Genomic DNA, 57,671 nt, shown 5'->3' with positions numbered 1-57,671 from the left:
TGCTCCATTCTTGTTCCCAATCGCCATATTGTATACCGCCATCATGAACTGGGCGTATACAGAATAGGGATTCTTCCGCATTGCAGCACAGGCAAGCGATTCTATTTTCGCAACATACTCTTTAGCGTTCACCCAGGATTCCGTTATGGCAACATAATAGGCCCAAACAAGCGTATAGGGTACAAATATGGGGCTTTTCTCCGCTTTAGCCAACGGCTCCAATTCGTTGATTATTTCATCAAACGAATCCCGGCAGATATTATCTATTTTGACATTGGCAAAAGAAGTGGCATACCACCACCGGGGAAACAATTCTTTATTTTGTTCATAAGTCTGCGCCGCCGAATGGAACAATAGCCTAAAGATTTGCATTGCCACCTGCGTCCCCATCAGTCCAAAATCGTCGTTCGCATTAACTTGTAGCGATTCCGACCAAAGAATATCTGCCGTTTTTCCTTTGTATAGAGTTACAAAGAAGGTATTTTCCTTATTCAAGACCGGGGATATTTTGACTTGATACGTTGCCGGAGCCGAAGCTTCTTCACTCTCGTTGATCGAAAAAAGCCGATACCGGTTCAAGGCTTGTATGATAGATAGGTAAAGCTCTTTTGCGGGGGAACAACCGTCCAAGGATTTCCCATCTATAAATGCGATGTGGATTTCTTCGTCAGCAGCTGAATTTTCACTCCCTTTTTCAATATCGACAGATACCGCTTCGGTCCTGTTCGTGACATCGAGAATCTTGTAAATGTTGGCCAAATGCACCTTGACCGTATTCGCCGAAATGTTCAACGCCTTGCAAATTTCAGCATTCGTAAGCCCCTTACGAAGCAAGGAGAGGATTTCCTTTTGTCGCGATGTTAAACATTTACCAGGCTCTGCCATACATAAGCAAATATATCTATAAAGTTAGATTTTATAGAAACCCAACCATAAAAAATATCTGTTTTTTTTATTTATTTCATTTATATGCCAAAAAGGGCCGCATTGCTGCGGTCCTTTTTTTATATAATCGAATTAGTCGTTGCGCTTGCGCCCTGCGGGCTTAAGCGCAGACTCGCGGCGCCTCGGTCATGGCGAAATGCAAGCACTTCGCCGCGACGCTCGGCTTGCTAATCTTTGCCATAAACCTTTTCGGCGTAGGTCACGGTAGCACCGAGGTATTCGCGGTTCATCTTGGCAATGTAATCCACGGTGATACCCTTCGGGCAGGCTGCCTGGCATTCGTAAAGGTTCGTGCAGTTGCCGAAGCCTTCCTTGTCCATCTGAGCGACCATGGCCAAAACGCGCTTCTTGGCTTCGACCTTGCCTTGCGGCAAGAAACTGAGGTGAGAAACCTTGGCAGATACGAACAACATTGCAGATGCGTTCTTACAAGCGGCCACGCAGGCACCGCAACCGATACAGGCGGCAGCGTCGAAGGCGCGGTCGGCATCAGCCTTGGGAACCGGAATGGTGGAAGCTTCAGGAGCGGCACCGGTGTTGACGGAAACGAAGCCGCCAGCCTGGATGATGCGGTCGAATGCGGTACGGTCCACAGCGCAGTCACGGATAACCGGGAATGCGGCAGCGCGCCACGGTTCGATCACGATGGTGTCGCCATCCTTGAACTTACGCATGTGCAGCTGGCAAGTGGTGGTCGCATGGTCAGGACCGTGCGGCATACCGTTGATGACGAGGGAGCACATACCACAAATACCTTCGCGGCAGTCGTGGTCGAAGGCGAAGCCTTCCTTGCCCTGCTTCATCTGTTCTTCGTTCACGATGTCGAGCATTTCCAGGAAGGACATGTCCGGAGAAACATCGTTAATCTTGACAGTTTCGAACTGTCCCTTGGTCTTGGCATCCTTCTGACGCCAAATCTTCAAAGTCAAATTCAGTCCGCTCATTATTTGTAGCTCCTAGTAGCGAGGTGGACGTTATCAAAGGTAAGAGGTTCCTTGGAAAGTTCCGGTGCGACACCGTCGCCCTTGTATTCCCAGGCACCCACGTAGCAGAAGTTCTCGTCGTCGCGCTTGGCTTCGCCTTCCGGAGTCTGGCTTTCTTCGCGGAAGTGGCCGCCGCAAGATTCCTTGCGGTGCAGGGCGTCGAGAGTGAGGACTTCGGCGAATTCGAGGAAGTCAGCCACGCGGCCAGCACGTTCCAGGTTCTGGTTGAAGGAACCTTCGGAACCGAGCACGTTGACGTTTTCCCAGAATTCGGCACGGAGGGCCGGAATCTTCTCGAGGGCGGTCTTCAGGCCGGCCTCGTTACGAGCCATGCCCACGTATTCCCACATGATGTTACCGAGTTCACGATGGATATCGTTAACAGTGCGGTGACCCTTGATGGAGAGGAGCTTGTGGATGCGTTCTTCGGTCTGCTTCTTGCAGTCTTCGAACGCAGCATCGGATTCGGAAACCTTCTCGAGCTTGGTGCCCGCGAAGTAGCCGCCGATGGTGAACGGAATGACGAAGTAACCGTCGGAGAGGCCCTGCATCAAAGCAGAAGCGCCGAGGCGGTTTGCACCGTGGTCGGAGAAGTTGGCTTCACCGAGAACGAAGCAGCCCGGAATCGTGGACATCAGATCGTAGTCCACCCAGAGGCCGCCCATGGTATAGTGGATGGCCGGGAAGATACGCATCGGGACCTTGTACGGGTCTTCGTCGGTAATCTTTTCGTACATCTGGAAGAGGTTGCCGTACTTGGCAGAGACACCGGCAACGCCCATGCGCTGGATAGCGTCGGCGAAGTCGAGGTACACGGCCTGCTTGGTGTTACCCACGCCGAGACCTGCGTCGCAGACCTGCTTGGCGTTACGGGATGCCACGTCACGGGGCACGAGGTTACCGAAGCTCGGGTACTTTTCTTCGAGGTAGTAGTAACGGTCTTCTTCGGGGATCTGGTCCGGGCTGCGGGTGTCGCCAGCCTTGCGCGGGACCCAGATACGGCCGTCGTTACGGAGAGATTCGCTCATCAAGGTGAGCTTGGACTGCAGGTCGCCGTGGCGAGGAATGCAAGTCGGGTGAATCTGCGTGTAGCAGGGGTTAGCGAACAGGGCGCCGCGCTTGTAGGCACGGAAAGCAGCCGTCACGTTAGAACCCTGGGCGTTGGTAGAAAGGTAATAGACGTTACCGTAACCGCCAGTGCAAAGGCACACAGCGTCAGCCACGTGGCTTTCGAGTTCGCCAGTGATGAGGTTACGGACGATGATACCGCGAGCCTTGCCGTCGATCACGACGAGGTCCATCATTTCGCGGCGGGGGAACATCTTCACCTTACCGGCGGCAACCTGGCGCATGAGAGCCTGGTAGGCACCGAGCAAGAGCTGCTGACCCGTCTGACCGCGGGCGTAGAACGTACGGGAAACCTGCGTACCACCGAAGGAACGGTTGTCGAGGAGGCCACCGTATTCACGACCGAAGGGAACACCCTGGGCGACGCACTGGTCGATGATGAGGTTGGAGTTTTCGGCCAAGCGGTGCACGTTGGCTTCGCGAGCGCGGAAGTCACCGCCCTTCACGGTATCGTAGAACAGGCGGTAAACGGAGTCGCCGTCGTTCTTGTAGTTCTTGGCAGCGTTGATACCACCCTGGGCAGCAATGGAGTGTGCGCGACGGGGACTATCCTGGATGCAGAAAGACTTGACATTGTAACCAAGTTCGGCGAGGGATGCGGCGGCAGAAGCACCGGCAAGGCCAGTACCAACCACGATCACGGTGAACTTACGCTTGTTGGCGGGGTTCACGAGCTTGAGTTCGAACTTGTGCTTGGTCCACTTTTCTTCGATGGAACCACCGGGGATTTTAGAATCAAGAATCATTAGTGGGCTCCTTAAAATTAAGCGTTAAAAGAAACTTCGACGGTGCCAACAGAAGGAATCACGAAGGCAGCCTTCTTGGCTTCCTTTTCCTGCTTCTGCTGTTCGTACTGCGGCTGAAGGCTGCGGGACTTTTCGATGAGGGCCTGGGTACCCGGCTGGTTAGCGAGGTAGAAGGCTGCAACAGCGGTGATACCGAAACCGAGGGCAACGATAATGCTGTAAGCGATACCGGCGATGTCGATAATCGGGGTCCACTTCTGGTGAGCAATGCCCATGGTCTGGAAGGCAGAAGAAATAGCGTGGAAGAGGTGCATACCGATCACGAACATGCTGACCACGTAGAATGCAGCCCAAGCCGGGTTAGCAAACATCTGGATGGTGGTGAGCCACATGTCGCGGACGATTTCGCCTTCGGCATTCACATAGAGGTAGTGTTCGCCGAACTTGAGCATCATGAGGTGCTGCACGAGGAAGCCGAGAATGAAGAGACCGGACCAGATCATGGTGAAGGTTGCGAAAGTCTTCTTGCCCTTGCGAGCGTTGACTTCGTAGTCGATGCCACCGCGAGCCTTCTTGTTCTCGATCTTCAGCTTGATAGCAAGGAAGATGTGGAGAGCGAAAGCAGCCACCAGCACCAGTTCAACAAGATAAATCATCTTGATCGGGAAGTGGAGCGGGTTGAATCCGGTCAGGAATTCGGTGTAGGCATTGTAGGATGCCTGAGCCGCGGCCTGATCGAAATTCAGAAGCTGGAAGTTACCACACATGTGGCCGAAGATGAACAGGGCGAGGAACGCGCCTGTGCATCCCATGATCTGCTTCTTACCGATGGAAGAGGTAAGATACTTGACGATCCATTGCATTGAGTTGTGTCTCCTTGAGGGGGGTTATTTTTGAAACTTAGAGGACGCAGCAGGCCTTGAGGCTCGGCATTTCGTAAGCGTAGCGTTCGTCTTCCTTGAACCAGAAGTCGAGTTCGCGCTTGGCAGATTCAGGACTGTCAGAGCTGTGCACGACGTTTTCGGTCATGGAAGGGGCAAAGTCGTAGCGGAGGGTACCGGGTTCCGCCTTAGCCGGATTGGTAGCACCGTTGATAGCGCGAACCTTGGCAATGGCATTTTCGCCGCCGAGGGCGAGCATCACGGACGGGCCCTTGGTCATGTAGGCTTCGAGTTCCGGGAAGAACGGCTTTTCCACGTGTTCGGCGTAGAAACCGCGAGCATCGGCAGAGGTCATCTGGTGCATCTTCACGGCGCAGACGGAGAGGCCTGCAGCGATATAACGGTCGATAATGCGTCCAATGAGGCCAGACTTGACTGCATTGGGCTTGATCATTGCAAATGTCATTTCCATAGTAGGTACCTTTTGTTTTAAGATGTGGGAAATATAGGTTTTTTATTCCTCGGCTTCGATCTTTTTCATCAAATCATCGGCCAGTTTGCCGTTACTCTTGATGTTATCGATGAGCCATTGGGCGGATTCCTTCAGTTCGCTGTTCGGATACTTCTGGAGGAATTCTTCAAGCACTTCGAGAGCCTTGTCGTTCCAGCCCAAATTTTCGTTGAGCATAAAGCCGCGGCTAAACATGGCCTTTTCGGCATTCGGGCTATTCGGCCACATGGTGTAGAAGGCATAGTATTCCCCTTCTGCATCCATATATTCTTCGTTTTCGCCCTGAATCTGAGCCATTTCATAAGCGACTCGTTCAAACAGGCTGTCATCTTCAGCATAGCCGTACATCACATCGCGATACGCATAATAGGCATCGGACTTCTTACCAGCCTGGTAAAGAGAATCCGCACGCGCCATCAGCTTATCAGCGGTCTTATAGGGTTTGAATTCGGCAATACCCGTATCGTACAAATGGACATCGGCCTTTTCATAGGCTTCTGCAGCAAACCTTTCGGTTTTTGTCCCCGTATACTCGCCAACAAGCTTGTTATAAATTTCGCCCATACTTTGTTCGTAAGTCTTGCCCGCATAAAATACTCGGTAGCACATGTAGTAATCATGCTTGTACATATTTTCGGGGAACAAAGCCATCTTGTGCAACAAATCCTTGGCCTGTTCGTAAGTATAACCAGGATGAACGTACTTGCCCACACGATCGTAGAAAGCCTTCAAGGAATCTTCCGGAATATCCTTGCCAAATAATTTTTTATCGATATAACGACTCGACAGGAACTCCAAACGGTTGAAGCGGTACAAAGCCCTGTATTCCCAAGAGTGATTCAGCTTCGCTTCCTTTGCAAGTTCAGCATAGGCGAAAGTTTCAGCAATCATCTGCACCATTCTTTGGTGAATTTGCTGGCTCAATGCCCGGTGGAAATACGCATCGTTAAAGCGAAGCAAATCAGCTTCGGTAAAAACCGGCTTGCCAGCGACAGTAATCAACACCGTCGAGGAATCCACATCGAAATAGGTTCCAGCCTTGACGCCGGCTTCGATACCAGCACCCACGCGGTCATAGGTTTTAAGCTTTGCAGGATCAACGGCAGCAAGGTAGAAGCGATGGAAGTTCTTCATATCGTTTGCACGAATCACCGGCGTAACAAAGCCCGGTTCCTTACCTTCCAAAGCAGCAGAAAGGTCGTTCACCATGCCAATGCCATAGGGCAAAGCATAATTCTGCTTGACATGCCCCACATAGCCGCTATCTTTTGCCGTTTTCTGATTGGAGCTATTGGTATATGCAGCAGCCTTGAACTGCTCCAGAGTCGGCGTTTCGGCAAACAAGTTGGCAAGCTTCGCGGAATCGCCCTGCACATGGTACAATTCATAGCCAGGAACGGTCATGAATTCATCTTTGTGCTTGTTATAATAGGCCTTTGCGTCGACTGCAGTAACTTCTTGAAGGCCAATATGAGCCTTTTCAAGAACATTCTCCGACATTTCTTGACGCAATGCGCGACGATGCATACCCGCATAATTCTTCTTCTGCTTCAGGAGTTCTTCTTCCGAAGGATTTTCCAGTTTAAGCGTATCTTTCACATACGCATCAAACCGTTCCTGGTTCTTTGAAACATAGTAGTAGCTTGCGACATCGCCGCGTGCCATCAAGAATTCACCCGTAGAATCAGCTGGGAACAGGTTGCGATTGGCATCGTAGAACTGACGCAGTTCCGCATCGCTATACATCATGCATTCCATGACATAATAGCGCTGGTACACCATCATCAAAACACGAGATTCCAAATCCGCATAATGCTTTTCCCATTCATCAGCCAATTCAGGATATTCAGCGAGAGCCCTCGTTACAAGAGCTGCCTTTGAATAGAGCATATCGTACAAGAACTGACCTTTAGAAACATGGTACGTTTCTCCATTTTTCATGAGCAACGTATAGTCTTCTTGATAGACTTTTTCTTTATCGATGCGAGCAAGGAGAGTATCCTTGTCGCCGATACCGTTACAGCCGTTCAAGAAAAACAGCGAAGCCAATGAAACAAGAGCCAGGAGTTTTGCCTTCATATATCCTCTTAATTCAAAAAAACGTGCCAAAACAACTTACAAAAATTAGCCGACCCGTGAGCCGAAGCCCTCAAGTGTAAGCTGAGGGCGGAGGCGAGAGAAAAGGGCCTAGCAAATATTTTCCCTAGCATTAGCCCTTTTCGGTCACAAATATACGACCGTTGCGGAACAACTGCATCCACGGACCATCTTCGCCCCATTCTGCCGGATGCCAGGAATACTGGCAGGTACGGAACACGCGTTCCGGGTGCGGCATCATGACGAGGGCGCGACCGTCTTCGGAGCAGAGGCCGTTGATACCGAACGGAGAGCCGTTCGGGTTCAGCGGGTAGCGTTCGGTGTATTCGTGCTTGCCGTCCACGTAGCGGAGCGCCACGAGACCGGTCCCCAGGCAGGCTTCAGCAGCTTCGCGGCTAGCGAATTCTGCGCGGCCTTCGCCGTGTGCGACCGCAATCGGGAGCACGGAGCCTGCCATGCCCTTGAGGAGCACAGCCGGAGTATCTTCGACCTTCAAGGAGCAGTAACGGGCTTCGAAACGTTCAGAAAGGTTCTGCACAAAGCGCGGCCAGTGCTTGGCGCCCGGAATCAAATCCTTGAGGTTAGAAACCATCTGGCAGCCGTTGCAAACACCGAGCGTGAAGGTGTCCTTGCGGTTGAAGTAAGCTTCGAATTCAGCGCGGGCCTTCGGGTTGAAGAGGATGCTCTTGGCCCAGCCTTCACCGGCACCGAGAACGTCACCGTAGCTAAAGCCACCGCAGGCAACGAGACCATTGAAGTCCTTGAGGCTTACGCGACCTTCGAGAATGTCAGTCATATGAACGTCGATAGATTCGAAACCAGCCTTCTGGAAGGCGGCAGCCATTTCGAGTTCGCCGTTGACGCCCTGTTCGCGGAGGATTGCCATCTTCGGACGGCTTGCGAAATCCTTCACAATCTTGGCGGACGCCGCCACGTCGAAGGTGACCTTCGGCGTGATACCCGGATCGTCCTGTTCCAACTTGAGCTTGTATTCGCTTTCGGCACAATCCGGGTTATCGCGGAGGGCCGCGATGCGGCGGGTCGTGTCGCTCCAGATGGCGCGCAGGTCGGAAAGACCTTCGGCGTAGTCGCCGATGACCAAGTTATAAGTATCGTTGAGCGTACCGATTTCAGAAACGGTATCGCCGAGGCCGACAGCAGCGAATGCTTCGAACACGGCCTTCAAATCAGCCTTCTTGACCTGGAGTACGGCACCGAGTTCTTCGTTGAACAGGGCGTCAATCAGGTTACCCTTGAGGGCACCGGCGTTGAGCGTTACACCCACGTGGCCGGCGAATGCCATTTCGGCAACCGTCGTGTAGAGACCGCCATCGCTCTTGTCGTGGTAGGCCATAATCTTGCCAGCGGCATTGAGCTTCTGAATGGTTTCGAAGAAGGCGCGGAGTTCCTGAGCGGAATCGACATCCGGAGCCTTGTCACCGAGGTTGTTGTAAACCTGTGCGGCGATGGATGCGCCCATACGGTTCTGACCGCGGGCCAAATCAACGAGAACGAGCGTTGAAGCCTTATCCTGCAACAGCTGCGGGGTAAGCGTCTTGCGCACATCGGCGCACGGAGCAAAGGCACTGATGACCAGAGAAATCGGAGCGGTCACGCGGTGGCTACCCTTGTCGTCCTGCCACACGGTGCTCATGCTCATGGAGTCCTTCCCCACCGGAATCGTGATGCCGAGATCCGGGCAGAGTTCCATACCGATAGACTTCACGGCTTCGTAAAGGTCAGCACCGTCGCCTTCGTAGTTCGGCGTGGCCATCCAGTTTGCGGACAAGTTCACGCGGCCCATATCAGGCACGCAAGCGGCAGCCATGTTGGTGAGGGATTCAGCTACCGTCATACGGGCTGCAGCAGCCGGAGAAATCAAGGCGATCGGAGCGCGTTCGCCCATGCTCATGACTTCACCTTCATAAGTATCGAGAGTTGCAGAGGTCACGGCGCAGTCAGCAACCGGAACCTGCCACGGGCCAACCATCTGGTCGCGGCAAATCATACCCGTCACAGAACGGTCACCGATAGAAATCAAGAACGTCTTGTCAGCGACGGTCGGGTTAGCAAGCACGCGGTGAGCCACATCCTTGATGGAGGCATCAGCAGGAACCACCGTGGAAGAAAGCGGGCGCTTCTGGCTCTTTTCGTTACGGATCATGCGGGGCGGCTTGCCGAGGAGCACTCCGAGCGGCATGTCGATCGGAGTCGTACCGAAGTGTTTGTCGGTCAGAGTCAAGTGCTTTTCAGGAATAGCTTCGCCCACCACAGCGTACGGGCAGCGTTCACGCTTACAGATGGCGTCGAACACGTCGAGCTTGTCGCCTGCAATAGCGATCACATAACGTTCCTGGGATTCGTTACTCCAGATTTCGAACGGGCTCATACCCGGTTCGTCGTTCGGAACGTTACGCAGTTCAAACTTACCACCGAGACCGCCATCGTTCACGAGTTCCGGGAAGGCGTTGGAAAGTCCACCAGCACCCACGTCGTGAATGAAGGTAATCGGGTTTTCTTCGTTCATCGCCCAGCAGCGGTCGATGACTTCCTGGCAGCGGCGTTCCATTTCGGGGTTTTCACGCTGCACAGAGGCAAAGTCGAGAGATTCATTACCGGCACCGTTAGCGACAGAGCTAGCTGCACCACCACCAAGACCAATGAGCATGGCCGGACCGCCGAGCACGATCAGGTGGTCACCCGGATCGATGTGGCCCTTTTCGATATGTTCATGCTTGATGTTACCGAGACCACCAGCCAGCATAATCGGCTTGTGGTAGCCGCGGACTTCCTTGCCGTTCTGGGCATCGACTTCCTGTTCGAAAGTACGGAAGTAACCGAGGATGTTCGGACGGCCGTATTCGTTGTTGAATGCAGCGCCACCGAGCGGGCCTTCGATCATAATGTCGAGGGCGGAAGCAATGCGGGACGGGCTACCAAAGTCCTTTTCCCAAGGTTGGACTGCACCCGGCAGTTTCAAGTTCGAAACGCTAAAGCCCGTGAGGCCTGCCTTCGGCTTGGAACCCTTACCCGTGGCACCTTCGTCACGGATTTCGCCACCACTACCGGTAGCGGCACCCGGGAACGGAGAAATAGCCGTCGGGTGGTTGTGGGTTTCGACCTTCATCAAGATGTCGACTTCTTCGTGGTGGAAGTCGTACTTGTTGTTGCGCGGGTCAGCGTAATAGCGGCCAGCGACAGCGCCCTTCATCACGGCGGCGTTGTCCTTGTAGGCGCTAAAGATGTTAGAGTTGTGGAGCTGGTAGGTGTTCTTGATCATCTGGAACAGGGACTTGTCCTGCTTAACACCATCAATCGTCCATTCGGCACCGAACACCTTGTGGCGGCAGTGTTCCGAGTTGGCCTGTGCGAACATGTAGAGTTCCACGTCGGTCGGATTGCGCTTGAGTTCGGTGAAGTTCTTGACCAAGTAATCGATTTCGTCGGAGGAAAGAGCGAGGCCCATTTCCTTGTCGGCCTTCACGAGGGCTTCGCGACCTTCGGTAAGCACCGGAATCACGTTCAGCGGACGCGGTTCTTCCTTGCTGAAGAGGACTTCCAAGGAGACGGTGTCGGCGAAAACGGCCTGGGTCATGCGGTCGTGAATCTTGGCCGAAATCTTTTCGCGGGCACCGGCGGGAACGGCACCTTCAAACTTCACATAGTAAGCGATAGCGCGTTCGATGCGCTTGATAGCCGGGAGACCGCAGATGTGAGCGATATCGGTAGCCTTGGAGCTCCACGGGCTGATGGTACCCGGACGCGGGCAAACCACAAAGAGTTCGCCTTCGAGAGCCTTGGGTTCGCGGGCCGGACCGTAATGCAGCACCTTCTTCAAAGTTTCGGTTTCTGCATCGGTCAGGTCGGCGGACAGATCCACCACGTGCAGGAATTCAGCGTAAACGGAAGCGACAGAAAGGCCTGCGCTCTTGAAATCGGAAGAAAGTTTCTGGAGACGGAAATCCGACAGAGCCGGCGTACCACGTAAAATGAGCATTATTTAACCTCAGTTGAGTTTATTTTTTCACGCGGTAAAGATAGAAATTAGGTATGAGGTATGAGCTCGCTTCGCTCTGAGCTATGAGCTTTTATAATTGCGCATACTTTAACTCAATGCTCAGACCTCAAAGCCTTGCCTAAGCAAGGCGCGCTCATAACTAAGAAACGGCCCGCAGAGCGGGTCGTTTCTTACAATTTTCTAACTCGTTGAGAGTCAAAAGATTAGCGCTTTTTGCCCTTCTTGCCTTTCTTGCCCTTGGCGGCCTTAGCAGGCTTTGCGGCCTTCTTCGGAGCCGGAGCTTCTTCAACGGCTTCTTCTGCGCCTTCTTCGCCTTCCTCAGCTTCCTCAATTTCTTCGCCCGGATTACCGACGAGAGCGTTCACGTTCACAGAGACGAGGCCAGCAAGAGACTTGACTTCGGTCTTCTTGTCGACTTCAACCTTGGAGAACTTGGAAACGATGTAGTAGGCACCCGTAGCTTCAAAGCGGCGAGTCATGTTCGCAATGCTCATGGAGCCCTTGGTAGACGGGAAGTACTTGGATTCAAGACGAGCCTGATCCTGAGAAGTCTTTACAGTCTGCACAGCTTCGCAAGCCAAGGACCACACGCCCTTGTTCACATCGATAGAGTTGTTCACGTATTCGATGATCTTGGAGGCACCCTTGTAAGAGTTGGTGGTGGTCTTGGTGTAGTGTTCCGTAGCCTGAGAAACGTAACTACCCTTCTGCATCAAAAGCGTTGCAAGGAGAGCGATAACCAGAACGGTGAGTGCAATCGAAATATTCTTTACGTTCATTGGTACAGCTCCTTATTCAAAGTGGTAGGCCGCAGGGGCTTCGAGCTTAAAGTTTTCAGCCATGTTGTATTCGGTAAGGGCCTTGTAGTCAGCCTTTTTGAGCTTACCCTTAGCAAAGGTAAAGGAAATCACGCAGTTCTTGCCGCATGCGACTTCCTTAACGCCACCTTCGTTCTTCAACAAGAACTTGTCGGCGAGGCCAGCCTTTTCATAAATGGAATTCTGAGCCTGGGGCGGAATGCCTGCAGCTTCGTACATATAAGAAAGCTGCTTGAAGCGAGCATCCTTGTCTTCTTCGATTGCCTTGACTGCAGCATCAAAAGCAGCTTCAGTCTTTGCAGTGGTAACAGTTGCATAAACCAGACGCCATGCCATGCCATACTGGTCCACAGACTTCCACTGGTCCTGAACGGCACCGTTAGACAGTTCAAGGTAGGCATCCACCTGTTCCTTGACCGACTTCTGGGCCTGATCATTGTACTGGCCCTTTAGAACCATCATCAAGGCAAACAAGCCGATAATGAGCACAATATCGACAATCATCAAAATTTTGAATTTCTTTTTGTCCATAAGTATCCTTTTGCAAGTTTTTTGCATATAGAATTTACTTCCAAAATAAAAAAAAACAAGCAAACTTTCGGAAATTTAAGGCTTTTTTACAGAAAACATCCCCTTTTTTAGTATATTGCTGCCCATGAGCGATCAAGAAAACAAAGAAAAGCTCCCGTCCCAGGTCATTTTTGAAAACCTGAAAGAGTTGATACGCGCCAAAAACACCGCGCATGAATCCATGTTCAAATTCCACTGGAAAAAGATGTGGCCGTTCAGCCTTTTTTGGCCTCAGGTGGATTTTGAGCGTATCGTGCGCCTGATGAGCGAAATTCGCAAGAACGCCATCAACCAGAAAAACCTGGTCTTACAGGCAAAGTCCAAGGCAAAGCCCTTCGAAAAGACTTTCCTTGACGCCGTTCCCGCTTACCTGGACGCACTCGATGTTTCTTGTCAAAAGCTTTCTGCCGCCGCCCAGTGGAAACAGGACATGCTCCTGAAACGCATTCACAAAGATGTCAAGTTCCGCCGCGACGTGTCGGAATGGAGCCAAATCCTAAAAGAATACGAAGAAGCGCAAGGCAACCTGGTTCGCGCCGGCGCCATTGTGCAAATGGGTTGGGGCGAAGTCGTCCAGAATTTAAACCAGTAAAAATAGTGCCAGAAGTCAGCGTCATCATACCAGTCTACAACATGGAGCAATTCCTTGAGGATTGCTTGAATAGTGTGTTAGCGCAGACTTTTACAGACTTTGAAATCGTTATCGTAAATGATGGTTCCACAGACAGGAGTGCAGCCATCGTTGAACAAATTGCAACCAAAGACAATCGTTTCGTCATTTTCCATCAAGAAAACAAAGGGCTTTCCGAAGCGCGCAACACAGGAATTAAAGCCGCTCGCGGAAATTGGATAACCTTCGTGGACAGCGACGATATGCTGGTCCCCACTTTTCTGCAAAAACTTTTAGACGCGGCAAAACAAAACAACGCAAGCATCGCCTGTAGCGACAAGCGCCTTTTCTGGAAAGAATCCGATATCGGCAACAGCGAAACTTCAACGACGAAGGCTATAGCGCTTTCCTCCGAAAAAGCGTTGGAACGAGCACTCTACCAAAAGAACGGCCCCGATTACTCCGCCTGGAGCAAACTCTACGACTCCCAAATTTGGCAAAGTCGCAAGTTTACGCCGGGAATCTATTTTGAAGACATGGACTGCATCCCGCAAGTGCTCTTGGAGGCAAAAAAAATCGCATTCGTTCCCGAGCCGCTTTACTTGAACCGCCGACACGGCACCAGTATTCTTGCAACTGCATACAACCGACAAAAAGCTGAACTGCTGAACATCGCCGAAAGAATCTGCACACTTGTAAAAGGCAAAGATGCAGAACTCCAGCGGGCCGCCCACAGTAATCTTTTTAGCGCCAGTTGCAGCATTCTAATGCGAACGCCCGACACCAACGAATTCAAGGATTTTAGGGAGCGGGCCTGGAAACATATCAAGGAATTCCGTCAAGAAACGCTTTTCAACGCCAACAGCCGCACTCGCAACAAGGCGGCCGCCCTGATTTCCTTTGGCGGGAAAGCTCTCTTCGGATTAGCACTCCGGAGGTTCGGATGATTCCTAAAAAACTTCACTACTGTTGGTTTTCTGGCGAGCCCTTCCCCGAAAGCATCCAGCGCTGCATTGAAAGTTGGCATAAGTTCTTGCCCGACTTTGAATGGGTCAAGTGGGACGCCGAAAAAGCCCTCTCTACAAACCTACTCTGGGTCAAAGAAGCACTTGCAGAAAAACGTTGGGCTTTTGCAGCCGATGCCGTAAGGCTTTACGCACTGTACACGGAAGGCGGCATTTATCTCGACACCGATGTGGAAGTTTTGAAGCCCTTCGACGAACTTCTCCAAGGGACATACTTTTTCGGCTACGAAAACGGTTCCCAGCGAATTGAAGCGGCAACGATGGGATGCGAAGCTGGCTTTGCCCCCTTGCAAGCGCTTCTTGATTATTACAAGGAACAGAATTTCAGCTACGACGAAGATGAAGTAGACCAGATGGTGCTTCCGAACATTCTTCAAGAAGCATTCAAGAAGTTCGACCTGACCATCATGGGCGAAGATGTTTTTTCGCCAAAGAGCTTTACCGACGGAATGATCCGCACCACCGATGCCACCTACAGCATTCATCATTTCAGTAGCGCCTGGCGACCGGAATCTGTCCGCAAGGGAATCGCCCGCAGGCAAGCCCTGTTCGCCAAGTACCCCCGCCCCATTGCCAAGGCACTTTCTGTGCCGTTAGCATTATGGACAAACCTGCAAACCCTTGGCTTTGCAGGATGCGTCAATAAAATCATCCGGAAATTTACTGCTTAAGCAAGAAGCGCGGAATAAACAGTTTCGGTAAACGCTTGAGGAACGGAAGCGAAAACGACCCTAGTTCCGGTAGCTTGCGAAGCGCCTCTTTCTTGTCCGAATAGCACAAAGCAGAAAACCAGTGAGATTTCCAAATCTTGACCACCTTAGGATAAAGAGGATGGTCTTTGTAACGTTCCAGCACCTTCAAGAATGTTCCGTACATCAAAGCACGATTCGACGACATATTGTTGCCGTGAACGCGATAATAGCAGCACAACGCCGGCAGTACCGGCAATGAACCGTACTTATGCAGGAACTTGAGCCACTGCGGAAAATCTTCGAAGGGATACTCGGAATCGTAACCGCCCATTTCGCGGAAAACGTTCAGGCGGATCATTTCGGTGCAGCCGTGAATTTCCCGCTGTCCAAGGAAGAACTGCTCAAAGGTCACCCGAGGAATAGAACGCGTGTAGCGAGGATCGGGAGTGTCGCCGTGACGGCCTTCGGCATCCATCACAATAATCTGTCCAAAACACATCGGATCTTCGGGATGCGATTCCAGATACGTTGCCTGGGCTTCTAGCCTGCCCTTGGGCATGATATCGTCGGAAGCAAAGGTGCAGAAATATTTGCCCCGAGCCATCGACAACAATTCGTGCATCGTAGGCATCAAGCCCTTGTTTTCGCGATGGACATAGGTAAAGCCGAGTTCAGCCTGCAGCTTTTCCAGAATCTTTGGAGACGAATCCTTGCTGCCGTCATCAATGACAATCAATTCAAAGGCGACGCCTCTCTGAGCCATTACGGAACGAACGGCAGCCTCCACAAATTTCTCATGATTGTAGCTTGCCATCAGCACCGATACAACCGGCGGAAGTTCACGCTGTTCGGTTTCTTCACCCTGAGCGAAGGCCTTCACGTAAACGTTCTCCGTCATTTTTTGCGCGAACATGTTCGTTATGGAGTATTCCACTTGAGCCTCCGCACAATAATGTAAAGTACAACCATATACACGAAATTTTCAAAAGCGTACGCTATCATAGGGCCATTGAATTCAAACAAGCGGATTCCCACGTAAGAACCGACCGCAAGCAAAACCTCTGACGCAATTTCAACCGCCAAGAACTTCTTGGTTTCGGCCCGGGCGATCAGCACCAAGGCGAGTGCAAAGCCCCCCGACCGAAAGAAATCTCCCACCAGCTGGAGCGGCAAGTAGTCAACGGCGCCCATATAGGCCTTGGAGAACAGCACCTGCACCAGAATGCTCCGGCCAAAATAGAGCGCCCCGACCATCACAAGGGAAATTCCCATGATGCGGAACAGCAGCGGATGGAACATGGAGAAAAATTCTTGGCGAGTCATCTGGGGCGAAACCCGCGGCAAAAGAACCACCGTCAAAATGGCAGACATTGCCATAAAGAGAAAATCGGAAACCTTCCACACGCTCTGCCAGATACCTGCAGCATCACCGCCAAAATGCATGTTCACAATCGTTCGGATGAAGGTCAGCACCACTGGTGCAAGCACCATCGGGATAAGTCCCATCAGCGCATAAGACAGCCACGGTCCCCGTGTATCAAGGGCAGTCTTCCAAATATACTTAACGCTAAAGCCTGCGCGACTCGCAATCTGGGCGGCAAAAAGGGCAGCCACAATCGATTGAGTTGCAATAATAGACAGCACCGAAAGGCGCCCCGTATAAAGGAAGAAGGCCACCCACAACACCTGCCACACCGAAGCCACCATGTTGATGGTCGCCCACTTGCGGTTTTCGCCAAGGCCATTCATGACCGCAGCCGTTATGGTAATGATATTTGTTGCAAGGATTCCAGGAAGGGCAAACAAGATGGCGGCCTGGGCAAGGCGTGTCGGCACCCCTGGCAAAAGCACCTGGAGCGGAGCCATAAAGCAGAACAGGAGCGCCACCACAAAAGTAAGCAGACTTCCCATGGTCGTAAGGCGAAGTCCGCCGCGCCAGATGCCAAGAAGCTTTTCGCGATTGTCCTTATTCTGGGCCGTCAAGGCGGTCCAACCGTTCTGCATTGCCAACGAGGACGTAGCCTGGCCAATATTCATTAAATTCAGGAACTGACCGACGCAGGCAAATGCGGCGGGCGGCAGGAATATCGCAAGCAGCTTGTTGATTGCAAACGCACGAAGCGCATTAAACAAGGTGACTGCGCCGGAGCCCGCAAAAAGCTTTGTGTAATTCTGTTTAGCGGGCATAGGCATTGATGGTTTCGATGACGTAAGCAACTTGTTCATCGGTCATGGCCGGACCCATCGGAATGCTGAGTTCCGTGCGGGCCAGTTCTTCGGCAATGGGAAGATTTCCGTGGCGAAGTTCACCGCGAGAAAGCGCCCCCGCAAAAGCCTCTTGCTTGTGAGGCGGAATGGGGTAATGAATCAGCGTTTCTACACCACGATCCTTCAGGAACTTTTGCAAATCGTCACGGGCTTCGCAGAATACCGGGAAAACATGCCACACATGCGACTTCGGGTTCGCGGGAACCGGCGTTACACGCACTAGCGGATTCTTGATTTCGGCACAGTAGCGAGCCGCAATTTCTTGACGGCGGGCATTCCAGGCATCAAGATGTGGAAGCTTTGCAAGCAGAATGGCCGCCTGAATTTCATCAAGGCGGGAATTTACGCCCACATACTGATTCACGTATTTTTCGCGAGAACCGTAATTGCCAAGGGACTTTACCACCTGGGCAAGTTCCAAGTCATCAGTCACCACCGCTCCCCCGTCGCCCATGGCGCCGAGGTTTTTAGTCGGGTAAAAGCTATAGGCCGCTGCATTAGACGAGAGACGAGAGACGAGAGACGAGAGATTATTTACATCTAAAGCAGCTCCGTGAGCTTGGGCGGCATCTTCAAATACGAGCAACCCTTTCGCCTTCGCGAATTCACAAATCGCAGACATATCTGCCAGACGACCGTACAGATGCACCGTCAAAATGGCGCGGGTCTTTTCGGAGCAGGCTTCCGCCAAACGGGAAACATCCAAAACGCAGGTATCGCGATTGGGTTCCACTAACACAGGAACAAGACCCGCCGCGCGCACCGCCAAAACAGTCGCCACAAATGTATTCGCCGGCACAATGACTTCGTCACCTTCAGCCATTCGGCCAAGGAGAATCGACGCCTTCAACATCAAAGTCAAAGCATCCAAACCGTTTCCGACTCCGACACAAGCCTTTTTCCCGCAATAGGCGGCAAAGGCTTCTTCAAACTCGCAGCAACGATTTCCGCGAATAAACCACTTTGAATCAAGGACATCAGAAAAAGATTCGCGCAGGGCGTCGCCTAAAGCGCGATTCACATAATCCAGCGAATAAAACGGGACATTCATCATTGTTGATGAAAATAGCAAATTAACATTTGCTATTTTACTCACCATGTACGAATTTTTGCCATACAGTCCGGATTTGGATAAGCGGCTAGACCATTTTGTGGAGCACGAATCTGTCAACGGGACCTTTTTACAGTCCAGACGATTCTTGAACTACCACCCGGCAGACCGCTTTACCGACGCCAGTTTCGCGCTTGAAAAAAGCGGGATTCTTGCGGCCTATTTCCCGGGCGTGGTAAAGGAACAAACCTTTATTTCCCATGCGGGGACCACTTTTGGCGGCCCTATTGTCGCAAAGCAGTTCTACAGCGGTTCAAGGCTCCTTGAAATTTTGAAGGAAGCAGACCAGTACCTTACCGGCCGATTCAAAAACATTCGATTCAAGATTACGCCTGCCATTTTTGCAGAAGAAAGCCCTGACCTTCTGGAATACACGCTGGAACACTTGGGATACACGCGCCACACGGAACTGAGTTCGTATTGTACGTTGCAATCCGACGTAGACCCGCTCGAAAACTGCGACAAGGATTGCCGTCGCATTTTCAAGAAATCCGAAATCGAAGGCATCCGATTCGGAAACCTGGAAAAAGCGGAAGACTTTGAGACCTTCTACCGTTTTCTGGAAATTTCGAAATCCAAGCACCACGTGCATCCGGTCCATTCCTTGCAGGAACTCTACGACCTGAAGGACAACCGTATTCCCGAACACATCCGCTTCCGCGGCATGTGGGACGGAGACACCCTGGTTGCAGTCATGATGCTCTTCTTGTTCGAAAAGACAAAAACCATTCATGCCCAGTACATCGCGCCCAATCCGGATTACACAAAGTTCCAGACCGGTTGCGCCCTATATGTACGCGTGATGCGAGAAGCCGCCCTCGACGGCTACCAGAAAATTTCTTGGGGCATTTCTACCGAAAACGGCGGAGAAGTCTTGAACGAAAGTCTACTCCGATTCAAGGAATCTTTTGGCGCCAAGGCTTGCGTGAATGTTACTTACGAAAAATGACGCGATGTCATTTTTCAGCAGACTCTTTTACAAAAGCATCGTAATCGTAGATGTAGTCGGACTCATTGTAGTGTTCCGACGCAAGGACCATGCACACCGCACCCGACGAGAAGTTTTCGATTTCACGCCAATGCATCGTGGGAATATATAGTCCGTGGTAGGAACGGTTCAGCGAATACTTGGTCCGCTTCTTGCCGTCATCCAAAATGACGTCGAAACTGCCGCTGGCGGCAATAATCAGCTGGCGGAGGTTCCTGTGGGCATGACCGCCACGGGTCGTTCCACCGGGAACGTCATACAGGTAGTACACGCGCTTGATATCGAAGGGGATCAATTCGCCCCCTTCCACGACGCTCAAGTTGCCACGCTGGTCGTGGGCAATAGGGATATCGATCAAACGGGGTTCTTTCAGCTGATTTTCGTTCCAATCCATGGCCCTAATATAATAAAGTGGCGACCTAAAGGGGTGGTTCGGGCTGTTTTTGGGGTGATTCAGTTGAAATTCGGCAGATTTATTTCTATATATGTCTCACCAATGAGTGCATGTCGCGCCAAGCTCTGCCAACATGCATGTTAACCAAAGAGCTTCCTTTAACGAGGTAAAAATGTCCTCTTTCCGTGGACCAAAAGGTAAGGTAGCCCGTTCTCTCGGACTCGCCGTCTCTCAGAAGACTCAGAAGGCTCTCGATCGCCGTAACTTTGCACCCGGCCAGCATGGCCAGACCCGCAAGAAGTCTTCTTCCGTGTACAAGCAGCAGCTCGTCGAAAAGCAGCGTCTGCGTTTCACCTATAACATTTCCGAAGCTCAGTTGGCCAAGGCTTATGACGAAGCCAACCGTCGCGCCGGTTCTGCTGGTGACAACCTGATGATCTTGCTCGAAACCCGTCTTGACGCCCTTGTCTACCGCATGGGTTTTGCTCGCACGATTTTTGCAGCTCGCCAGTATGTCGCTCACGGTCACTTCACCGTGAACGGTGTCCGCAGCTACTCTCCGTCTCGCCAGATCAAGGCCGGTGACGTGATTGCAGTTCGCGAAGGCTCTAAGGAACACGTGCAGATCAAGGAAGCCATTGCTAACGCTCCGGCTGTTCCTGAATACGTGACTGTCGACGCCGGCAAGATGGAAGGTTCTCTCGTGAAGCTCCCGCTCCGCGACCAGATCCCGGTCAAGCTGGAAGAACAGCTCGTCGTGGAATACTACTCCAGGTAGTAACCACTCAAACCAAGAGTTTGGACACCCTGCTTCGGCAGGGTGTTTTTTTTTGCATTCTCCAAAACAGACCGCCAGTAAAAAACATATATTTATCTTACGAAGTGAGAAAATACGATGGCCTCGTTTAAGAGTAGACAAAATATAATGGTGATCGAAGACGATCCGAAATGCCAGGAAATATTTCAGAATGTCCTGGAAGAGTCTTACAATATCACCGTAGTCGGGAATACGCAAGAAGCCTTGCTTTTGTTGATGGACGCCCCCACGAACTATTCCCTTATTTTGTTGGAACAAGAACTCCCCGACGACGCCTGCATTGAATTTTTAAACCAACGAAACGCCCAAAGCTTTTTGCAGAACATTCCCGTCATCGTCGTTACAGGAGAAGGCGATGACAACGGGTGCTACAAACTGGGCGCAGATGAATTCTTACGAAAGCCCCTGAACTCCCCCGACGTTATTCTCGCCCGCTGCGAGCACACCATGGCGCTGTACGAAAGCAAGAACCTGGTGCAGCAGACCGAAAAGGACAAACTCACGGGGCTTTATACCATTGACTACTTCTTTGAATACCTGAAGCAGATTATCCCGCTGGACATGGGGTCAGACCGCGACGCTATCGTTATCGACGTGGAGCATTTCCGCCTGATTAACGAGATTTACGGACGCGGTACCGGCGACCAGGTCCTGGCAGAAATCGGCACCTACTTGCAACAAGTGCTTACTACCCTGAATGCGATTGCCTGCCGCGCAAGCGCAGACGTTTTTTACGTATACTGCATTCACCAAGAAGACTACCAGGAACTCCAAGAAGCGCTTCAGACTATTCTTACCCATTATATCAAAGTAAGCAATATCCGAGTCCGTGTGGGCGTATGGCATTACGTAGAACGGGGAATGATTGACCCCGAAACATGGTTTGACCGTGCCAAGAGCGCTTGCGACCGCATTAGCGGAAACTTTACGATTTCTGTATCCACATACAACAGTGGACTACACAGTAAGCATCTTCGCGAAGAACGCTTGATCAGGGACGTTTACGAAGCGATCGAACGCAAGGACTTGAGGGTGTACTACCAGCCCAAGTACGCTATTCAAGGCGACAAGCCGCACCTGCGCAGTGCCGAGGCGCTCATCCGCTGGATCCACCCGACTCTCGGCTTTATCAATCCGGGAGACTTCATTCCTTTGTTCGAATCGAACGGCCTGATTCAGATGGTGGACTACTACGTGTGGAAAGAAGCCGCCGCCCAAATCCGCCGCTGGAAGGACGAATACGACTTTACCGTTCCCGTGTCGGTAAACGTATCACGTATCGACATTTACGATCCAGATCTTGAGAACAAATTCTGCAACATTTTGAAAGAGAACAACCTTTCGCCCAGCGAGTACATGATCGAAATTACCGAAAGCGCCTACGCCGAAAACGCACAGGGCTTAATCGAAGTGCTCGACAGCATGCGCAAGAAAGGGTTTAAAATCGAAATGGACGACTTTGGTACCGGCTATTCTTCGCTCGGCATGCTGACCGAAATTCCTATCGATATTCTGAAAATCGATATGTCTTTTGTCCGCAGCATGGAAAAGCACGAAAAGAACAAGAGGATGGTGGAACTGATTATCGACATCGCCAAGTTCTTGAAGGTTCCTTGCGTTGCCGAAGGTGTCGAAACTGAATCTCAGCTGCGCGCACTCAGAAGAATGGGTTGCGACGTAATTCAGGGCTATTTCTTTTCGAAGCCGGTAGCGCCTGAAGATTTCGCTAAGTTTATTGAAAAAGAAAAGAGCCTGTGGACTAAGTAAGACCAAAGATTTTGTATCTTATGGATATGAAATCTATAGCTCTTAAAGTATTCGATTATCTTAAAAGTTATTTAAAATCCCTGAACTGGATTGTCCTTTTGGGGATTGCCGCATTCTGCATTGCGCTTGCCGTAATCAACAACATTCGCGTTGAAGATTCCAAGTCGGTCGACTGGATCGGCAGCCAGGAAATTCTTGCCAAACCGGACGAGGTGCTGTAATGAAGAAGACGATTATCTCTGCAGTACTGCTCGTTGTAGCCTCGATTCTGGTAGCTATCGGTGTTGCCGAAATTTCGTTCCCAGAATCGTTCTTGACTTTTACCGACCAGGATTGGCTGATTGACATTTGGCCGAAAGCATACCGCTACAATATTCATGTGGGCCTTGCCGCCATCATTATCGCCACGGGCATTTGCGTTCCGGCTTACCGCCTGCAAAAGGACTTTGCCATCCGTGCGCTCGAAACCTTGTTCCGCGTGGGCATTGGCGGCATGTTCATTTTCGCAAGCATCTACAAGATTCAGGACCCGCACCAGTTCGCAGTCCTTGTGGCGCAGTACCAGTTCTTCCCCGCTTTGCACCTGGAAAGCGTAAACAACTTCTTTGCGCTGGTTTACCCGCAGTTTGAATTCTGGTTTGGCCTCGCCATGATTGTAACGCCGTTCGTGCGTGAATCCGCTTTCGCTATTTTCTGGATGTTCGTAAGCTTCATTATCGCGCTCACCTGGGCGCTCGGCAACGACCTCGGAATCACTTGCGGCTGTTTCGAGCTTGAAGATGGCGACGCCCACGACAAGGCCGAAGCCTGGACAAGTCTGATTCGCGACTTGATTCTAATCTGGCCCACGCTCTGGCTTGCTACCCGCAAGAACCACAGCCTGATTAAAGTGTGGAAAAGAAAGTAAGAACGCGCTGACTAAATGATTTCATGGAGCAGCGGTCTAAAAGGGCCGCTGCTTTTTCGTTATCCAGCACATTTTCACCAGCGAGTACACGGTCAAGAACTCGGGCATAAGCTTCAGCATCCGTAGGTGGATCAATGAGCGGGCCCACGCCTTCCAAATTTTCCTTGACAGCCGAAGTGGCGGCGCCCACAGCAGGCGTTCCGCAGGCAATCGCCTCGATGGGCGGAAGGCCGAAGCCTTCTAAAAGCGACGGATACACCATGAGGTCTGCGTGGCGGTAGAAGTCGCGCAGTTCATGCGCCTTGAATTCGCTAAAGTGATAAACGTTATAAAGCTTCTTTTCGTTCACGATTGCGCGCAAGCGTTCCGAGAACTTACCCACGCGAACAAAAGCCACATGCGGTCTGAGGCTTGCCATTTCAAAGAACGTCTCAATATTCTTGCGCGGTTCATCAAGGCTTACATTCAAGCACATTCCATCAAAATTCTTGATGCCGTACTTGCGGAGGAAAGCCTTCTTTTCTTCAAAGGTCGGTTGCGTTTCGGGCTTGTTGAACAGGGCGCTATCGATGGGGCAACCGATTACGGTTCCCGGTTTTGACGACATTTCTACGCCAAAGTGGTCTGCCGCCTGTTCGCGAGTCCAATTGGAATTGTACACGAAGAAATCCGCCTTGACAGTCGGGCGAATGTAGAACAGGTTCAACAGTTTGAACTTCATACTATTCGGGTACAAGGTTTCGGCAAAGGTGTCGTGTACAAACATCACCGTCTTGGCGCGGCCCTTTACCACCGGCACCAAGAAACCGAGTTCCGGACGAATAAAGAAGACGATTTCGGGCTGAATTTTCTTGACCAGCTTTTTAAGCGGCGCACGGAAACTCAAATATCCCGTATAGAGCGATTTCGCCCATACTTCATGGGAAACGTATGTGGAGTTATCCGAAGAAGCTGTCTTCGATGGGGTTGCCGCCCCAAAAAACTTGGGAGTCTTGAGCCATAGCACATGAGCTTCGAAAGAACCCGATACAGCCTTGGCCAGATTCAGCGTCAACCGGCCGAAACTGGTACACTCGTTTTTATCGCAAATAAAAAGGACTTTCGCAAGGCTCATAGTACATCCCTCAAACATTAAAATAATAGCAAAAACAAGATTCAAAACTGCCCAAAACACCCTTAAAAAAGGCGTTTTTGCTATATTCAGTGTATGGCGAAAATCGGCATAGTCCTTGCGACCTACAATGGCGAAAAGTATCTGGCACAGATGCTCGATTCGCTTGTGGCTCAAACTAGGCCAGCCGACTTTATTGTCGCCGTCGACGACGGTTCAAAAGACAACACGCCCGCTATTTTAAAAAGCTATCAAGACCGCTTGCCGCTGCAAGTGACGATTCTCGAAAAGAATTCCGGGCACCGCGCCGCATTCTCAAAAGCTTTGGAACTTGCGCAACCGCAATTGAGTTCAAACGACCTGATTGCGCTTGCCGACCAAGATGACGTTTGGCTTCCGCAAAAGCTGGAAATCCTCGAAAAAGAAATTCAGGACAAGTCTCTTGTTTTCGGAGACGCCCAAGTGGTTGACGCCAACGGAAAAATCATCGCCGAATCTTGGCGCAGCTATTCGAAGATTGAAAAGAAAATTTCTATAGAGCAGCAGATTGCTGGCATCAACAACGTGACTGGCTGTCTCTCGCTCTTTAGCGCAAGTCTACTGGACGCCATCCTCCCCATTCCCGAGGGAGTGACCGTTCATGACCGCTGGATAGCCATGCTGGCCGACAAGCACAATGGCGTAGCCGCCATCGATACGCCGGTGGTACAATACCGCATTCACGGCAACAATGCCGTAGGCGGAGTGGCAGCACCCTCGATGAGCAAGACGCTTGAAACCCAGATTCAATGGACGCAGACGATTCTCGACAACGCCAAGCGCCTTGACTTGACTGAAAAAGAAATCCGTTTTGCCAAGAATCTGTTAAGCCTCACGAAGGCTCGACTCACCCACGGATTCACGCCTTTCCGTTTGCTGTGGATCGCGAAACACCGCCACGAACTTTTCTTGAAAGATTCCGCTGCCGTTACCCTGAAACGCATTCTGTTCACCGCTGTCGGGCTGCCGCTTGCACGCAAGATTTGGAAAAAAAGCTAATGCGTATCGGAATCGACATCAAGTGTTTGCGTTACAACAATAGCGGTATCGGCCGTTATTTGATTTCCCTTTTGGACGAACTTCAGAAAGTTGATCTCGAAAACGAATATTTCTTGTTCTCGCCGCACGAAATCGAATACCCGATTACAAACAAGAATTTCAAGCTTTGCCCCTATTCAGGGAAATTTGCATTCCAAAAGAAAATCCCGGGCATTCTCTGGCAGCAATTGACGTTGCCACACTTACTCAAGCAATACCAGATTGATGTTTTCTGGGGGCCGGAACAAACGCTTCCCTTGGAAAAGTCCGGTTGCAAAAAAGTTCTGACGGTTCATGATTTCGTGTACAAGCGTTATCCTGAAACCATGCGCAAATCGGTCCGCTGGATTAACAACCATATCGGCGAGAAATCGATTCTAAAAGCCGACGTTGTCGCGGTCAATTCTGATTTTACGAAAAGCGAACTTCTGCACTTTCACCCGAACATCAATAAAAATAAAATCGAAATTGTTCCCTGCGGAATCAACAAGAGCGACAAGCCCCATACAGAAAATTCTGTACGAAACGGTTTGCTCTTTGTCGGGAGCTTGGAACCGCGAAAGAACTTCAAGAACCTCGTAAAAGCACTTGAAATTCTTGACAAAAAGGGAATTCAGGTAACGCTTAGCATGACCGGTCCCAAGGGCTGGAAGAACAGTTCCGAAAACAGCCTCTTGCAAAATTCGCCGGTAGCAACGAACATTCAGCATTTAGGGTTCGTGAGCGACGACGAACTGCGGAACTTGTACGCCAACAGTGCCGCGGTCATATTCCCTTCTGTGTACGAGGGATTCGGGCTCCCGGTGTTGGAAGCGCTGAACTACAAGACGCCGGTGTTAACCACCAAGGGTTCCGTGATGGAAGAAATCGCGGAAGATTGCGGGATTTATTTTGACGCCAAGGATCCGGAATCGATTGCACAAACGATTGAAGCCTTTTTAAACGAGCCGCAAGATTTCTTGAGCGACAAAGAAGATAAGCGTAAAGCCATTCTTGAAAAATACCAGTGGAAAAATTCAGCGAAGCAGTTAGTGCAAATTTTTGAACGATTGGAACGTTCTCGCGGAGGTGCCGCATGAGAACCGCCGTCATTCTAGTGACTTTCAACGGGTGGGAAATGACCCGAAACTGCCTGAGCGACATGGCAGCACAGCTCACGGACAGCGAGCATTTCGTAGTCGCCATCGCCGACAACGCCAGTTCCGACGGCACGGTAGAAAACCTGCGCAAGGAATTCCCGACATTTCATGTTTACCCGAGCGACAAGAATCTTGGATTCGGAGCAGCCAACAATTTGGCGATTAAGGGTTTGCTTGGCGACAAAGAACCGTTTGATTCGATTTGCCTGCTGAACAACGACACCCGATTCTTGCCGAACATGCTCCCCCGCATGCAAAAAGCATGGGAGAAGGCAGAAGCGTTCGCTCGCGAAAGTGGAAATGCTTATGCCGTTATAGCACCGAGCACCAAGAACAGAGACGGCAGCGACCAGCCGAATTACTTTGCAGGCCTTGGCCCCGAGGGAATCGGAAGTCTGAAGTTTTTCACGAACGCGCTCCGCAACGAAGAAGGTGCCGCCGAAATTTTGCAAGGCCAGCCGAGCAAGACAACTCAAGAAAACCTTTTGGAAACGAACTGGCTCAGTGGCGTATGCTGGATGTTCAGCAAAGAGCTTTACGATGCCCTGACCAGCGAAGGCACTTTCTTCGACGAAAAGATTTTCATGTATTACGAAGATGCGGACCTCGCTTTGCGCGCCCGCAAAATTGGCGCGCGATTCTTTATTTGCAAAGATATCGAGCTTACGCACTTGGGTGGCGGTTCTGCACAAAGCAATACTAGCCGCGCCTTGCAACACGACCGCGCCCAGCAATATGTATTTAAAAAGCACTTCGGATTGCACGGACTTTTGCTTTCGAAGGGATTCCGCATTTTGCGCAGTTCTATACGAATTGCGTCGGCAATTCCGCACATCGGTTCCAGCGAAAAGAGAAAGTACCTTGTGCACCACTTGGCCTTGTTGAAGGCTGCTTTATGGTAAGGATTATGAAGAGTTCTTGTAAAACAACGGTTTTAGTCACACTTGCAGCGCTTACCGCTGCATGGGCTAATCCGCATATTACGTTCAGCGATTCCGCGCATCACCACGAGGTGAATATTGGTGCGCAGTTGGTCGACTCCCTTGCGATTACGAACCTGACGAACGCACCGACGCATTACGACAATTCGGCTTCAGTGCGCTTATTCCTGAACGGTCATTTCACAGAACGATTCCTGTTCAACGCCCGCGTCAAGGTGAGCACGGACCACACGAATAAGGAAATCTACGACCACTTTTACAATCCGAGCGAAGGTATCCCCTACAACAAGCAGAGCGACAACAAACGCACTTGGGACATCTTTACTGCAAGCGCTAGCTACGATTTAGACGCAGTCAGGCTCCTAGCCGGTTTCGATTACCTGAGCATGGGCCCCGCCCGCCGCAACCACGTGATTTTACGCGGCGAACAGGGCAATTACCGTCCGTGGCAAGATTCGACAAGCCGCATTTACGAGCCCGCTCCTACGCCGTATTTCGGCTACCAATTTGAATTAGGCCCGATTGTTTACACGCAGTACGCCATGAAACTTTTCGAGAAGAAAAACTTTGGCAAATACATGCACGTACACCGCTTGGACTTGAACTTACCCAAGAATATCACGCTGGGCCTTTCGGAAACTGCGCTCTATGGAAGTACCACCGAAGAGTTCCCGAACCCGAACGAAGATGCTGACAGCACCGGTCGCGAATTTGAATGGGCCTATGTGATACCCTTCATTCCTTACGTTTTCCAGGAACACCTGCAGGGCGACCAGGACAACATTTCGCTCGCATTCGATTTGAGCGTGAAGACAATTTCGCATTGGGAATTTTACGGAGAACTTTTGTGGGATGACATGAAGTCCCCTACGAGCATGTTTGATGACGGCTGGTGGGGCAACAAGTGGGCCACCTCGGTCGGCGTCGCCCGCGACAGCCTTAAGCTCGGCAGCACGCTTTGGAACTGGTACTTGGAATACACCCGCGTAGAACCGTGGGTATACACGCACCACAAGGGCGGTGGCTACACGTACCGCAGTTATTCTCAGAGCCTCGGCACCGATCTCGGTCCGAACAGTCAGGAAGTTTATAGCGAAGTCTGCGGACTTTACAAGGTTGAAAGCGGCTTCTTAAAAGACGCCCTGTTCAAGGGAACGCTGCACGCAAGCGCCGTTGCCAAAGACACCGCCTTCGGCGGCAACATCACCGACATGCACACGCCCGAAAGCGCCACCGACAAGAAGTTCTTGAACGACAACACCACCTTGCACTACGTGGAACTCGGTGGCAAAATCGAAATCAAGCCGTGGGAATGGATGACCTTCCGCGCGAGATATGACCGTTACTTCGGCGATTACGAAGGCTTCCGCGCCATGGTGGGCGGAAGCTTCCAGTACTAACAATTTTGCGAAAGATTTTTATTCCTCGAACAGCGCGTTCAGCTGTTCGGGGGTTTTTGCATCCAACGCCTGGGCACGCCACTGCGGATTCAGCAGTTTGCGAGCAATGTTGGCGATAAACTGCGTATGACACGTTGCAGACTCCGCCGGAGAAAGCAACAGGCAAATGTACTGCGGCACTTGGCCCGCTTTCACAGCAATGTCAGTAAAGCCCTTCGGGCAAACCGCAAAAGCAAACAGCGGTTGCGGAAGTCCCGACACACGCGTATGCGGCAAGAGCAAGCCCTCGCCCATGTAAATTCCCTGGGACACTCGTTCCGAAAGAGACTTCCATGTTTCCATGGCATCAAACTTGACCGGGCCATGAACCAAGGCATCGTAAGCAAAACCCAAAGCCCTTGCGAAGGACTCGGGTTCTGCATAATGTTTTACGTAAATCGGTTGCATTTATACCAGTGCGTTGTCCATGAAGTCAAAGACCTTTGGCGAAGTAGCCTTGGCCATCTTCTTGAACTCATCAAAGACAACACGCAGCTGACGCTTACCCGGTTCAATGTACTGTTCAAACTTCTGGATTCCCTTGACCTTGCTCAAGAAGCAGTAGGCGCCCATGGCCTGCATCACGCGCTGCAAGCTAGCGTGAATAAAGGCTTCCCAAGCGTCATCCTTGGTGTAGGTCTTGGTTTCGCGATAAGAAACGCGCCAGTATTCAAAGAAGTCCTTGATTTCGGTCAGAGAAAGTTCTACGTACGGATCCCACAAGAGAGAGGCCAAGTCATAGAACATGGCACCGCGGCGAGCGCCCTGGAAATCCACAAAGGCGATTTCGGAATTCGGCTTCACCATGATGTTCTGGCTCTGGAAATCGCGATGCATCAACACCTTATGCTGAGCTTCCACAGAAACAGCAATCAAGGAATAGAACTGACGCACGTATTCAGGAATTTCCTGAATGCCCTTGAAATTCTTCAGGTAGTTTTCAGTAAAGTAGTCGGTTTCCCACTTGAGAGCGGCGAAATCGAAGCGACGCAGCCAGAGGTCGGAACGAGAGCTGAAAAGCGAGCGGGAAATGTTCTGCCACTTGATCAAGGAATCGATGACTTCGGGGTAGAGAATACGAACGTTGCCCGTCTTCTTTTCGGAACCCGGCGAAACAATATTGTCGAGCAAATTGTGTGCGCCCAGGTTTTCTTGAAGTACGGAGCAAGAGGCTTCGTCTACGCAATAAATCTTGGGAACCGGAAGTCCGAAAGAGTTGAATGCTTCGGCATAATCCACAAAACGCTTAAAATCATCATCGACCGAGGCAGAAACCTGCAGCACGGCGCTCTGCTTACCGGAGGCAATTCGGTAATACTTACGACCCGAACCGGCACCGGCAATAGGGGTTATTTCGTAATCGGCATAGCCGCGGGACTTCAAATACTTTTCAATAACTGGCGAAACAATTTCGTTACTCATGTTTTTTAATATAGTTATTTAGTAGACAGTAGGAAGTAGACAGTAGGCAGTGGTTAGTGTTTAGGGTTAGTAAACAAGACCATCTACGAGAATTTGATGCGCGGGTCTACGAGCGTGTAGAGGATATCGCTGAAAAGGCGGCCAATCATCGCCATCAAGCTGCTGAGGAAGATGACGCCCATGACCACGTTGTAGTCGCGGTTCACCATGGAGTTGTAGTAAAGTAGGCCCATGCCGTCGATATCGAAGACCTTTTCGATAAGGAGTGCGCCCGCAAACATCAAGGTGCAAATTTCGGAAAGGCGCGTGGCAATCGGGATGAGGGCGTTACGGAGAGCGTGGCGAACGAGTGCCTGGTTAAAGCTCATGCCCTTCGCAAGGGCGGTACGCATGTAGTCCTTGCCGAGTTCTTCCAGCGCGGAGTTTTTCATGAGGAACGTCAGGAACGCGAATTCGCTAATCATGTAGCAGAAAATCGGCAGAATCAAATGGTGTCCTAGGTCCACAATTTTTTCGAAGAAGGTAAAGTCCTCGAAGTCATCGCTCGTGAGGCCACCCAGCGGGAAAATGTCAAGGTACGAACCTCCCGCCAAGAAGATAATGAGCAAAATACCGAGAGCGTAACCCGGCATCACGTAGCCCGAGAAAATCACGCCCGAAGAAAGGGAATCCAGCTTGCTCCCGTGATGCACCGCCTTCCAGAGGCCAAGCGGAATGCAGACCAGGTAACTCAAGAAAAACGAAGTAATACCAAAGAACAGCGAAATCGGGAAACGGCTCGTAATCACGTCCCACACAGGGAGCCCGTAAGTATAGCTTGAGCCCAAGTCCAGGTGCAGAACGTTCCAGAGCCAAGTCAGATAACGCTTCCAGGCGGGTTGGTCAAAACCGAAGTACGCCTGGATTTGCGCAATCTGATCGGGCGAGAGTGCCTTGGAGGCATCTACCCCGCCCTTCATGGCAGCGGCTTGCTGCGCACGCGAAATCATTTCCTCCACAGGTCCACCCGGCAACAGCTGGATAAGGATAAAGCATACCAGAGAAATCCCGATGAGGGTCGGGATCATCAAAAGTAAGCGGCGGAGGATATAGGAGCGCATTTATCTCATCTTGCCGGAGCGGAGCACGTCCATCATGTTGAAGGGCTTGGCCGTTCCGTTTGCAATGTGGCAAGCGAGGAAGTTCACAGCATCCACAGTACCTTCGGCGTAAATCTTACGGCCGCAGACATTGTGCTGGAATTCAAAGTGAACCGTGCCATCGGCGCTGTCGAGGCTGTAGGTGTGGAAAGCGTGACCGCCGAGGTATTCTTCGGGCACATGCATGCGTTCCATCTGTTCCTTTTCGTCACGGACCTTTTCGATGTCATCGACGGTGAAGTCAAAACCCATCTTCTGGAAGTCACCCACCACGGCGCGTGCGGTACCGCTGGTGTCAGCCTTGGTCTTCTGGTGGCTTTCGACCACGGAGAGTTTGTAGCCGCGGAAGGCTGTCGGGAATTCCTTAGCCAGATATTCAATCATCGTCTGGAAAGCGACAATCTGCTTTGCCATATTCGGAGCAATCACGCTCGGGTGATTTGCATCGGCAACGAGCTTGGCGAGAGCTTCGCGGTCGCCGCCGGTGGTGCCCATCACGAACGGAATCTTGTGCTTGACGTAGAAAGCGGCGTTGTCATTCACGGCCGTCGGATGCGTATAGTCAATGCAAATGACGTTCGGGTACTTTTCAAGAACTTCGCCAATGCGAGCTTCGCGATTGCTCGGCTTCAAAAGTTGGATGGTCTTGCCGGCGACTTCGGCTTCGTTTTCAACGATAATTTCACCCGTCAGAGAATACGGGACGAGTTCGAGACCGCGGGCCACGCAGGTTTCGGCCACAATGCGGCCCATGTTGCCCGGAATACCATTTACCATCACTTGTACAGACATAATAACTCCTAGTTTTTGGGAGGAAAGATAGAAAAACAGTAGGCCGTAGGAAGTCGGAAGTAGACAGTAATTAATGTCTCCAGCGGCTCGATTCGTATTCGTCGAGGGTGAGCAAAGCGTGGCGCACTCTTTGAATCTTTTTAAGAGGGATTTGCTCCTCGGCGAGGTGTGAGAGCGCTATCTTGACACGAGCTGCAAATTTGCCGACAGTTTCGCCGGGTTCACGGCGGAGTCCCACGCGGGTCAAATCCCGCTCAGCGCGGTCAAGTTTTTTCACCCATTCCAGAGACCGCGCCGAGACATACGCGCGATTCTTGGAACTTAATTTATATGTGACATATATCTTGCGGCCAGCAAATCCTGCTACAAGAATCACCAGCACCGCATAAAGAATTGGACTTTCCAAGAGGGCGGTCGATTGATTCTGCCAGCTATCGACAACGCGGCGCCACTCACCTTCTTTAAGAGCATGCATCACGCGGGCGAAACGCCCGCGCACGCCCTCCCATTTGACGCTCCACCAGCTGGGAGTCTGTGCAAACTGCGGCAAAATGGGAGGCGTCGGGTCGAAGATTACCCAGCGGCCATCCACATACGCTTCGACCCATGCATGCGAATGCTTGCGGCGGAAAATGCTATAAGGCAAACCCTCGACGATTTCAGGATTTGCAAAGCCCGTCACGTACCGCGCCGGAATTCCCAAACGGCGAAGTACCAACGCCGAAAGCGTCGCATAGTATTCGCAGAAGCCTTGCTTTTCGCGCCAGAAAATCGCCAAAGGTTCATTCTTCGCGCCACCCCAACGCGTAATTCCCGGCACCGTAAGCGAATAGGTGAAGTTTGCAAGGTAATAGGCAAGCATTTTCTGCAACACAAGAGAATCTGGCATCGATTTTGCGAGCGCCACCGAATCCACCAAAACCGAATCCGATGAGGCAGAGTCGCGCAACTGCATCGCCGCAATCACGGTGTCAATCAGCGGCAGGTACCGCTCGCCCACCATCAAGTCGCCTTCGCTCGAAGCCAGCAAGGAATCCGGCAACGAGCAAGCGTCCGGCGCATCCTCCGCCGAGACAGGCTTGCATTTAAAATAATGCCAGTCAGAGCGTTTTCCATTACCATTCAATCCCTGCACCATGCCGCCCGCATAATAAGTCAACGAGTCCACATCTTTCGCCGCAAAGCCCACGACACCATAGGGCGCAAACACAAAGCCAAAGTTATTCAGCGTTGACTGCACCCAGATTTGTTCCACTTCGCGCAGGGAATCGGCCTTCGTCAGCGAATCCGCCACCTCAAGCACAGCATAGTCCACCTGATAATAAGCAGGGTAAAGCTTTTTCGCATACGACGTCGGCAATTTCCAAATACCCGCCACATATTTTTCGTAGCTAGCCGCCTTAAAGTATCTTGAGGGCTGTTTATCCCACACGCGCAACACGACTTGGCTATTGTAACGAGAATTGTAATTACTTCCGAAACTACCCAAGGCCGCAACCGGATCAAAGCCCATCATGCGTTCGCGCTGGTAGTAGTCTTCGGCCATTTTCGCTCCGTAGCGATAGCGCTGCGATTTCCAATGTTGCCAACCGCCGTAAGAAATTGCGCTGAGTATAGCAATCACAAGCAAAAAGAGCCCGTACTTGTAAGGCGCTGTACCGCGACGGCTATAAGCGCAAAGCGCAAGCAAGAATCCGACAAGTCCAACAATCCCCCAACCATGCGGCACCATGAACATTCCAAAGAGCAATGCGCCTACGCCATCGAAGGCGACAAAGACTTCAAAGCCACCGTTTCCGCGGCTCCGTTCCTGCAACGCCGCCAAATACAGCAAGTAAATTCCCGGCAAGAAAATCAAATAAGGCGACACGCCGTTTTCAACGGACGGCGTCATCACCCAGAATAATGCGAGCGGCACAATCGCCCCGTACGCCAAAATCTTGTTGTAACGCGGGCGCTTCGCAAACTCTCGGCGGCGCGTCGCATTCAGCACGCCGATGACCACAAAGTAGACAGCAAATAAAATTCCAAGCCACAAGAAATCAAAGGTATGGCCCAGATTCACCGAAGCCAAGCAAAGGAACAACACCTTGAAGGCGTAGCGAATGTCTACTTTCTCGCTAGTCATCATAGTGTTACCCTCTCGCCGTCCAAATCTTCAGGCGAAATCACCAGCAATTTATCTTCGGTCGAGGCGGGCTGCGTTCCGACCACGATATGCTTGTTCACAAGCGATTCATCGTTTTCGTAAAGCCCAATGCGAAGCACCGGATCCATCGGGCGCGCCGCAGGAGCCCAAGGCGCAGGCTGTTTTCCATGCGCAAGTGATGCGGGCGGAATTCGCGCCAAAGCATCCAGTAAATTCCTGCGGCTTTCGTTACCGCCATCCAAGGCAATCTCTTCGCTATCGATAAAGAATCGCCCAAGAATTTCGCGGTCCAAGAGCCACTCACCCACCGCCGCCGTCATACGAATCGCATGTTCCAAGTACTGTCGCGACTTGAAATTCGGAGTGGCTGTGTCCAGGAGCAAAATCACGCCGGCGCCGCGCTCCACTTCAAATTCTTTGGTAAAAGGTTTGCCGTAGCGGGCAAAAGCCTTATGGTGCAAATCGCGCAGGGAATCGCCTTCGCGGTAAGGCCGCACACCGATAAAATTCATGCCGCGAGTAAGACTTGGCATCAAGAAGGGCGCAAACGCCATGCCCGAAGCGCCCTGCGTCAGGAACGGAAATTCCTGCACCTTGAGCGCCCGCGGGTAAACTAGCAATTCTACCGAGCCATTAAAGCCATAAGGCCAGCGCAAAAGGCCCATAATTTCAGGCACATTCGCCGAGACCTTATTGAGCATGAAGGAGCCGCGGCGCGTCGTGCGCACTTGGCATTCCATTTTGCGCGGCGGCTCGCCCTTCTTAATCTTTGCGCGGTCCGATTCAAAGCCTGTAAGCGAGGGCGGCAAACGATTCGCCCCTAAAGTCACACAGTCAATCGTCGAACGCACCGCCACATACGCCGTGACCGTAGCCGTTTCGCCTTCGCGCACACGATTCACCGACACGCTTTCAACCCAAATCTTGCTCCGCTTCGCGGTCACGAATAGGCTAAAGACAAGTCCCAAGAAAAGCAGGAAATCAATGCCCGCAAAAATCCAGGCCGCCCAAAATCCAGGCACCGCCCCCGCAAACATCGCCAGCAAAAACAAGGAGGCAAATGCGCGACCCGCCGGAGTAAAATAATCTAGCCACCAAAAATAAACAGCCATCAAAATCCCCGATTTTTTCGGGGCCCGCGGAATCGCGTTCAACAGCCATTTAGCAAAGGATGACATTCGCGTCCTTACTTAGGAATCGCCACCTGTTTCAGAATTCCCTGCAAAATCTTCTTGCTGGCGTCAGGGTCACCGCTGTCCTTGGCGAACACGCGGTGTTCCATCACCGGGAAGAACACGCGCTGAATGTCATCGGGATTCACGAAGTCGCGGCCATTCACAAACGCACACGCCTGCGCCATGCGCACCAGGTTCATGCCCGCTCGCGGACTTGCCGCCAAACGCACGCCGCCGTCGTTACGCGTTGCCTGCACCAAGCTAACAATGTAACGTTCCAGCGATTCATCAATATGAATCCGCTGCACTTGGCTACGTGCCGTCAAGACCTCACCCGGAACCGTTACCGCACGTACAGAATCAAGCGGACGGCTCGTGCGGTGCGCCCGCAAAATGTCAAGTTCTGTTTCTGCTGTCGGATATCCCACCGAAATACGCACCATAAAGCGGTCCATCTGCGCTTCAGGCAGCGGGAACACGCCATGGAATTCCACCGGATTTTCAGTCGCCAGCACCATAAAGAGTTCAGGCAACTTATAACGTTCGCCTTCCAGCGACACCTGCCGTTCTTCCATCGCCTCGAGCAAAGCACTCTGCGTACGCGGCGAGGCACGGTTGATTTCATCCGCCAAAAGCACCTGTGTAAAGACAGGACCCTTCTTGATTTCAAATTCACCCGTATTCGCCTTGAATACGGCACCGCCCGTCACATCGGCGGGCAACAAATCCGGCGTAAACTGGATTCTCGCAAAGTCGGCCCCAATCGCTGCCGCAAGCGCTTTCGAAAGCGTCGTCTTGCCCGTGCCGGGGACATCTTCCACCAGCACGTGACCATCGGCCAACAGCGCCATGACCAAAAGTTCAACCGTCTCGGGCTTTCCGAGCAGCACCCCATTTAAAGCATGAATTAAGTCTTTTACCATGCTTTAAATATATATCTTTTATTTTGAGCGTTCACGCATCATGGCAATTTCTTTTGCGTAGCCGGGCAATTCATTCGGCGTTTCCAAGTAAAATGGCAAATTCTTCAGCGCCGTATGGTTTACCACTCGCGTGAGCGCATCCAAGCCGATATACCCCGCCCCTAAAACCTCATGACGGTCCTTGTGGCTACCCATAGGGTTCTTGCTGTCGTTCAGGTGAATCGCTTTCAAACGTTTTAAGCCAATCACCTTGTCAAATTGTTCAAGGACGCCGTCCAAGTCGTCAATAATATCATAACCGCCATCGAACACATGGCAAGTATCCAGGCAAACTCCCAGTTTATCGCCCAGCTCTACGCGGTCAATAATGGCACGCAGTTCCTCAAAAGTACGGCCCACCTCGGAGCCCTTGCCCGCCATCGTTTCAAGCAGCACAAGAGTCTTTTGTTCCGGCTTCAAAATCTGATTCAACGCCTGCGAAATCAAATCCACGCCCACTTCAACGCCTTGCTTGACATGGCTTCCAGGGTGAAAATTGTACATGGCACCCGGAAAATGATCCATACGCCAGACGTCATCCTTCATGACATCGACTGCATATTGCCGCAAGCCTTCGTCAGCGGCACAAGCATTCAGCGTATAAGGAGCATGCGCCAGAATCGGGGCAAAATGATTGTCATCCAGCAGCTTGACAAGCGACTGGGCATCAGCGGCATCAAAAGGCTTGGCCGCACCGCCGCGAGGATTCCGCGTAAAAAACTGAAAAGTATCAGCGCCAATCGAAAGCGCCGTCTGCCCCATGGCCAAAAAGCCCGCCGAAGATGATAAATGACAACCGATATGCATGTTTTAAATATATAAATATGGAATTAAACGCCAAGACGGCGCAAGACTTGTCTTAAGACTCTCAAACCATAAGTAACGACGTTCAAGTTCGATTTTTCATCGGCATAACGCGTCGGAATCGGAAGTTCCGCCAGTTTCAAGCCTCGAGCATCGGCGATAGAAATGAGTTCCAAATCAATATCGAAAGAAGGACTCAACTTATCAAGAGGGATATTCTTCAAGAATTTTGCGGAATAGACGATAAAACCGCTGTGACGATCCGTCAACTTCTGCTTGAACGCTCGATTTTCAATCGTCGTCAAGAACTTTCCGCCCAAGCGCTTATACAAAGGCATATTCCCCGCCTTCGCACTGCCACGAATCAAATGGCGAGAGCCTTGCACCAAGGCAGCCTCTTGAGTTTGCAAATAGTCAAAAAATTCCTGCAACTTTTCTGCCGGGTACTGACCATCACCATGAAGGCAAGCAATCGACACCGCCCCCGACTTAAGCCCTTCGGAAATTCCCTTCTTGACCACCGCACCATAGCCCTTGTTCTGTTCAAAGCGCATGTAGCGCAGACGGCTTTTCTTTTCAGCGGCGACCGCATCTCCATTCAAGCCTTCCACAAAAGATTCAAAGGATCCGCGAGTATCATCGGCTGAGCCGTCATCAATCACAAGGACAATGGATCGCGCCCATACGCTCTCGGGAATTTTTTGCAACACCGAAGCTAGGGTTTTCGCAACATTATAAGCGGGAACAAAAATGAAATAATCAGAGGGCATAGTGTCCAACGAACCAGCTCAGAGATTCTTCGAGGGCTGCCTGGAGCGGGATTTTCGCCTTGAAGCCCAACAGGTTTTCGGCCTTTGCCACCGACGGAAGCCGACGCAAGGAATCATCGTAGCCCTTGCCGTAATAAGCTTCGCCCGAAACAGTTTCAACACCGGGCACATCGTTTTCAGGCACACCCTTGACCGCAGCAAAAACAGAACGCATCAGCTGAGCAAGCTCTGCAATCGAGACTTCGTTGTCCGCATTGCCCACATTAAACGCCTGACCGATGCCAGCGTTTGCATGAGCGAACAGGCTAAAAATAAAATCTATGGCATCGTGTACCGAAGTAAAGCAACGCTTGGCCAAGCCGCCATTTACAAGCTTAAGGGTTTCGCCACGGACCAAGGCCGTCGAAAAATTCGCAAGCACGCGCGGAATTCCGTCGCCGTCGACACCCGGCATAAAGTCCATAAAGGGGCCAACGAAATTGAAGGGGCGAACCACAGTCCAATTCAAGTCGGCAAGTCCCGCCATATAGCGTTCCGTCAAGAGTTTTGCCGTCGCGTAGCTCCAGCGGCTTGCCGAAACAGGTCCAAGTACAATTTCAGATTCATCTTCGAGAAGTGCTCCCGAAGCCGCCGCCGTCTTGCCGTAAATTTCAGAAGTTGAAAAATGAATCAGCCAGCTGCCGCTCTTGGCGCAAGCATCTGCCAAGGCTCGCGGGTGGTCATAATTGCTGCGAATGACTTCGGCCGCCTCGGCCATGTAACGGCCAGGCGTACAGATGGCCGCCAAGTTCACCACCACGGGATACTGCGCAATCCGCTCAACCACCGCTGAATCGGCAAGGTCTGCACACAGGAATTCAAAACGCGGATTCGTCAAGTGTTCCTGAATGCGATAAGATTCCAAATCTACGCCAAAGACACGCCAACGGGTGCGTTCAAAAATCGCCTGCAATAAGTGACTACCAATAAAACCACCGCAGCCCACAACGGCTACGGTGATCGAATTGTCGTCAAATTTTAACGAGGCGTTCAAATTTACTTGGTCACCTTGAAGGTGCCGGAATTTGCAGCCTTGGCAGTCTTTTCGTAAGGAATCACGCGAATGATTGCCGTTTCGGTAGCTTCGGCATATTCGTCAGACAAAACCACTTCCTGCTCGTAGCAAGTCTTTCCGTCCGGGCTTTCGGGACCGGCAGATTCTTCAAGCATGTCGAGGCCGGCATCAGATTCAGAAGTCTTAAACACGAAACGATAGCCAGAGCCCTTCACATCGGAGCCGTAAACCACCTTAATCTTGTCACCCATCTTGAAGCTTTCGCCACCCTTGGGGTAAACAACCTTCACGCCGTCCGTGACAGAGCAATCGTAAGAGCTGCTTTCAGAAGCAGGAGTCTTGGAATCGGAGCTATTCGTGGTCTTTTCAGAGCTGGACGAAGTCTTGTCGTCACTAGAAGCAGACGAAGAATCGTCGCAAGCCGTCAATGCAACAGCTGCGAGAACAGCGCAAGAAGAAACTGCAAACTTAAAGAAATTCATAAAATCTCCTTTTCGCGGGTAACCGCGGTTTTTCCTTTAATATACAAAAGGTTGCAGTAACGCAAGTCGTCCATTTAGCGAAATTCTCAAGAAATAGCGACCTTTAGGGAGTTTTGCAACATCCGAAAGCAGCGAAACCGAGCCTGCAGCCACATTTCGAACTTCACGTTTCAAGGTTTTACCCATAGCATCCATCAACTGGACTTCCATTAAGCCACCCTGAGTCGTTACGCTCATGTTTCGAGCATCAAAAGTTACCCCATGAGCAAGCGAACGAACATCCACAATTGTCGTCCCGCTCGAAGACGATTCCACATCGTTTTCAACCTTGGCCGGCTTACAACCGGTGCGGTACACGCCCTTCATGTCAAAGGCAATCATATCGATATTCGGGCCGCCGTCACTTGTCGTCGAGGCAATCTTCATCTTAAAGTCAAGAGCATCCACCCAGACATCTTCTATGTAGGCGGTATCCCACTTGTCCCAGCTACCCGTCGAGGGGAATGCTACGTCGTAGATTCCATTATCGATCGTGAATTTCATGTCACGGTTAGAATTACCCTGGAACGAATAGCGGATCATGACGCGGGCATTGGAGGCCGACTGGTCAGAAGTCAGCTTGTAAGTCGCAGTACTATAGGCACTATTTTCAATATTGAAGAAGCCCTGACCCGTATAGCCTTCGTGGTTCGATTCCGTCAAGCCATCTGCAATTTCAGGGTTCGACATATCGATCGGAGAAGGCCAAGCCGCGTCGGCGGTACCGTCAAAGCAAAGCTTCGGATCAATGGAACTAGACGATTCCGGACCCTCGGAGCTAGAAGATGTCGGATTATCTCCGCCTACGTCTTCGTCATCATGCGCAATCTTCTTGCATTCAGAACCGCCCTTGAACATCGCCGTATAAGTGATGTTGCGAGCCTTGGTCTTGAAGCCGTAATAAATCATGTTCTTCGAGATTTCGTTACAGTCGTCATCGACCCATTTCTCAAAGGTCTGACCGTTCGGAGTCACGCGGAGCGTCATCGGGGAACCCGCCGGGAAATACTGCGTCTGCGTGATGAGGCCGCTGTAGTTCGAAAGGTTGGTCTGCACCTTAATGGTATAGCGTTTCTTGATGGCAGAAACAAGCGTCGTGAGCGCAGTCTTTGCTTCGGCAGAGAGATTCGAATTGTTTTTGAGGTTATCTTCAAGTTCCTCGCAAATCATCTGGGCATGGCCCATGGAGCCCATTTCCTGGAAATGCGTGGTACCGTCGTTCACACCATCAGGGTAATTCGGATATTCACCTGCCTGCAGCGACTTGTACAAATAACGCGTCACATAATCCGGCATGTTCTTGTAAGTCGTATTGTAGGTATTGTACGACTTCATGTTCAAATCTACAAACGGAACCTTGTTGTTCTTCGCCACCGTCTGCATCATGCCGCGAGCATCGTAGTTCTTGTCGCCGGTGGAAAACACGTTACGGCTACCGTTCAAGTTCATCGGCGAAATCAAGATGACATTAGCGCCTTTTGCCTTAGCGGCATCCACATACTTCTGGATATATCCCGGGAAATCTGCGGGCGGAACATAGCGAGCTTCCTTGCTGTAGTCGCGGTCATTGTGACCGAACTGCACAAAGAGATAATCGCCTGTTTGGAGTTTGCCCTTGACTTCGTCCAAGCGGCCTTCTTCAATGAACGTTCTAGAACTGCGCCCGCCGATGGCGTAATTGTTCACCTTCACGCGGGAGGCATCGAAGAAATAACCAAGGACCTGGCCCCAACCCGTTTGCGGGTAAGCGTTATCCTTATAAGTGCAAACCGTAGAATCCCCCACCACATAAATAGCGAAGCTCGTGGAATCGCTCACAGCAACGCCGGTAAAAATGGCCGCTGCAACAAAGAATTTCAAAAGCCCTTTCATACTTACTTCACCTTTGCCCATGTGGTTGCAAACTTGGCGCTACCTTGGCGAACAATGACGCGATACAGGCCATTAGCCTTCACCAGATTCGACAAATCTACCTCACCTGCAGCAATCTTACGAGCCACCAAGTGACCACGCATATCAAACACATCGATACGAGCGTTACTCGTGCCATTGATTTTCAAGGTATTGCCATTCAACTGTGCCAACGCCGTAGGCATCGAAGTCGTTGCAACAACCGTTGTCGAAGTATCGGTCGTATCCTTTGCTTCACAGCCTTCGCTTACGCGGCAAACGCCGTCGATACTGAAACCGAAGGCATCTAGATTCGGAGCGCCATCGCTTGTAAGCGACATAATCTTGAGTTCGGCTTCACCTTGCGGAGCATCCATCACCACGTAGGCGGTATCCCACTTGTCCCAACCACCCGTCGGCGGTGCACTCACAAGGTAATCATGGTCCAAATAAGCATTGAACATACGATCCGACGATCCGCCGTTTGCATAGCGCACCGCAAGCGTCACATAGCCTGCGCCTGGGAACTTGACCTTATATGCGGCAAACGAGGCATTCGTATTATCCAGATTGTAATAGCCTTCGCCCGTAAAGCCAGTCCATTCGTTCTGAGTCCAGCCGATTCCTGCCGTATCCGGAGTGCTTGCATCAAAGAATTTCTTGATATCCTTGTCAATTTTCACCGTATCCTGCGTACTGCCTTCAATCGGGGTAAACGGAACAAAGGTCACATCGTCAAGGCTCTTCGGGGTCGTGGTCGGGAATGCGGTTAACGCAGCACCATCGCCGGTATATTTCTGCGCCGTTCCGCCCTCGTAAACCGCCGTGAACTGCGTCGAGGCACTACCCATCACGAACGTATGAATGTAAGGAGACTTCACGTTCGAACGGCTCGGGGCACCCACCTTGTTGCCGTTACCGTCGTACCAGCCCAAGAACTTCTTGCCGCTCTTCGGAATAGTCTTGAGCATCACGGTCATGCCCTTCGGGTAATAGGCGTTAATCGAAGTCGCTTCAGCAGCACCTTCGGGGCTCACCTTGACTTCGACCTGGTACATGGGTGCCATATAGTCACCGAGTTTTTTCACAATCGGGTCACTGTGGGCGCGCATCTGTTCGGTAATAATGCGCCCGAAAGCGTTCGCACCGTTCATCTGCAAGTGCACCTGGTCCGTCTGGTCACTGCCAAGATTGCTGTATTCTGCCTTGGTCGCATAGTTGAAGATGAACTGAGCCGCATACTGCTCGCCCACCGAAATCATGTAGTTCGCGACCATCTCGCTCATGTCGATAAACGGCACGTTGAGTTCTTCGGCGAGGCTCTTGTTGAGCGCCGGATAACCGCGGTAGCTGTTATGAATCTGCGTCGGGGAATCGTAATACAGGCGGCGAATCGGGCTCATGATAATCGGGTACGCGCCCTTCGCGCGGACATCGCTCACCATCTTTTTCATGTTCGAAGCAAAGAAATCTTCGGTACTGTAGCTCACGTCGTTAATACCGAACTGAATTACGACATAGTCGCCCGCCTGAAGCTTTTCAGCAATGCAGTTACCGGCAGAACAGCCCTTCTTGAAGAACATGTCATAATAACCGACAGCTGTGCTGCCATCCTTGGCCTTACCGCCGCCACCGAGCGACATGCCACCTTGGCCGCGGTTCACAACCGCCGCCTTGGTCGGATCAAACCAGAAATGGAAATCCTGCCCCTGTCCCTGCTTGGGATAGTAGCCTTCGTTCCAGTCCTGCATGGTGGAGTCGCCACACATGTAGATGGTCACCGCCGACCATGTGAGCGGAGCGACGACCATCGATGCGATTACGGCAGATTGCCAGATTTTATTAAACATCTTCATAACCAAAACCAAAAATCGCCTAGCCCCGGTCCAACATTCGAAAGACCAAGGCTAGGCAGTGAGGTGTTTATAGCTTCGAGAATTTCTTCGTCGAAACAGCCTTTCCGTCAAGCATTACCTTAACGAGATAAGTTCCCTTCGGAAGCATTTCGCGATCAAGCGAAATCGTCGTAGAGCCTGCATTCACGTTCCGCGACACCCCCATGCGCATTGCACCGGACATATCGTAGAAGTAGACTTCCGCAAAGCCAGCCTTGGGCGTAAAGAGCACGCCCGTAGAAGAATTGAAGGAGACACCGCTCTTGAACGGAATTACCGCAAGTGCCGTCGGATTATCAATCTTCTGCGTACCATCATAGAGTTCTACACCATCGATACCGAAGGTGAACATATCGACGTTCGGGCCGCCATCACTCGTCATCGAGGTAAACGTAATCGTGTTCACGCCAGCGACAATCTTCACATCGATCTTCGCCTCGGAATAAGTCGTCCAGGAGGCATCTGTCGAGGGGAAGCTAATCGTGCCGGCAGAAGCGCCATTTACGGTAACCGCCATATTGCGGGAGGTAGTCCCACCGTTCGTGAAGCGCACCGTAAGCGTCGTCTTCGCCTCGGTCTTCGAGAAGATTTCCCAAGTGCCGTAGCTCGAAAGCGCATTGTCAAAGTTATAGTAGCCGTTCTTGAGGAAGCCTTCGTTTTCGCTCTGAGTCCAGCCCTTGCCATCCTTCGGGGTAGAGGCATCCAGTTCGGACTTGCCGCTGTTCACCACCGGGGTTGTGTCGGCAGGAGTCGGGTCCTCGCCCACTACGAAGATGCTCGGCTGCTTGAGCGACTTTACCATGTCGGGCAAGTAGTAGCCCAGGTGCGACGGCTGGTTATAGGCCGTATTTTGAGACGCAACCGCCGTGCGGTAGGTGGCATCGTGCATCAGCGTGTAGACTCGAAGTTTGCTTTCTACCGGGGTCGAAACGATGTACAGCAACGTCGGATCCTTTTCGCTACGCACTACCATTTCTTCGCGCCAGTCGCCAAAGAGGTCGGCCACAAGGCTCGGCGTATTCTTGGTGCCATTGCAACCGGTAACACCGAGGGCAGATGGACCATCGAAATAAGTTTCAGATTTTTTTGACGAAGAATTGAACTTGGTCACAAAAGCGCCGTCCAAGAGTTCATCATACTCATCGCCGTCAAAATAAATGCGGAAGTTCTGAGACACTGCAGGCGTTCCAATGAGTTTGCCCTTAGCAGTCTTCATTCCACCACCCTTTGCAGACCACATTTCATAGCCACGATATTCAGAATCAACGTCTGCAGCCATGCCACGACCATTATCGACACCTTCGGCAGATGGCTGCGGAGTGCCCCAAATAATCTTGCCATCATTGGCGCGCATTTCTTCGGTGTACTGGGCATCCTTGTGTTCGTGCACGTCCCAGGATTCAAGACCCGGAAGATCCGGATCCAGATCACCGATGTGATGGGCATCGCCATGACCGAGGCCCGTGCGGTAACGCAGCGTTCCATCGTGGTTCAAGGCTGCTGCCCCGAAGAAGATTTCGTCGTAGCCGTCACCGTCAAGGTCCACCGCCTGAAGGCTGTGGTTTCCTTCGCCGTACAGGCCCTGGCCCGGATATTCCGACTTGTGGAGCCAGCGGAGTTTCAAATCTTTTCCGTCAAAATCGTAAGCGGCCACATAAGATGAGCTATAATAACCGCGTGCAAAGATTGCACTCGGGTGTACTCCGTCCAGATAACCCGTTGCAGCCAAGTAGCGTTCACAGCGGTTGCCGTAGTTATCGCCCCAGTAGCCATGGGCATCCTTGCCCTTCACGTGCTGGTTGATGTCTCGGCTCGGTTCGTACGTAACGGTCGAAATCGCTGCACCGTCAACACCGCGGAAAACAGTCAGGTATTCAGGGCCTTTAAGAATCGTACCACTCGCGTCGCGGTAATCCTTTGACTTGTCGCCAATCGCCTTGCCCGTACCGTCAATCGTGCCGTCGGCAGTCTTCACGATCATCTCGGCCTTGCCGTCGCCATCGTAATCAAAGACCTGGAACTGCGTGTAGTGTGCGCCCGCGCGAATATTCTTACCGAGGTCAATACGCCAAAGGCGCGTACCGTCGAGCTTGTAGGCATCGATGAATACCGTACCCGTATAGCCCGTCTGCGAGTTGTCGTGAGCGTTAGACGGATCCCACTTCAAAATCAGTTCGTATTCGCCGTCGCCGTCGAGGTCGGCCGTACTCACGTCATTGGGAGTGTACGTGCATTTTTCGCCGTCGGGCATTGTCTGTGCCGCGGGGACTTCCAGTTTAATAGTCTTATACGGGAAAGACTTTCCGCTGTTGGAGACCGTCTTGTCGAGCACCACGGAAACACCCTGCTTGGCACCTTCCTTGCCGCCAACTACCGCCGCGACCGTATATTTGGAAGTTGTCTTGCCGGCGGCGTCCAGGTAGTTCGTGCCACCCGTCTTACCAACGGAAGCAATTTTCTCACCATCGCGGTAGAGATTGAACTCCACGTCCGGAGCGTCAGTACCCAAAAGGCGCCAACTCACGAGCACACCCTTGCCCGTGTTCGTGACAGCAAGACCGCGCGAAAGATTTTCCATCTGGCGGTTAGCAGAAAAAGCCGGAGAAGCAAGCCCAAACGCTAGCGCGACTCCTGCAAAAATTGTCGATGTTTTTAAACCAATACCCATATAAACTCCATTTTCTATGGCCTTACTGCTAATCTATTTCTAAAAGTTCAAAACAGAACGCAAATTATTCTTATTTGTAGTCTTTAGACAACAAGACTCTACAGCAATTCCTTTTCTAAATATAATCAAAAAATCTATAAAAAGTCCACATTATTTTAAAAATTTTCTAGACAATTTGGCATTTTTAAAAATTGTAATAAAAATAAAAAGTCCACATTTCTTCATTAATGCAGTCAAGTGTGGACAATTACGGAATCGCCCGTAAACCCGTCACAAGCAAAACGATTTGTTTCAAATTAAAACACAACCTCCTTAAAGCCTTAAAAGCCTCCAAAAACGTTTCAAAACGATACTGTAAGACGCCTAAAAACACCAAAATAGACACAAATCGCCCACCAATAGAACTTGGCACAGAAATTGCTTACTCTAGGGCGAAACAAAATAAATAGTCCAAGTTGGACTACCAATTTGGGCAAAACAGTTCAAACATTGGGTGCGAAACCACCCGTAAAAAAGGAAAAGTGAAAATGATTAAGCCTCTTGCAGATCGAATCGTCGTCAAGCCGGCAGAAGCCGAACAGAAGACCTCCTCGGGTCTCTTTATCCCGGACAACGCCAAGGAAAAGCCGATGCAGGGTAAGGTCGTGGCCGTGGGCCCGGGTCGCAAGAACGACAAGGGCGAACTCGTCGCCATGGAAGTCAAGGTCGGCGACGTGGTGCTTTACGGCAAGTACAGCGGAACGGAAGTCTCCGTCGATGGCGAAAACTACCTGATCGTGAAGGAATCCGACGTCATCGCTACTCTGTAGTGGTTAGTAGACAGTAGGAAGTAGACGGTAGACAGGTCTAGTTAGGCGGCGAAGCCGCGATTATTACACTTCTAACTTCCTACTTCAAACTTCCTACTCAAAAATTTTAAATAAAAAAGGAAAAACAAAATGGCAAAGCAACTTAAGTTTGATGTAGCAGCTCGCGAATCCCTGATGAAGGGTGTGGACAAACTCGCCAACGCAGTGAAGGTCACCCTCGGTCCTAAGGGCCGCAACGTGATGATCGCAAAGGCCTTCGGAGCCCCGAACGTCACCAAGGACGGTGTGTCTGTCGCTAAGGAAGTGGAACTCGAAGACGCTTACGAAAACCTCGGCGCCCAGATGGCCAAGGAAGTCGCCAACAAGACTTCTGACGCTGCTGGTGACGGTACCACGACTGCTACCGTGCTCGCCCAGGCTATCACTCGCGAAGGCCTCAAGAACGTGGCCGCCGGTGCAAACCCGATGGACATCAAGCGCGGTATGGACGCTGCCGTCGAAGCCGTGATCAAGGAAATCGGCAAGATGGCCGTGAAGATCAACGGCAAGGAACACATTGCCCAGGTCGCAACGATTTCCGCCAACAACGACCCCGAAATTGGTGAACTCCTCGCCAACGCTATGGAAAAGGTCGGTAACGATGGCGTCATCACCATCGAAGAATCCAAGACTGCCGAAACCATCCTCGACGTTGTCGAAGGTATGCAGTTCGACCGCGGCTACCTCTCTCCGTACTTCGTCACCAACACTGACAGCATGGAAGTGGCCCTCGAAAATCCGTACATCCTGTTGTACGACAAGAAGATTTCTACCATGAAGGATTTGCTCCCGATGCTCGAACACGTGGCAAAGCAGGGCAAGTCCCTCCTCATCATCGCCGAAGACGTCGATGGCGAAGCTCTCGCAACGCTCGTTGTGAACAAGATGCGCGGCACCCTGAAGGTCGCAGCTGTTAAGGCTCCGGGCTTCGGCGACCGTCGTAAGGCAATGCTCGAAGACATCGCTATCCTCACTGGCGGTATGCTGGTTTCCGAAGACACAGGCGCTAAGCTCGAAGACGCTCCGGTGACCGTGCTCGGCCAGGCCAAGTCTATCACTATCACGAAGGACAACACCACGATCGTCGAAGGTGCCGGCGACGCCGCTTCTATCAAGGGCCGTATCGCCCAGATCAAGAAGCAGATCGAAGCTACCACGAGCGACTACGACCGCGAAAAACTCCAGGAACGCTTGGCCAAGCTCGCTGGCGGCGTAGCTGTGATCAAGGTCGGTGCTGCTACTGAAGTTGAAATGAAGGAAAAGAAGGACCGCGTCGACGACGCCATGCACGCAACTCGCGCTGCCGTCGAAGAAGGTATCGTTCCGGGTGGTGGCGTTGCCCTCATCCGCGCCGAAAAGGCCATCGATTCCCTCAAGTTTGATAACGCCGACCAGAAGACTGGTGCCGCTATCATCCGCCGCGCTATCGAAGAACCTCTCCGTCAGATTGTCCAGAACGCTGGCCTCGAAGGCTCTGTCGTGGTGAACAAGGTGAAGGAAGGCAAGGACAGCTTCGGTTACAATGCGAAGACTGACACCTACGAAGACCTCATTAAGGCCGGTGTGATTGACCCGGCTAAGGTGACTCGTACGGCCCTCAAGAATGCCGCTTCTATCGCTTCGATGATTCTCACGACTGACTGCGTAATCGCTGAAAAGAAGGAACCGAAGCCGGCAGCTCCTGCCATGGATCCGTCCATGGGCATGGGCGGCATGATGTAATCGGCCCCTAGATTCTACTCCTTATGGACGCCCGGTTCTTTGAACCGGACGTTTTTTTGTGTATGATTTTTTTGATTCTTAACGGCGGGACTCACAAAGCACTACGTGCTTTGTAGCCTCTGCTACGGCTCAGCAATGCCCGAGCAAGCTCGGTCGCTGCGTTCGCCTTACGCAGAGGTCGAACCCTTCGGGTTCGCTCCCTCCTACAAAAATAAATAGCCTAGACACCGTAAAGGTGTCTAGGCTATTCATACTCGAGGCGGGATTCGAACCCACGACCCATTGCTTAGAAGGCAATTGCTCTATCCAACTGAGCTACTCGAGCATTTGTGGACTGCAAATATAGCAAAATCAGCTTTATTCCGTCAATTTTCTGACGATTCACAGGTCATTTTTACTTGACACAACGGACCGGGATAAACTCGCCCGCTTCACGGGGATCTATTTTATCTTGAAAATAGATGATATTATCCGTAATACGTATGTAGGACCGGCCTTCTACCCAGAAAACTCCATACCCCGAGGTTTCGTCCCATCCGTACGGGTCAACCGTAATCGTCGCCAAAAGGGACAAGCCAAATTCATCGGACGCATCACGCACTCCCGACAGTTTAGAAAAGAGTTTCGGCAAGAATTTTTGACGTACCACATACTCCATATCAATCCATTTCTCAAGTTCCTCTTTCTTGGGCAAGCGCCAGCCTTCGGGACACGCGCTCAAGGCAGCCTCCACATTGTAGAAGCGTCCGTAATCGCACTTGATACTTTGAGAGCACTTGCTATAATTCTTTATTGCCGAATCGGTTTCAGTATAATAGTTGATATTTTCGGCCATCCACGTCAGGCCATCGTACTCAACCGTCTTGTACACATGTCCGTCTCTGGAATCTTCCATGGTGCCGTAGCTAATGTTTTCGTTAAAGAAGTATTCCTTCGGCAATTTACCGACCAATTTATCAGTAGACTTGTACCATGTTCCTTCGTAACAGATATATTCCATTCCCGATGTAGAATCACTTGGGAAACGCGTATTGTTCATCTTGCATTCATGGCCGAGAGTTTCATAGTCCTGCGTTGTCGGGAGAGTCCATCCCGTTCCCGTGCAGATATATTCCCTATTTTGATAGATGCAATTTGGGAAATCCGGTCCGCAATCGTATTTCCTAAATTCACCTTTGTTTGACTCATCGCAATCCGTAAGACCTCCGCAATACTTCCATAATTTTCCAATGATTGCAGACGTCACACTACGTACAGAGGTGCCCATATAAGCGTTAGGAACTTTAATCATCATTGCAGAATTCACTACCAATCCGCACCGATCCGATTTGCTGAAATCTTTGCCATTAGCGAGGTCATTAATAAAATTCACCCTCATCGTGGTATCACTGTCATTCACCGGGAACAAAGAGCTCAAGGCATAACCCAAGGCGGACTCATACAAACTATCGTTCTTTGGTACGGAGTCAATTTCAAAAAATTCATACAGCTTTCGCACTGCAGCCGTCTTCGCTTCTTCGACGACAACACCCTGATTCACCAAATTCTCGACCAGCCCCAAAATGGCTTGTTTGACAACGCACAATGGTTCCTCGAACTCCGAAGTAATGTTTCCGATTAGGGAATCTTGATAGACTTGGAAACATCCATCCGGCTTGGAAGGATCTAGCGGTTTAAACTTTGTGGAATCATAATACCAATACGGCGTAAAGCCTCCGGCACCGGCAGCACCACCCTCCCAAAACAAGTCACCTTCGCTAGGCAGCAATGTCAGAATTGAAGACGAAATACCGGATTCGACAGGTTCGCTCGCACTAGAAGTTTCACCGGACGAAACACTCGAACTCGAAGGTTTCGAGGAGTCGGACGACTGATCGTCCATAATTTCGTTGCTAGAGCTGGAAGTGACTTGTGAAACTTCTTCGATCGTGGCAGAAGTGGAATCATCGCCACAGCCTATATATATGCATGCCCAAATTAAGGCAAAAAGCAGACTTGTTCTCTTGATCATTTTCTACCCTCCACTATAAAAATACATTCTATTTTTCGCTATTCAACCGCCCTGTTTTTACATTTCCTCGTTTTCAAAGATTTTGGTTTACATATTATGAAAAGTCACTAAAAAATGTTAGGCAAATTCCATCCAAAACCTTGTGGTTCACCCCCTTTTTTACTACATTAGGAGTCCGATGAAAATATCGGAAACCATCGAGGCACACATGAGCGCAGCCGTTGCAGCAATCTCGCAACGGAATCAAGCCACTCTCTCTGGTTTTCACAAAATTTTCCTTTTTACCGTTTTTATTCGTCTTTATCGTTTGGCAAAAGCTTTTGGCTTTTGCCTTTATTTTTATAGAGTTTTTAACACTAAAGCAATGAGAATCGTATGACTGATAAGTTCCAATGGAAAGCGAAACGCGAAAAGAAGGCGTTTCTGGCACTGGCAGATGGCGCCGTCTTTAGAGGATACGCCTTTGGCGCCAAGACCGACACCGTCGGTGAAGCCGTTTTCAACACCGGCATGGCAGGTTACAAGCAGATCATCACCGACCCGTCGTACGCCGGCCAGTTCGTGGTCTTTACCACTGCAGAAGTAGGCGCCTATGCGGCCAACACCGAAAAGAACGAATCTCGCCAGGTGTTCCTGAACGGCATCGTGGTGAACTCCCTGGACTGGGTTTCTCCGGAACTTAAAGAAGAAAGCCTGCACGACTACATGCTGGCACAGGGCAAGCCGGGTATCGCCGGCGTTGACACTCGCGCCCTCACGCTCCACCTGCGCGAACACGGTGCCCAGAAGGCCTACCTCCATGTTTCTGACGAAGAAATGAGCGAAGAAGAAGCCATCAAGAAGGCTCAGGAATGGGAAGGTCTGGACGGACAGGACTACGCCAGCAAGGTCAGCGACCCCAACGGTTACGAACTTTCTACCGAAGGCGACTTGAATATCGTGGCGCTGGATTTCGGTATCAAGATCAACATTCTGAGAAACCTGGTAAGCCAGGGCATGAAGGTAACGGTGCTCCCGATTACCACGACCTACGAACAGATTATGGCAAAGAACCCCGATGGCGTGTTCCTCTCCAACGGCCCTGCCGACCCGAACAGCCTCCCGCAAGTGGTCGCAGTCGTCAAGCAACTTCTGGGCAAGGTTCCTCTAATGGGCATCTGCCTCGGTAACCAGCTCCTGGGCCTCGCCTTAGGCGCCAACGTTTCCAAGCTCAAGTTCGGCCACCACGGCTGCAACCACCCGGTCAAGAACGTGAAGACCGGCGCAGTCGAAATCACGAGCCAGAACCACAACTACGCTATCGATGCTATTACGCTCCCCGAAGAAGTCGAAGTCACACACATCAACCTGAACGACAACACGGTCGAAGGCATTCGCCACACGCAGTTGCCGGCATTCAGCGTGCAGTACCACCCGGAATCCGCTCCGGGTCCGAACGATTCTCTCTACTTGTTCGCCGAATTCAGACAAATGATCGAAGAATTCAAAGCAAAACAAGTCAGCACCCCCAAGCCCGCTGAAGTCCCCAAAGAGGTAAAAAATGTCCTCCTCTAAAGCTGCCGCAAAGAAACAGACCAAGTACATTTTCATTACCGGCGGCGTGGTCAGTTCGCTCGGTAAAGGCATCACCTCCGCTTCGCTCGCACTCCTCCTCAAGAGCCGCGGCTACAAAGTGTTCATGCAAAAGCTCGACCCGTATCTGAACGTGGACCCGGGTACCATGAGCCCTTACCAGCACGGCGAAGTTTTCGTGACCGACGACGGCTACGAAACCGACCTTGATTTGGGCCACTACGAACGTTTCGCAGGCGTGCAGTGCTCCAAGGCATCGAGCTACACTTCGGGTCGCATCTATTCCTCCGTGCTCGCAAAAGAACGCGCGGGCAAGTACCTCGGCGGTACCGTGCAGGTCATTCCGCACATCACCAACGAAATCAAGGACGCCTTCCGTTCTGCAGCCGAAAGCGGCGCCGACATCGTGCTCTGCGAAATCGGCGGTGTCGCAGGCGACATTGAATCGCTCCCCTTCCTCGAAGCCGCAAGACAGTTCCGCTTCGAAGTCGGCGTCGAAAACACTTGCTTTGTCCACCTGGTTCTCGTGCCTTACCTGAAGGCCGCAGGCGAACTCAAGACCAAGCCCTCGCAGCACTCCGTGGCAGAACTCCGCAACATCGGTATTTTTCCGGACATTCTGGTGTGCCGCACCGAAATGACGATTCCGCAGGATCACCTGGACAAGCTCGCGCTCTTCTGCAACGTGAAGCCCGAATGCGTGATCGAAGAAAAGGACGTGAAGGACTCCGTTTACGCTGTGCCTCGCGAACTTTCCAAGCAAGAACTTGACCTCCGCGTGCTTGAACAGCTCCACTTGAGCGTCCACCCCATCATCCACTCCGAATGGGACAAGCTCGTCAAGAAGGCAACACAACCCAAGTACGAATGCACCATCGCGCTCGTCGGCAAGTACATTGCCATCCGCGACGCCTACAAGTCCGTGCATGAAGCCTTGCAGCACGCCGGCATGGAACACAATGCCAAGGTGAAAGTGGAATGCATCGAAGCCGAAGAGCTCGAAAAGAATCCGAACATGATCAAGAATGCAGACGGCATTCTGATTCCGGGCGGCTTCGGTAGCCGCGGCGTGAACGGCAAGTGCGTAGCCATTCGCTACGCCCGCGAACACAAGATTCCGCTGCTCGGCATTTGCCTCGGCATGCAGTGCTGCGTGATTGAATTTGCACGCAACGTACTCGGCTGGAAGGACGCCAACTCCACGGAATTCGACGAAAAGACGACCCACCCGGTTATCGACCTGATGGACGAACAGAAGAACGTCACCGAAAAGGGCGGCACCATGCGCCTCGGCGCTTACCCGTGCAAGCTCATGAAGGATTCCAACGCCGCAAAGCTTTACAAGAGCGAAAAGATTAGCGAACGTCACCGTCACCGCTACGAATTCAACTACAACAGCGAATTCCGCAAGGAACTCGAAAAGGCCGGCCTCAAGATTGCCGGTACATCGCCCGACGGCAAGCTCGTAGAAATGGTGGAAATCAAGAACCACCCCTACTTTGAAGCCTGCCAGTTCCACCCGGAATTCAAGAGCCGTCCTACGGCACCGCACCCGCTGTTCAGCGGACTTGTTAAGGCCGCTCTTGCGCAGAAAAACGCATCAAAGAAATTGACTAAAGAGAATGGAGGCAAAAAGAATGCCTAAGCGTACCGACATCAAGAAGATTATGCTCATTGGTTCTGGCCCGATTGTGATTGGCCAGGGCTGCGAATTCGACTACTCCGGCGTGCAGGCCTGTAAGGTTCTCCGCCGCGAAGGTTTCGAAGTGGTGCTCGTGAACTCCAACCCGGCCACCATCATGACCGACCCCGAAATGGCCGACCGCACCTACATCGAACCTCTCAGCGTCGACATTCTGCACGAAATCATCCGCCGCGAACGCCCCGATGCATTGCTCCCGACTCTCGGCGGTCAGACCGCTTTGAACCTCGCCATGGAACTGAACGAACGCGGCATTTTGGACCGCTACCAGGTGGAACTCATCGGTGCAAAGGCCGAATCCATCCAGCGCGCCGAAGACCGCCACCTGTTCAAGGAAGCCATGCTCAAGATTGGCCTGGACCTTCCGCGTTCCGGTTCCGCTCACTCCATGAGCGAAGCTACCGCAATCGCCAACACCATCGGCAGCTGGCCCTTGATTATTCGTCCGGGTTTTACGCTGGGCGGCACGGGCGGCGGTATCGCCCACAACCCTGAAGAATTCGAAACCATCGTGAACCGCGGTCTCGATGCCTCGCTCAACAACGAAGTGCTTATCGAAGAATCGCTCCTCGGCTGGAAGGAATTCGAAATGGAAGTCATGCGCGATAAGAAGGGCAACGCCGTTATCGTGTGCTCCATCGAAAACCTCGACCCCATGGGCGTGCATACCGGTGACTCTATCACGGTCGCCCCGATCCAGAGCCTTGATGACCGTGCCTACCAAGCTATGCGTGACGACTCCCTGAAGGTCATGGAAGCCATCGGCGTGGAAACCGGTGGATCTAACGTTCAGTGGGCTATCGAACCGAAGACCGGCCGCCGCATCATCATCGAAATGAACCCGCGTGTGTCCCGTTCTTCTGCTCTTGCTTCTAAGGCAACGGGCTTCCCCATCGCAAAGATTGCTGCATTGCTCGCTGTGGGTTACACTCTCGACGAACTCCGCAACGACATTACGCAGACGACCCCGAGCTGCTTCGAACCGGCTCTCGACTACGTTGTCGTTAAGGTTCCGCGCTTCACCTTCGAAAAGTTCCCGAAGGCCGATTCTACGCTCGGCACCCAGATGAAGTCCGTGGGCGAAGCGATGGCAATCGGTACGAACTTCAAGCAGGCCATGCAGAAGGCACTCCGCTCCCTCGAAACGGGATTCGGCGGCTTCGGTTGCTGCGCCAAGTGCGAAAAGTTCAAGGCCTACGACAACGAAACTTTGGCCAAGGAAGTCGCCCGCCCGAGCGCAGAACGCATCTTCGTGGTGTACGAAGCCTTCCGTCGCGGCTGGAGCATCGAAAAGCTTTACGAAGTCACCAAGATTGACCGTTACTTCCTCCGTCACTTGGAAGAACTCGCCTTCTTCGAAGACGAAATCAAGGCAGCCAAGTCTCTGGATGGCCTCTCCAAGAACAAGGCCCTGTTCCGCCAGGCCAAGGAATTCGGCTTCAGCGATATTCAGATTGCCTACCTCTTCCACAGAACTCCCGAAGATGTCATGGCAGTCCGTAAGTCCATCGGCCTCGTTCCCAGCTACTACTCTGTAGATACCTGCGCCGGCGAATTCGAAGCCATTACGCCTTACTATTACAGCTGCTACGCCGACCATACGGAACCGGTTCGCACCATCATGGGCAACCGCGGCAAGAAGCGCATCATGGTGCTCGGCGGCGGCCCGAACAGAATCGGTCAGGGTATCGAATTCGACTATTGCTGCTGCCACGCCGCCTTTACGCTGCGTCGCGAAGGCTACGAAGTCATCATGGTGAACTCTAACCCCGAAACGGTTTCCACCGACTACGACACCTCCGACAAGCTCTACTTTGAACCGCTCACGCTCGAAGACGTGATGGGCATTTACGAACGCGAAAACTGCGCGGGCGTGATTGTGCAATTCGGTGGTCAGACTCCGCTGAACCTCGCCATGCGTCTCAAGAAGGCCGGCGCAAACGTCGTAGGTACAAGTCCCGAAGACATCGACCTCGCCGAAGACCGCGACTTCTTCAAGCAGCTGGTCGACAAGGTCGGTATCAAGCAGGCCGCATCTGGCATTGCCCACAACGTGGAAGAAGCCTTGGCTATTGTCGACCGCATTGGCTACCCCGTGCTTGTGCGCCCGAGCTTCGTTCTCGGCGGCCGCGGCATGGTGATTGTCTATAAGGAAAAATACCTCCGCAAGTTCGTAGAAGAAGCTGCCGCCATTGGCGAAGGCAAGCCGATTCTTATCGACCGCTTCTTGGAAGACGCTACCGAACTTGACGTGGACTGCATCAGCGACGGCAAGCACACCGTGGTGGGCGCCATCATGGAACACGTGGAACCCGCAGGCATCCACTCCGGCGACTCCGCAAGCGTCATCCCGCCCATGACGCTTTCCAAGGAAATCCAGGACAAGGTTCGTCAATACGCGAAGGACTTTGCAAGGGAACTCCACGTGGTCGGCCTCATGAACATGCAGCTCGCCGTGAAGGACGGCGAACTCTACATGATCGAAGTAAACCCGCGCGCCTCCCGCACCGTGCCGTTCGTGTCCAAGTCCATCGGCGTGCCGCTCGCAAGTTACGCAAGCCGCTGCATGCTCGGCGAATCCCTCGAACAAATCGGCTTCACCGAAGAAGTCCACGTGCCTTACGTGAGCGTCAAGGAAGCCGTGTTCCCGTTCGTCAAGTTCCCGGGCGTGGACATCACGCTTTCTCCGGAAATGAAGTCTACCGGCGAAGTCATGAGCCTCGATCGCGACCGCGGCCTTGCCTACCTCAAGAGCCAGCTCGCTGCAGGCAACAAGGTGCCGAGCGAAGGCAACATTTTCGTCTCGCTCAAGGACGAAGACAAGCAGAAGGCCGTTCCGCTCATCAAGCGCCTCGTAGACATGGGCTACCAGATTTACGCCACCCGCGGCACCTCGACGATGCTTTACAACGAAGGCATCAAGACCCGCGCCGTGTTCCGCATCTCCCGTGGCCGCCCGAACCTGTTGGACCTCATTCACGACAAGGAAGTGCAGTGGATTGTGAACACCACCGAGAACGGCGCCGAAGCCATGGTCGACGAAATCCAGATGCGCTCCAAGGCTGTGGTCTCTGGCATTCCTATCACCACGACCATCGCCGCCCTCACCTCTACCGTGGAAGGCCTCATGGACAAGCACGACTTCGGCCGCTTCGAAGTCTGCAGCTTGCAGGAATACCACAGGCATGTGAAGAAGTAAGCGACATGTCATCCTGAGTCCTTCGACAAGCTCAGGATAAACTCCGTCGAAGGATCTAAAGCATTAAGCGCAGACTCAATCGAGCCTGCGTTTTTTACTTTAACTAACCCTATATCTTGAATTGGGCTATTTCAAAATCATATGTTGCGTTTTCGCATTGCCGCATTTGACCATATACACACCGCGGCTTAAGCCTGCGTTTGTCATGGCGTTGCGGAGATCGCCGATATGTCCGGCTTGGAATTCGCCGATGAACGCGCCGAGCGGGCTAAATACTTTATATGTACTTTGGAGGCTTTTGGGGGCAGAAAATCCGAAGGCGATAGCCTCTGTAGAATCTGCGGGCGGTTCCACCTTTGGTTCCTGCCACAGAATGAATTCGATGGTCGTTGC

General features: G+C 51.8%; 48 protein-coding genes and 1 tRNA gene (2 of these 49 only partly in view). 18 read left to right on the top strand and 31 right to left on the bottom strand.

Annotated elements, in window-relative coordinates; translation table 11 throughout:
* The 9 genes from BUA40_RS00990 to BUA40_RS00950 all read right to left on the bottom strand — a co-directional run.
* Positions 1-885 carry the 5' portion of a LuxR C-terminal-related transcriptional regulator gene (locus BUA40_RS00990; protein WP_072797373.1) on the bottom strand. Its footprint begins 450 nt before the window's first position, so only the first 885 of its 1,335 coding nucleotides appear in the window; it begins with the start codon at positions 883-885; its stop codon lies beyond the left edge, outside the window.
* Positions 886-1,112: 227 nt separating this feature from the next.
* Positions 1,113-1,889: a succinate dehydrogenase/fumarate reductase iron-sulfur subunit gene (locus tag BUA40_RS00985; protein WP_014547104.1), complete on the bottom strand. Its 777-nt coding sequence runs from the start codon at positions 1,887-1,889 to the stop codon at positions 1,113-1,115.
* Positions 1,889-3,802 carry a fumarate reductase/succinate dehydrogenase flavoprotein subunit gene (locus tag BUA40_RS00980; protein WP_072797371.1) on the bottom strand — a complete coding sequence of 638 codons (1,914 nt, stop codon included), beginning with the start codon at positions 3,800-3,802 and terminating at the stop codon, positions 1,889-1,891. The genes BUA40_RS00985 and BUA40_RS00980 overlap by 1 nt, the downstream gene beginning before the upstream one ends.
* Positions 3,803-3,819: 17 nt before the next feature.
* Entirely contained in the window at positions 3,820-4,665 is an 846-nt protein-coding gene (locus BUA40_RS00975; RefSeq protein WP_072797369.1) for a succinate dehydrogenase cytochrome b subunit, read from the bottom strand.
* Positions 4,666-4,702: 37 nt separating this feature from the next.
* Positions 4,703-5,155 (bottom strand): nucleoside-diphosphate kinase, encoded by a 453-nt coding sequence (ndk, locus tag BUA40_RS00970; protein WP_072797367.1) that lies wholly within the window; start codon positions 5,153-5,155, stop codon positions 4,703-4,705.
* A 42-nt stretch (positions 5,156-5,197) separates the two neighbouring features.
* On the bottom strand, positions 5,198-7,273 hold the full coding sequence (locus BUA40_RS00965) for a peptidyl-prolyl cis-trans isomerase (protein ID WP_072797359.1): 2,076 nt from the start codon (positions 7,271-7,273) through the stop codon (positions 5,198-5,200).
* Between the two features lie 130 nt (positions 7,274-7,403).
* Positions 7,404-11,288, bottom strand: a complete 3,885-nt coding sequence (gene purL, locus BUA40_RS00960; protein ID WP_072797358.1) for a phosphoribosylformylglycinamidine synthase — start codon at positions 11,286-11,288, stop codon at positions 7,404-7,406.
* Positions 11,289-11,512: 224 nt separating this feature from the next.
* On the bottom strand, positions 11,513-12,088 hold the full coding sequence (locus BUA40_RS00955) for a hypothetical protein (protein WP_072797357.1): 576 nt from the start codon (positions 12,086-12,088) through the stop codon (positions 11,513-11,515).
* 12 nt (positions 12,089-12,100) lie between these two features.
* The gene (locus tag BUA40_RS00950; protein WP_072797356.1) at positions 12,101-12,658 is read right to left on the bottom strand and encodes a hypothetical protein; all 558 of its coding nucleotides are present in this window, start codon (positions 12,656-12,658) and stop codon (positions 12,101-12,103) included.
* A gap of 124 nt (positions 12,659-12,782) precedes the next feature.
* Here BUA40_RS00950 and BUA40_RS00945 point away from each other — a divergent pair, with 124 nt between their 5' ends.
* The 3 genes from BUA40_RS00945 to BUA40_RS00935 are packed head-to-tail and all read left to right on the top strand — an operon-like array spanning position 12,783 to position 15,003.
* Positions 12,783-13,289, top strand: coding sequence for a hypothetical protein (locus tag BUA40_RS00945; protein WP_072797355.1), 507 nt, complete (start codon positions 12,783-12,785; stop codon positions 13,287-13,289).
* Complete coding sequence (locus BUA40_RS00940) at positions 13,181-14,254, top strand: glycosyltransferase family 2 protein (protein WP_083585212.1); 1,074 nt, start codon at positions 13,181-13,183, stop codon at positions 14,252-14,254. Before BUA40_RS00945 ends, BUA40_RS00940 begins: the two co-directional genes overlap by 109 nt.
* Positions 14,251-15,003 (top strand): glycosyltransferase family 32 protein, encoded by a 753-nt coding sequence (locus BUA40_RS00935; RefSeq protein WP_072797353.1) that lies wholly within the window; start codon positions 14,251-14,253, stop codon positions 15,001-15,003. The genes BUA40_RS00940 and BUA40_RS00935 overlap by 4 nt, the downstream gene beginning before the upstream one ends.
* Here BUA40_RS00935 and BUA40_RS00930 read toward each other — a convergent pair.
* The 3 genes from BUA40_RS00930 to BUA40_RS00920 are packed head-to-tail and all read right to left on the bottom strand — an operon-like array spanning position 14,993 to position 18,346.
* Positions 14,993-15,958, bottom strand: a complete 966-nt coding sequence (locus BUA40_RS00930) for a glycosyltransferase family 2 protein (RefSeq protein ID WP_255369146.1) — start codon at positions 15,956-15,958, stop codon at positions 14,993-14,995. The two genes, BUA40_RS00935 and BUA40_RS00930, sit on opposite strands and share 11 nt — an antisense overlap.
* The gene (locus BUA40_RS00925; RefSeq protein WP_072797350.1) at positions 15,943-17,250 is read right to left on the bottom strand and encodes an O-antigen translocase; all 1,308 of its coding nucleotides are present in this window, start codon (positions 17,248-17,250) and stop codon (positions 15,943-15,945) included. The genes BUA40_RS00930 and BUA40_RS00925 overlap by 16 nt, the downstream gene beginning before the upstream one ends.
* Positions 17,201-18,346: a DegT/DnrJ/EryC1/StrS family aminotransferase gene (locus tag BUA40_RS00920; protein WP_072797347.1), complete on the bottom strand. Its 1,146-nt coding sequence runs from the start codon at positions 18,344-18,346 to the stop codon at positions 17,201-17,203. Before BUA40_RS00920 ends, BUA40_RS00925 begins: the two co-directional genes overlap by 50 nt.
* A gap of 43 nt (positions 18,347-18,389) precedes the next feature.
* Between BUA40_RS00920 and BUA40_RS00915 the strand changes: the two genes are divergently transcribed.
* Positions 18,390-19,352 carry a GNAT family N-acetyltransferase gene (locus tag BUA40_RS00915; protein WP_072797346.1) on the top strand — a complete coding sequence of 321 codons (963 nt, stop codon included), beginning with the start codon at positions 18,390-18,392 and terminating at the stop codon, positions 19,350-19,352.
* 7 nt (positions 19,353-19,359) lie between these two features.
* Here the strand turns inward: BUA40_RS00915 and BUA40_RS00910 are convergent, their stop codons facing one another.
* Entirely contained in the window at positions 19,360-19,785 is a 426-nt protein-coding gene (locus BUA40_RS00910) for a sugar 3,4-ketoisomerase (RefSeq protein ID WP_072797345.1), read from the bottom strand.
* A gap of 172 nt (positions 19,786-19,957) precedes the next feature.
* Between BUA40_RS00910 and rpsD the strand changes: the two genes are divergently transcribed.
* The 4 genes from rpsD to BUA40_RS00890 all read left to right on the top strand — a co-directional run bounded on the left by rpsD (position 19,958) and on the right by BUA40_RS00890 (position 23,276).
* Positions 19,958-20,563 carry a 30S ribosomal protein S4 gene (rpsD, locus tag BUA40_RS00905; RefSeq protein WP_072797344.1) on the top strand — a complete coding sequence of 202 codons (606 nt, stop codon included), beginning with the start codon at positions 19,958-19,960 and terminating at the stop codon, positions 20,561-20,563.
* Between the two features lie 147 nt (positions 20,564-20,710).
* Positions 20,711-22,369, top strand: coding sequence for a two-component system response regulator (locus tag BUA40_RS00900; protein ID WP_072797343.1), 1,659 nt, complete (start codon positions 20,711-20,713; stop codon positions 22,367-22,369).
* A gap of 26 nt (positions 22,370-22,395) precedes the next feature.
* Positions 22,396-22,590 carry a hypothetical protein gene (locus BUA40_RS00895; RefSeq protein WP_139261054.1) on the top strand — a complete coding sequence of 65 codons (195 nt, stop codon included), beginning with the start codon at positions 22,396-22,398 and terminating at the stop codon, positions 22,588-22,590.
* On the top strand, positions 22,590-23,276 hold the full coding sequence (locus BUA40_RS00890; RefSeq protein WP_072797341.1) for a MauE/DoxX family redox-associated membrane protein: 687 nt from the start codon (positions 22,590-22,592) through the stop codon (positions 23,274-23,276). The genes BUA40_RS00895 and BUA40_RS00890 overlap by 1 nt, the downstream gene beginning before the upstream one ends.
* Here BUA40_RS00890 and BUA40_RS00885 read toward each other — a convergent pair.
* Positions 23,254-24,390, bottom strand: a complete 1,137-nt coding sequence (locus BUA40_RS00885; RefSeq protein ID WP_072797338.1) for a glycosyltransferase — start codon at positions 24,388-24,390, stop codon at positions 23,254-23,256. The genes BUA40_RS00890 and BUA40_RS00885 overlap by 23 nt on opposite strands.
* 93 nt (positions 24,391-24,483) lie before the next feature.
* Here BUA40_RS00885 and BUA40_RS00880 point away from each other — a divergent pair, with 93 nt between their 5' ends.
* From BUA40_RS00880 to BUA40_RS00865, 4 genes are read left to right on the top strand one after another with little or no spacing between them, the layout of a single operon-like run.
* Entirely contained in the window at positions 24,484-25,425 is a 942-nt protein-coding gene (locus BUA40_RS00880; RefSeq protein WP_072797335.1) for a glycosyltransferase, read from the top strand.
* A complete protein-coding gene (locus BUA40_RS00875; protein ID WP_072797332.1) occupies positions 25,425-26,543 on the top strand; it encodes a glycosyltransferase family 4 protein in 1,119 nt (372 codons plus the stop codon). Before BUA40_RS00880 ends, BUA40_RS00875 begins: the two co-directional genes overlap by 1 nt.
* A complete protein-coding gene (locus BUA40_RS00870) occupies positions 26,540-27,505 on the top strand; it encodes a glycosyltransferase family 2 protein (RefSeq protein ID WP_072797330.1) in 966 nt (321 codons plus the stop codon). The genes BUA40_RS00875 and BUA40_RS00870 overlap by 4 nt, the downstream gene beginning before the upstream one ends.
* Complete coding sequence (locus BUA40_RS00865) at positions 27,499-28,944, top strand: hypothetical protein (protein ID WP_255369145.1); 1,446 nt, start codon at positions 27,499-27,501, stop codon at positions 28,942-28,944. The genes BUA40_RS00870 and BUA40_RS00865 overlap by 7 nt, the downstream gene beginning before the upstream one ends.
* An 18-nt stretch (positions 28,945-28,962) precedes the next feature.
* On the opposite strand, the gene BUA40_RS00860 is transcribed toward BUA40_RS00865, so the two are convergent.
* The 14 genes from BUA40_RS00860 to BUA40_RS00795 form a co-directional block, all read right to left on the bottom strand.
* A complete protein-coding gene (locus BUA40_RS00860) occupies positions 28,963-29,391 on the bottom strand; it encodes a PTS sugar transporter subunit IIA (protein ID WP_072797325.1) in 429 nt (142 codons plus the stop codon).
* Positions 29,392-30,405, bottom strand: a complete 1,014-nt coding sequence (locus BUA40_RS00855; protein ID WP_072797324.1) for an aminoglycoside phosphotransferase family protein — start codon at positions 30,403-30,405, stop codon at positions 29,392-29,394.
* A gap of 83 nt (positions 30,406-30,488) precedes the next feature.
* Positions 30,489-31,505, bottom strand: coding sequence for an ABC transporter permease subunit (locus tag BUA40_RS00850; protein ID WP_072797323.1), 1,017 nt, complete (start codon positions 31,503-31,505; stop codon positions 30,489-30,491).
* A complete protein-coding gene (gene dapB, locus BUA40_RS00845; protein ID WP_072797303.1) occupies positions 31,506-32,336 on the bottom strand; it encodes a dihydrodipicolinate reductase in 831 nt (276 codons plus the stop codon).
* Positions 32,337-32,406: 70 nt separating this feature from the next.
* Positions 32,407-34,467: a DUF4129 domain-containing transglutaminase family protein gene (locus tag BUA40_RS00840; protein ID WP_255369144.1), complete on the bottom strand. Its 2,061-nt coding sequence runs from the start codon at positions 34,465-34,467 to the stop codon at positions 32,407-32,409.
* Positions 34,464-35,597 (bottom strand): DUF58 domain-containing protein, encoded by a 1,134-nt coding sequence (locus BUA40_RS00835; RefSeq protein WP_072797302.1) that lies wholly within the window; start codon positions 35,595-35,597, stop codon positions 34,464-34,466. Before BUA40_RS00835 ends, BUA40_RS00840 begins: the two co-directional genes overlap by 4 nt.
* A gap of 74 nt (positions 35,598-35,671) precedes the next feature.
* Entirely contained in the window at positions 35,672-36,583 is a 912-nt protein-coding gene (locus BUA40_RS00830) for an AAA family ATPase (protein ID WP_072797301.1), read from the bottom strand.
* Between the two features lie 18 nt (positions 36,584-36,601).
* Positions 36,602-37,429, bottom strand: a complete 828-nt coding sequence (locus BUA40_RS00825) for a deoxyribonuclease IV (protein WP_072797300.1) — start codon at positions 37,427-37,429, stop codon at positions 36,602-36,604.
* Between the two features lie 23 nt (positions 37,430-37,452).
* Positions 37,453-38,196 carry a glycosyltransferase family 2 protein gene (locus tag BUA40_RS00820; protein WP_072797299.1) on the bottom strand — a complete coding sequence of 248 codons (744 nt, stop codon included), beginning with the start codon at positions 38,194-38,196 and terminating at the stop codon, positions 37,453-37,455.
* A complete protein-coding gene (locus BUA40_RS00815) occupies positions 38,186-39,229 on the bottom strand; it encodes an NAD-dependent epimerase/dehydratase family protein (protein ID WP_072797296.1) in 1,044 nt (347 codons plus the stop codon). The genes BUA40_RS00820 and BUA40_RS00815 overlap by 11 nt, the downstream gene beginning before the upstream one ends.
* 2 nt (positions 39,230-39,231) lie before the next feature.
* Positions 39,232-39,732, bottom strand: a complete 501-nt coding sequence (locus tag BUA40_RS00810) for a hypothetical protein (protein WP_072797293.1) — start codon at positions 39,730-39,732, stop codon at positions 39,232-39,234.
* A gap of 36 nt (positions 39,733-39,768) precedes the next feature.
* A complete protein-coding gene (locus BUA40_RS00805) occupies positions 39,769-41,643 on the bottom strand; it encodes a GDSL-type esterase/lipase family protein (RefSeq protein ID WP_083585208.1) in 1,875 nt (624 codons plus the stop codon).
* Positions 41,644-41,645: 2 nt separating this feature from the next.
* Complete coding sequence (locus tag BUA40_RS00800) at positions 41,646-43,517, bottom strand: GDSL-type esterase/lipase family protein (RefSeq protein WP_072797291.1); 1,872 nt, start codon at positions 43,515-43,517, stop codon at positions 41,646-41,648.
* Positions 43,518-43,584: 67 nt separating this feature from the next.
* A complete protein-coding gene (locus BUA40_RS00795; RefSeq protein ID WP_072797289.1) occupies positions 43,585-46,224 on the bottom strand; it encodes a rhamnogalacturonan lyase family protein in 2,640 nt (879 codons plus the stop codon).
* A 527-nt stretch (positions 46,225-46,751) separates the two neighbouring features.
* Here BUA40_RS00795 and groES point away from each other — a divergent pair.
* Together groES and groL are read left to right on the top strand one after the other, a co-directional pair.
* Entirely contained in the window at positions 46,752-47,033 is a 282-nt protein-coding gene (groES, locus tag BUA40_RS00790; protein WP_072797286.1) for a co-chaperone GroES, read from the top strand.
* A gap of 129 nt (positions 47,034-47,162) precedes the next feature.
* On the top strand, positions 47,163-48,794 hold the full coding sequence (gene groL, locus BUA40_RS00785; RefSeq protein ID WP_072797284.1) for a chaperonin GroEL: 1,632 nt from the start codon (positions 47,163-47,165) through the stop codon (positions 48,792-48,794).
* 251 nt (positions 48,795-49,045) lie between these two features.
* On the opposite strand, the gene BUA40_RS00780 is transcribed toward groL, so the two are convergent.
* Together BUA40_RS00780 and BUA40_RS00775 are read right to left on the bottom strand one after the other, a co-directional pair.
* Positions 49,046-49,119 (bottom strand) — tRNA-Arg (locus BUA40_RS00780).
* A gap of 69 nt (positions 49,120-49,188) precedes the next feature.
* Entirely contained in the window at positions 49,189-50,805 is a 1,617-nt protein-coding gene (locus BUA40_RS00775; RefSeq protein WP_072797282.1) for an FISUMP domain-containing protein, read from the bottom strand.
* 208 nt (positions 50,806-51,013) lie between these two features.
* Between BUA40_RS00775 and BUA40_RS14460 the strand changes: the two genes are divergently transcribed.
* From BUA40_RS14460 to carB, 4 genes are read left to right on the top strand one after another with little or no spacing between them, the layout of a single operon-like run.
* Positions 51,014-51,184, top strand: a complete 171-nt coding sequence (locus tag BUA40_RS14460) for a hypothetical protein (protein ID WP_178299488.1) — start codon at positions 51,014-51,016, stop codon at positions 51,182-51,184.
* Positions 51,181-52,359 (top strand): glutamine-hydrolyzing carbamoyl-phosphate synthase small subunit, encoded by a 1,179-nt coding sequence (gene carA / locus BUA40_RS00765; RefSeq protein ID WP_072797278.1) that lies wholly within the window; start codon positions 51,181-51,183, stop codon positions 52,357-52,359. Before BUA40_RS14460 ends, carA begins: the two co-directional genes overlap by 4 nt.
* The gene (locus BUA40_RS00760; protein ID WP_072797276.1) at positions 52,346-54,022 is read left to right on the top strand and encodes a CTP synthase; all 1,677 of its coding nucleotides are present in this window, start codon (positions 52,346-52,348) and stop codon (positions 54,020-54,022) included. The genes carA and BUA40_RS00760 overlap by 14 nt, the downstream gene beginning before the upstream one ends.
* The gene (carB, locus tag BUA40_RS00755) at positions 54,015-57,278 is read left to right on the top strand and encodes a carbamoyl-phosphate synthase large subunit (RefSeq protein WP_072797273.1); all 3,264 of its coding nucleotides are present in this window, start codon (positions 54,015-54,017) and stop codon (positions 57,276-57,278) included. The genes BUA40_RS00760 and carB overlap by 8 nt, the downstream gene beginning before the upstream one ends.
* Positions 57,279-57,404: 126 nt before the next feature.
* Here carB and BUA40_RS00750 read toward each other — a convergent pair whose 3' ends face one another.
* Positions 57,405-57,671: the end of a glycoside hydrolase gene (locus BUA40_RS00750; protein WP_072797271.1), read on the bottom strand. It continues 1,227 nt past the right edge of the window; only the last 267 of its 1,494 coding nucleotides appear in the window; its start codon lies beyond the right edge, outside the window; the stop codon is at positions 57,405-57,407.

The organism is Fibrobacter sp. UWT2 (genome assembly GCF_900142545.1).
Lineage (GTDB): Bacteria > Fibrobacterota > Fibrobacteria > Fibrobacterales > Fibrobacteraceae > Fibrobacter.
The sequence above is the reverse complement of the archived record's forward strand: the minus strand, read 5'-3'. Positions and strand labels throughout refer to the sequence as shown.

Bases quoted from the DNA above. Each gene is read 5' to 3' on its own strand.
- BUA40_RS00875 (WP_072797332.1), top strand. From the start codon at position 25,425: ATGCGTATCGGAATCGACATCAAGTGTTTGCGTTACAACAATAGCGGT.
- BUA40_RS00885 (WP_072797338.1), bottom strand. From the start codon at position 24,390: ATGAGCCTTGCGAAAGTCCTTTTTATTTGCGATAAAAACGAGTGTACC.
- carB (WP_072797273.1), top strand. From the start codon at position 54,015: ATGCCTAAGCGTACCGACATCAAGAAGATTATGCTCATTGGTTCTGGC.
- BUA40_RS00850 (WP_072797323.1), bottom strand. From the start codon at position 31,505: ATGCGCTCCTATATCCTCCGCCGCTTACTTTTGATGATCCCGACCCTC.
- BUA40_RS00950 (WP_072797356.1), bottom strand. From the start codon at position 12,658: ATGGACAAAAAGAAATTCAAAATTTTGATGATTGTCGATATTGTGCTC.
- BUA40_RS00890 (WP_072797341.1), top strand. From the start codon at position 22,590: ATGAAGAAGACGATTATCTCTGCAGTACTGCTCGTTGTAGCCTCGATT.
- BUA40_RS00810 (WP_072797293.1), bottom strand. From the start codon at position 39,732: ATGAATTTCTTTAAGTTTGCAGTTTCTTCTTGCGCTGTTCTCGCAGCT.
- ndk (WP_072797367.1), bottom strand. From the start codon at position 5,155: ATGGAAATGACATTTGCAATGATCAAGCCCAATGCAGTCAAGTCTGGC.
- BUA40_RS00855 (WP_072797324.1), bottom strand. From the start codon at position 30,405: ATGAGTAACGAAATTGTTTCGCCAGTTATTGAAAAGTATTTGAAGTCC.
- BUA40_RS00955 (WP_072797357.1), bottom strand. From the start codon at position 12,088: ATGAACGTAAAGAATATTTCGATTGCACTCACCGTTCTGGTTATCGCT.
- carA (WP_072797278.1), top strand. From the start codon at position 51,181: ATGACTGATAAGTTCCAATGGAAAGCGAAACGCGAAAAGAAGGCGTTT.
- BUA40_RS00945 (WP_072797355.1), top strand. From the start codon at position 12,783: ATGAGCGATCAAGAAAACAAAGAAAAGCTCCCGTCCCAGGTCATTTTT.
- BUA40_RS00775 (WP_072797282.1), bottom strand. From the start codon at position 50,805: ATGATCAAGAGAACAAGTCTGCTTTTTGCCTTAATTTGGGCATGCATA.
- BUA40_RS00830 (WP_072797301.1), bottom strand. From the start codon at position 36,583: ATGGTAAAAGACTTAATTCATGCTTTAAATGGGGTGCTGCTCGGAAAG.
- BUA40_RS00935 (WP_072797353.1), top strand. From the start codon at position 14,251: ATGATTCCTAAAAAACTTCACTACTGTTGGTTTTCTGGCGAGCCCTTC.
- BUA40_RS00880 (WP_072797335.1), top strand. From the start codon at position 24,484: ATGGCGAAAATCGGCATAGTCCTTGCGACCTACAATGGCGAAAAGTAT.
- BUA40_RS00860 (WP_072797325.1), bottom strand. From the start codon at position 29,391: ATGCAACCGATTTACGTAAAACATTATGCAGAACCCGAGTCCTTCGCA.
- BUA40_RS00910 (WP_072797345.1), bottom strand. From the start codon at position 19,785: ATGGATTGGAACGAAAATCAGCTGAAAGAACCCCGTTTGATCGATATC.
- BUA40_RS00920 (WP_072797347.1), bottom strand. From the start codon at position 18,346: ATGATGAATGTCCCGTTTTATTCGCTGGATTATGTGAATCGCGCTTTA.
- BUA40_RS00820 (WP_072797299.1), bottom strand. From the start codon at position 38,196: ATGCCCTCTGATTATTTCATTTTTGTTCCCGCTTATAATGTTGCGAAA.
- BUA40_RS00980 (WP_072797371.1), bottom strand. From the start codon at position 3,802: ATGATTCTTGATTCTAAAATCCCCGGTGGTTCCATCGAAGAAAAGTGG.
- BUA40_RS00835 (WP_072797302.1), bottom strand. From the start codon at position 35,597: ATGGCTGTTTATTTTTGGTGGCTAGATTATTTTACTCCGGCGGGTCGC.
- BUA40_RS00975 (WP_072797369.1), bottom strand. From the start codon at position 4,665: ATGCAATGGATCGTCAAGTATCTTACCTCTTCCATCGGTAAGAAGCAG.
- BUA40_RS00940 (WP_083585212.1), top strand. From the start codon at position 13,181: ATGGAGCCAAATCCTAAAAGAATACGAAGAAGCGCAAGGCAACCTGGT.
- BUA40_RS00895 (WP_139261054.1), top strand. From the start codon at position 22,396: ATGAAATCTATAGCTCTTAAAGTATTCGATTATCTTAAAAGTTATTTA.
- BUA40_RS00760 (WP_072797276.1), top strand. From the start codon at position 52,346: ATGTCCTCCTCTAAAGCTGCCGCAAAGAAACAGACCAAGTACATTTTC.
- BUA40_RS14460 (WP_178299488.1), top strand. From the start codon at position 51,014: ATGAGCGCAGCCGTTGCAGCAATCTCGCAACGGAATCAAGCCACTCTC.
- BUA40_RS00795 (WP_072797289.1), bottom strand. From the start codon at position 46,224: ATGGGTATTGGTTTAAAAACATCGACAATTTTTGCAGGAGTCGCGCTA.
- groES (WP_072797286.1), top strand. From the start codon at position 46,752: ATGATTAAGCCTCTTGCAGATCGAATCGTCGTCAAGCCGGCAGAAGCC.
- BUA40_RS00915 (WP_072797346.1), top strand. From the start codon at position 18,390: ATGTACGAATTTTTGCCATACAGTCCGGATTTGGATAAGCGGCTAGAC.
- BUA40_RS00805 (WP_083585208.1), bottom strand. From the start codon at position 41,643: ATGAAAGGGCTTTTGAAATTCTTTGTTGCAGCGGCCATTTTTACCGGC.
- BUA40_RS00800 (WP_072797291.1), bottom strand. From the start codon at position 43,517: ATGAAGATGTTTAATAAAATCTGGCAATCTGCCGTAATCGCATCGATG.
- BUA40_RS00925 (WP_072797350.1), bottom strand. From the start codon at position 17,250: ATGAACAAGTTGCTTACGTCATCGAAACCATCAATGCCTATGCCCGCT.
- BUA40_RS00870 (WP_072797330.1), top strand. From the start codon at position 26,540: ATGAGAACCGCCGTCATTCTAGTGACTTTCAACGGGTGGGAAATGACC.
- BUA40_RS00865 (WP_255369145.1), top strand. From the start codon at position 27,499: ATGGTAAGGATTATGAAGAGTTCTTGTAAAACAACGGTTTTAGTCACA.
- dapB (WP_072797303.1), bottom strand. From the start codon at position 32,336: ATGTCTGTACAAGTGATGGTAAATGGTATTCCGGGCAACATGGGCCGC.
- rpsD (WP_072797344.1), top strand. From the start codon at position 19,958: ATGTCCTCTTTCCGTGGACCAAAAGGTAAGGTAGCCCGTTCTCTCGGA.
- BUA40_RS00965 (WP_072797359.1), bottom strand. From the start codon at position 7,273: ATGAAGGCAAAACTCCTGGCTCTTGTTTCATTGGCTTCGCTGTTTTTC.
- groL (WP_072797284.1), top strand. From the start codon at position 47,163: ATGGCAAAGCAACTTAAGTTTGATGTAGCAGCTCGCGAATCCCTGATG.
- BUA40_RS00900 (WP_072797343.1), top strand. From the start codon at position 20,711: ATGGTGATCGAAGACGATCCGAAATGCCAGGAAATATTTCAGAATGTC.
- BUA40_RS00985 (WP_014547104.1), bottom strand. From the start codon at position 1,889: ATGAGCGGACTGAATTTGACTTTGAAGATTTGGCGTCAGAAGGATGCC.
- purL (WP_072797358.1), bottom strand. From the start codon at position 11,288: ATGCTCATTTTACGTGGTACGCCGGCTCTGTCGGATTTCCGTCTCCAG.
- BUA40_RS00840 (WP_255369144.1), bottom strand. From the start codon at position 34,467: ATGATGACTAGCGAGAAAGTAGACATTCGCTACGCCTTCAAGGTGTTG.
- BUA40_RS00825 (WP_072797300.1), bottom strand. From the start codon at position 37,429: ATGCATATCGGTTGTCATTTATCATCTTCGGCGGGCTTTTTGGCCATG.